Genomic DNA, 57,671 nt, shown 5'->3' on the forward strand with positions numbered 1-57,671 from the left:
ATTCAATATTAATTTATAAGCGATTAAATAATCAATATAAGAATAGCCCACTTAATCGCATATCAACAATAAAATGGCTTTTTATTTACAATAAAACAAAAAAAGTAGAGTTTTGATATAAAAAATAGATTTTATTAAATTAAATAAAGGGTCACACCAAACAACAATTATATTAACGTATTCTTAAATTTCACTAAAAAATTTCTGATTTGCTCATTTATAGGATGGTGCTTTTGAAGTAGCTGTTCTGTAATACGCTCAAAAACACCACATTATGAAATTTCTTATATATTCAAATAAAATAGACATAATTGTCTTTATAATTATTTGTTTGTTATTAATTGATGTCCTACATTTTCTTCTAGCTGAATAATCTTCTGTCTAATCGAATCGGGGATATTGAGTTTGCCTGATGTTACTTTATCTACACAAACCATCACTGCCTCACCAGTGGCAATAATCTGATTCTGGCTTTCACTCCATAATACATAATGCATACGAAAAGCACTATTTCTCAGCTCTTCAATACGCGCACCAATATGTAACACATCGGGATAAAATACAGGTTTTAAATATTTACATTGACTCGAAGCAACCACTGTCAATATCTCCTGATCGAAGATATTTAATTCCATTAAATAGGCAATACGGGCACTTTCCATATAACGATAATACTGCACATTATTGACATGGCCAAAAGCATCCATATCACCCCAAGCCACAGCCTGCCGATGAATAACAGGATAGACAGACAGTTCTTTCATATTTACACTCATATCTTGAAATTAAGAAAATTCACATCATTTTCAAATATTAAATTTAACTGCTTGATTAAGTCCTGATTATCACCCAATGTCGACTTAATCCTTAAATAACTCATTAATATATTATCAGGATATAAAGTTAATAACTGCTCTGCTTCTGCCTGACGCTGTGTCGCGGTATAAATATGCCACTTTGCAAAGGCTAGCATTGGAACGCTGGTATAACGCTGTTCCAGTTGAATAATACGCTGCTCAACATAGGCATAATCTGGAATCTGCTTGAGCAATTGCTGCTGAAACCACAAATAAAACACTTCTGGATCGAACTGATCTTGTAATAGGTGCAGCGCCAGGTCTTCATGTTGCACGCTCATCTCAGGCATGCGCGCCAACAATTTCAACCAAAGCACTTTGCTGCTATAAGGACGCGTTTCAATCTCATCCTGCAACACCAGATAGCGCTGTTGTAATGCAGCTAGATCATCCACGGATGCCTGATCAAAATGAATTAATAATTGCTGCAACCATAAATCACGATGTTCTGCATCCAACAAACCATATTGAGTGGTCTGCAAGAATAACCATGGTTCTTGTAGCGCCAGTTTGCCCCACAATGCAGTAATACGTTGTTGATACGCCGTTTCTATTTCAACTAACCATGGAGAAAGCTGATGCTGCGCCAAAAATTCTAAATGTGTTAGCGCTTTCTCGGTTTCTTTTTGCTCAAGGAAAATATCAATACGCTGCAATTCAGCCAATTCAAAAGCCATCGGTGCGGATTTATCCAGACTTTGCAAGGCGGCTGCATAATCGCCATTTTGATAATCAAATTGTGCATCAATAATATTGCTGAGCAAACCAGACTGGGTAAATACCCGCTCAATAAAAACCTGCTGATCTTTTGAAGCGTCTAACAACCAGACAATGCCGAGCTGCTCATAAGGATGTAATTCCTTAAAGTGCAGGATAGTTTCTTTTTTTCTTTGCTCACGGGTGAAATACCGTTTAGCGATTAACCAGCACAATTGCGAGAACAGACTAATTGCAATAAACAGTGCAATCAGCCCCCAAACACTGCTCTGGAATTGCCATTCTCGCCAGTAGATATAAACATAGCCATTTCCATAGCCATAACTCAACACAGAAAATAATGCGAAAAGCACCAAAGCCGAGAGAAAATAAATCAACATTAATTGCTTCATGACAGATTATCCCAACAAACCTAAGCTTGTTAATTTCGGTGTTGGCACTGCTTGCTGGTTTAAGATTTTCTCTAAGCGCAGTTTCATTTTCTGGCTATTTTGATCAGGTAACTCTGCAAGTAACTGGATCACTTCCTGAACCGATTTCTGATATTCAGTAAATTGACCTTCATGTAATGCTTGAGATGCCAGCAATAAACGTAACTGTGCTTCTTTCAAAGTAATATTGCGGCTCATTAAATCAGGCGATGAGCGTTGAACTTTTTCTAGTTTAAACCAGTGCCACCATGTCGCACTTTCACCTTTTTCAATGGATACTTTCGGGTTTTGAAGATCTTGCGCAATCTTTTGATCCAGTTGCTGCAATAATTGATCAAGCTGCTGCTGTTGCTGGGTTTGATTTAAAACAAATTGCTGGATCGCCTGTTTATCCTGCTCTATCGATTTAATCAGACTATCTTGTAACGCGGGTGAAACTGCATATTGCACCACGTGTTGCTGTGCCTGATTCAGTTGTTCCAACGCATAGATAAATTGCTGCTGATCCAGCGCAAACTGCACCAGTTGCATTTGCTGCTTAATCAGGATAATCGGTGAGATGCCCTCAACCGTCATTGGAATTGAACTATTATCTGTAGGCTCAACTACACGATTATTCTGCAACTGACGTTGGACCGCGACAAATTGATCATTCAATAATGCATAACGCTGTTCAGTCTGGGTAAGCTGCTGTTGAAGCTGGGGAACCGTTTGAGAATATTGTGCAACATCGTAACTGAGTTTAGCCAACCACAATAAACTCAGCCCTAATATTAAATAACCAATTTTTCTCATACATGTCCTTGCCAGTCTCTCATGCGTTGAATGATCTCTGATGCAGATAAATTTTCAAGCTGAATAATGTTAAATGCTTTATTTGTCTGTGTTCTGGTTTTTTCTAATAGTTGTGCCAGCCTTTCCCCCAGTACTAAATAAATCCATGCTCGGGGCGGCTGTTGTTGTTCACACATCTGCTGCCAGTAATTCCAGCTCGCTTCGCTACTAATCAGTACCGTAACATGCTGTTGAGGGTTTATCTGGTTTAGAATTTCAGGAAATAGCGCAAAACTTTGTTGGGGACATTGACGGCGATAAAGCACAAAATTGAGTACTTCAATCCCCTGCTGCTGCAATTGCTGCATCATGAATTGTCGTCCACCTAGCCCCCGCCAGAACGCAATTTTCTTTAAATTTTTCTGCTGTTTTAAAATAGGTAAATCCAGCATGCCTTCTGAGTTTTCGACCTCAGGCACATCACTTTGAATATTAAATCGTGCCAGCGCCTGTGCAGTGGTTTGCCCCACTGCAATCCATCGAACATGTTGCAACTGTTCAAGTGTGACACCTGCTTGCTGCAAATATTGCATTCCCACTTCAACAGCGGTTGGGCTGACCACCACAATTGCCTGAACCTGATCAAGCTGCTGATAGAGCTGCTGCAAGCCTTCCGAAAAAGGCTCCGCAACCAGTTCAAGTAAAGGCAAACCCACAACCTGATAGCCCGCCTCGGACAATGCCTGTGTTAGAGCACCCGCACGGTCTTCAGGACGTGTATTGATAAACAGCATTAATACAACGCTTTTAGCAACTCACCCGCACCTTGCGCCAATAAGCGTTGTGCCAGTTGCTCACCCAGTTGCTCAGCCTCGGCTGGTGCGCCAACCAGTTGTTCTTTTAATAAAGTATGTCCGTCGACACTCCCCACGCGTCCTTCGATCTGAAGCTGATCATTGGCTAAAGTGGCATAGCCTGCGATGGGAACCTGACAGCCACCTTCAAGATAAGCATTGAAAGCACGTTCTGCACGAACACAAATCGAGGTTTCTTCATGTTGTAATGGCTGGATCAGTTTTAACAATGCGTCATCATTTGCACGGCATTCCAATCCCAGCGCACCTTGTCCAACTGCTGGCAGACTAAGTACAGGTGCCAGACAATGACGAATACGGTCTGACAAACCTAAACGTTTCAGACCCGCACTCGCCAAGATGATTGCATCATACAAACCATCATCCAGTTTGGATAAACGGGTACCGACATTACCACGCAGATCAATAATTTCCAGATCTGGGCGTTGCTGTAAAATCTGGCATTTACGACGTAGGCTCGAAGTACCGACTTTTGCACCTTGCGGTAACTCATCAAAATGCTGGTATTGATTCGAAACGAATGCATCCAGCGGATCTTCACGCTCACAAATTACCGCTAAGTTTAGGCCTTCAGGCAAATGCATCGGTACATCTTTCATGGAATGGACGGCTAAGTCTGCGCGCCCATCGAGCAATGCGGCTTCCAGTTCTTTAACAAACAAACCTTTACCACCAATTTTTGCCAGTGGTGTATCAAGAATTTTGTCACCCTGCGTCACAAACTTGACCAGCTCAACCGTTAAATCTGGATAAAGCGCATTTAAACGAGAACGGATATGCTCGGCCTGCCAAAGTGCAAGCGGGCTTTGTCGAGTCGCAATTTTTAAGGTTTTCATAAATTCAAGTGAAGTATTGATCAAAGCAATTGCTCCCAACTTAACTTGATCACCCGAAATTGCAAGTAAAAAATCATAAAGTGATCATTCATTCAGCTGAAAAGCCGCATTTACAATTGATGCATACACTCTCTTAAACTTGGCAAATGACGGCGGCTCACAGATAAACGCTCATCCAGCTCACGTAACCGAACCTGATATTGTCCTGCTGCAACCAGTTCCAGACCTTCAAGATAGTCTAACGACACCAGCGCATTACGGTGAATACGGATAAAGCGGTCTGCGAACTCCAACTCCAGATCCTTGAGTGTTTCATCAATCAGTACGCTGCCATTTTTATGGCGAACCGTGACATATTTTTGATCCGCTAAAAAATAATATACATTTTCTAATGGAATCAGCTCTACCCCGCGATAAGTCTTCGCAGCAATTTGTTGGCGTTGGGTTTTAGTATCGTACATATCATCTTGTTGTTGTAAGCCAGTCATCTGTGCTTGTGTAAGTTGAGTTAAATGATTAAATACCTGCTGTAGATCTTGTTGTGCAACAGGTTTCAGTAAATATCCTTGTGCTTGAAATTTAAATGCTTCCAATGCATGTTGATCGTATGCTGTACAGAAAATAATGGCCGGACGAGGATTGAGCTGGCTGAGCTGTTCAGCACATTCCAGACCATTCATCCCGGGCATTTGAATATCCAGTAAAACAACATCTGGTGAGTCATTTTCAATATGATTTAACACATCCTGTCCATGATGCGCTGTCGCAATGACTTCATGCCCCATTTGAGTCACTAAACGTGACAAACGCTCTACAGCAAGGGGTTCATCATCAGCAATCAGAACTCTCATCCTTTTCTCCTTGTCACCGTTAACTTCATATCCATCATTTTTATGGTTAACTCGACTTATTATTTTACTTGATCGTGGTAATTTACCACCGTCGTATATAACGACGCTCCCCCGTAAATCTGAAACTTCACCGTTTGCCCATAATAAGCTTTCAGGCGCTGCTTCACATTTTCAATCGCTATACCATTTCCTTTTCTCGATTTTATTGTATCGTGAGAATAAGGGTTAGTAATGACTATAGTGACTTGATTTTGCAATATTTCAACCAATACGCTGATGGTTGAGGGCTGCAAAACTTTTTCTACCCCATGAAAAATACTATTCTCCAGCAAAGGTTGCAACGTTAATAACGGAATGGTGATCCGTTTTAATTCAGTTGGCGTTGCCTGTATGTTCCATTCTACATTCAAACGCTCTCCCAAACGCATCTTTTCAATACTTAAATAGTGCTGGCATAAATCAATTTCTTCCGCCAGACTCACCAGCTTCAGCTCCTGAAAACTGGCACGGAATAATCTGGACAAATTAATCAGCATATTTTCCGCTTTGTCAGGATCAATCGCGATCAGACTCACCACGCTATTTAAGCTGTTAAATAAAAAATGTGGATGAATGCGTGCCTGCATGGCCTGAATACGAGCATTCAATTCACTGTATTGCTGATTCATCCATTGTTCGCGCATGTACAAATAGCGCATGCAGAAAGCACCCAGCAACACCCCATAACCTAAGTGCAAGCTGGTTCCGTGGAATAGAATCTCTTCGGAAAATGCCCCAGAACGTGTAGCCCAATATTGCAGAACATTCACCACACAGGTGGTAAACAGGACAATCATTTGCAGCAGGATAAAGCCCAGAACCAGAGCAACCTTTTGACTAAATTTGGCAAAAAAATCCTGAAAATAATCCACCAGCGCCGAAAAAGACAAAATTACCCAGTTAATAAAAAACATATATTGCAGGACACGAATGCCCTCCAAAGCCTGCCATGACCGAGCTTCAGCCAAAGCCAGCACCATCGCCAGCACATTACTTGCTACAATTAATTCTAATAAGTGTTGCCATTGCCCAATTTTCGTAAAAAAATAGGAGCCTGATGGATTTCCCCCCTGACGAGTTTGCGATAACTTCTTACGTCGAGTTTCGGCAACTGTGTTTGGATTTGCTATACTCTTTTTTATTTTACTGAGCCGCCATGACCACATCTTCTCAATCCTCTTCTTCAGCCAGCCCGAATCAAACCTCTGGAATGTGGGGCGGTCGCTTCTCTGAAGCAACTGATGCTTTTGTTGCAGAATTTACCGCATCTGTGCAATTTGACCAACGTTTTTATAAACAAGATATCGCAGGTTCAATTGCGCATGCCACTATGCTTGCGAAAGTAGGTGTACTGACTGAAGCTGAACGTGACGACATTATCCAAGGTTTAAACACAATTAAAGCTGAAATTGAAGCGGGTAACTTTGAATGGCGTATTGATTTAGAAGATGTTCACATGAACATTGAGTCTCGTTTGACTCAACGTATCGGCATTACCGGTAAAAAACTCCATACAGGCCGTAGTCGCAATGATCAGGTGGCAACTGACATCCGTTTATATTTGCGTGATGAAATCGATGACATCTTAGGCTTATTACTTCGTTTACAAAAAGGCCTCCTCAGTCTGGCAAGTCAAAATACCAATACCATCATGCCTGGCTTTACACATCTACAAACTGCTCAACCAGTGACATTTGGTCACCACTTACTGGCATGGTTTGAAATGCTGGTACGTGACACAGAGCGTCTGCAAGACTGCCGTAAGCGCGTCAATCGTATGCCATTAGGTTCTGCTGCCTTGGCAGGTACGACCTATCCAATTGACCGTGCTTATACTGCTGAATTACTTGGTTTCGAAGCTGTTTCAGAAAACTCTTTAGACGCCGTTTCTGATCGTGATTTTGCCATTGAGTTTAATGCTGCGGCATCGTTAATCATGATGCACTTGTCACGTATGTCAGAAGAACTGATTTTATGGACTTCGGCACAATTCAAATTTGTGAATATTCCTGATCGCTTCTGCACAGGCTCTTCAATCATGCCGCAGAAGAAAAACCCAGATGTACCTGAACTGGTGCGTGGTAAATCAGGTCGTGTATTTGGTGACTTGATCAGCTTATTGACCCTGATGAAAGGTCAGCCATTGGCATATAACAAAGACAACCAAGAAGACAAAGAACCGTTATTTGATGCGATTGATACCGTGCGCGGTTCACTCATGGCTTTCGCAGACATGGTTCCAGCGCTTGTTCCAAATATCGAAATTATGCGTGAAGCAGCACTTCGTGGCTTCTCTACCGCAACCGATCTTGCTGACTACCTTGTGAAAAAAGGCGTAGCATTCCGCGATGCACATGAAATCGTCGGTAAAGCGGTGGCTTTAGGTGTTGCAGAAGAAAAAGATTTATCAGAATTGACGCTTGAACAGTTACAGCAATTCTCTGACTTGATCACCGCAGATGTATTTGATAAAGCATTGACTTTAGAAGCTTCTGTGAATGCTCGTGACCATATTGGTGGAACTTCACCAAAACAGGTTGAAGCTGCGATTGCGCGTGCGCACACTCGCCTAGAACAGTTATATTAATCTCCCTATATCCCTCTTTTACAAAGAGGGACTTTCACTGGATGCCATAATGACTAGACAAGTATTTTGCCGCAAATATAAACAAGAGCTTGAAGGCTTGGACTTCGCACCGTTTCCAGGTGCTAAAGGTCAGGAATTCTTTGAAACTGTTTCAAAGCAGGCATGGCAGGAATGGTTAAAACACCAAACCACGCTTATTAATGAAAAGCGTTTGAATGTGTTTGAACCTGATGCGAAGAAGTTTCTTGAAGAACAGCGTGAAAAGTTCTTCAATAACGATGAAAGTGTAGAAAAAGCAGAAGGTTGGACTGAGCAAAAGTAAGTCATTTTGTCTGTTTCTGCGATAAAAAGAGAGCTGTTTTCAGCTCTCTTTTTACGTGACATTTACATAAGTAATAAAGCCTTACAGAGTATACACAGTTGTCTACATGACACCTCAGACGCCTCCGCTTATAGTTGTATTCAGAAGGACAAAGAGATACGTTGATATCTCACGTAACGCATGATATTTCTCTCCCAGACTTTTCCCCCGAAGTCTGGGATTTTTTTATCTATATATCCTGAAAGTGAAAAAACCGCCCATGATTGGACGGCTTAAAGTTATTTTATTTTTACATTTATTTCTGATGGACTTTCTGCTCGATTTCTTCAATGCTGGTATGACGCACATCCATACCTTTCGCCATATAAATCACTTGTTCTGAAATATTACGCGCGTGATCACCAATACGCTCTAATGAACGCAATACCCACATCACGTTAATGACACGTGAAATATGACGCGGATCTTCAATCATATAGGTCATTAAAGTACGTGTCGCAGATTGATATTCACGGTCAATGTCGACATCGGCCATCACCACTTTCAAGGCCTGCTCCACATCTAAACGGGCAAATGCATCCAGAGCATCATGAATCATGACACGCACCTGATTACCAATATGACGCGTTTCCATATAACCACGTGGTGACTCACCTTCTTCACACAAGTTTTGTGCAATACGGGCAATCTTTGCAGCTTCATCACCAATACGTTCTAAATCTGTATTGGCCTTACTCATGGCAATCACCATACGCAAGTCGATCGCAGCAGGATGACGGCGAGCAAGAATCAGGGTTAAACCTTCATCAATATCACGTTCAAACTGGTTAACGGCATTGTCTTTGAATTGCACATCAATGGCTAAATTCGCATCTGTATCCAATAAAGCATGAATTGAGTTAGCAACTTGTTGCTCCACCAATCCACCCATGGTCATAAACTTGGTATGCACATCTTGCAAGTCTTCATTAAATTGTGAAGAAATATGATGACTTAACACAGGATTGCTTGGGCTCACAGTATGCCTCCACTAGACACATGGAAAAATTGATTGGTGATTAGAACATAGAAATGATGAAAGTTTTATGACAATAGCACGGATTTACGCATTGTAAATTGGTGTGAATTGATACAACAAAAATTTTTAAATCTGTTAGTCTAAATGCGTCGCTTGACGGAGCGCAGTTAACAAACTGCTGAGATTGTCTTAATTACCGAATTTAAAGGCAAGTACCGTTGAACCTGATCAGGTTAACACCTGCGTAGGAATCAAGCCCAGCAAAAACTTAGCCTTTATTTATCATAGAGATAAATCCGCCATTGTTTTTGGTCGTGCTTGATTCGTTAATGCCATACATAAGGATCATGCCATGAACCAGTTAACGAATCTTTCCCCTGCTGATATTTCTGCTCAACATGAGCAAGACGCTAAAGATTTAACCCGTATCCTACCTGCTTCAAGAAAAGTTTATGTCGAAGGCTCCCGCCCAGACATCCAAGTGCCTTTCCGTGAAATCAGCTTAACAGAAACACCGACAGGTTTAGGCGGTGAACACAACCCACCTGTGATGGTCTATGACACCTCTGGCGTGTATACCGATCCCAATGTAAAAATCGATTTGAATAAAGGTTTACCACTGGTTCGCCAAGCGTGGATTGATGAACGTCAAGATAGTGACATTCTTTCAGGCCTCAGCTCAGCATTCGGTCAGGCCCGTTTAAAAGATATTCGTACTGCCGACATCCGCTTTGCCCACATTCAAAACCCACGTCGTGCTCAAGCAGGGAAAAATGTCACGCAAATGCACTATGCCAAGCAAGGCATAATTACCCCTGAAATGGAATATATCGCTATTCGTGAAAACCAGCGTCAACGTGAAGGCGTCGATATGCGTCAGCATGCGGGACAAAACTTTGGTGCGCAAAATTTAAAAGAGATTACGCCTGAGTTTGTACGTCAGGAAGTCGCAGCGGGTCGTGCCATTATCCCAGCCAATATTAATCACCCAGAATGCGAACCGATGATTATTGGTCGTAACTTTTTGGTAAAGATTAATGCCAATATTGGTAACTCGGCCCTCGGCTCATCCATTGATGAAGAAGTGGCGAAAATGACATGGGCAACCCGTTGGGGTGCCGACACGATCATGGACTTATCGACAGGTAAGAACATCCATGAAACCCGTGAATGGATTATCCGCAACTCACCTGTGCCTATCGGTACTGTACCTATCTATCAGGCATTGGAAAAAGTCGATGGTGTGGCTGAAGATTTAACTTGGGAAATCTTTAAAGACACCCTGATTGAACAAGCTGAGCAAGGCGTGGACTATTTCACCATTCATGCAGGGGTATTATTGCGCTACGTACCAATGACAGCGAATCGCCTGACAGGTATCGTGTCTCGTGGTGGTTCAATCATGGCGCAATGGTGCTTGGCGCATCATGAAGAAAACTTCTTATATACTCATTTCGACGAAATTTGCGAAATCATGAAAGCCTATGACGTATCATTTAGCTTAGGCGATGGCCTTCGTCCAGGTTGCGTACAAGATGCCAATGATGAAGCCCAATTTAGCGAACTGAAAACTTTGGGCGAACTGACCCATCGCGCTTGGGAACATGATGTACAAGTGATGATTGAAGGGCCTGGTCACGTGCCAATGCACATGATCAAGGAAAATATGGATCTACAGCTCGAAGTCTGTAAAGAAGCGCCATTCTATACGCTTGGGCCACTCACAACAGATATCGCGCCAGGCTATGACCATATTACCTCTGCGATTGGTGCAGCAATGATTGGCTGGTATGGCACCGCAATGCTGTGCTATGTAACGCCAAAAGAACACTTGGGCTTACCGAACAAAAAAGATGTTAAAGACGGCATCATTACCTATAAGATTGCAGCCCATGCGGCAGATCTGGCTAAAGGTCATCCAGGTGCTCAAGTTCGTGATAATGCATTATCAAAAGCGCGTTTTGAATTCCGTTGGGATGATCAGTTCAATTTAAGTCTGGACCCTGATACCGCTCGCAGTATGCATGATGAAACACTTCCAAAAGAAGCGCATAAATCAGCCCACTTCTGCTCAATGTGTGGTCCAAAATTCTGTTCCATGAAAATCACCCAAAATGTGCGAGATTATGCGCAAAATCAACACAATGCCAAGCAGTCAAATGATGTGGAAACAGAAGTTGAAGCAGGTCTCAATGCCATGAAAACCGCTTATCAGGAACATGGTCAAAAATTGTACCACAAAGTGTAAATCGACTAAAAAAAGATTTGCCTGCGAATCATTCTCGGTTAGGATGAGATATGTACAATCTCATCCTGATTGAAGATGAATATTCTTGACCACGCCAGCTATTCAGCCACCGACGTTACGATAGAATCTCGAACACCATTGTTTCGAGGGTTCATTCAAGTTGAGAAAGTGAGCTTAAAACATCGGTTATTTCACCGAAAAGATTACTCGTCCTTGATTCAACGTGAATTGGTTCATCGTCCTGAAGCAGCTGGCGTTTTGCTTTATAGCGACCAGCAACAACGCTTTGCATTGATTGAACAGTTCCGTGTAGGGGCCGTCAATGATCCTGTTTCACCTTGGCAACTCGAAGTTATTGCGGGTGTACTTGATGGAGATGAGTCTCCAGAAAGCTGTATCCGTCGTGAAAGCTTGGAAGAGTCTGGCTGCGAGATCACTGAATTAAAACATTTATTTAGCTTCTACCCTTCTGCTGGTGCCTGCTCCGAATTTTTCCATTTATATGTTGCAGACGTTCATCTTCCAGAAGATGGGGGTGTTTTTGGGATGCCAGATGAAGGTGAAAACATTCAACTTCATTTGTTTGATTATTCCCAATTAGAAGCATTATTTCATAACGGGCGGTTGAGAAACGCACCTGTGATCATGGCATTACAGTGGCTGGCTCAACACATACAACAAAGATAAGAATCTGAAGGGGCTAACGACGGTGACTTTCAAGGTCTCATCATTATCACAGCAAGATTTTGTGATGATACAGATTACCGATACACATTTATTAGAGTATCCCCACCTCGAATTTGTCGGCATGCAACCCGAGCAAAGTTTTCATGCAGTCATCGACATGATGCGCCAGCAACATCCTCATATCGATCTGATCATACACACAGGTGATCTGGCCCAGTCGCCAACACCTTTAACGTATAAACGCTATGTACAACACATGCAAACGCTGGGAATTCCTTTTTTTCATACCCCGGGCAATCATGATGATGTCACGCATTTTCCATTTCATGAGGAAGATCAAACCCAACCGACCGTCATCGAGTTAGGACAATGGAGCATTATTTTATTGAATAGTGCTCAGCCTCAGCGCATTGATGGAAAAATTAGCGAGATACAGTTACAACGTTTAACCACCTTACTCCATCAATTGCATGATCGTCATGTGATTATTGCCTGCCATCACCATCCTTTTGCAATGCAGTCAGCATGGATTGATCAGCACAAATTAAAGAATTCATCTGACCTGCTGGAAACCATTAAACCTTTCTCCAATGTAAAGGCGATCATCTGTGGGCATGTGCATCAGGATTCAATCAATACTTGGCAAGGCATTGAGTTTTTATCCACCCCATCGACCTGTATTCAGTTCAAACCTAAAAGCGAGAAATTCGCACTCGATGAGGAGCATCCAGGCTATCGTTTAATCCGCCTGAAAGCCAATGGAGAACTGGAAACGCAAGTCTATCGACTCCCCACTTCGCAGCGGATGAGTAGTTCTGAAGTGCTGGGATATGATTAGGAAACTTAACAAGGGAATCACCATTGTTTGCATTTCATGCCTTGTTTATGTCGTTTTAGCCTATAACACAATGCATGGCTGAAATAGCAGCAGTTCCTAAAACTTTTGATTACAAATTACATTGACGAATTCACACAAAATCTGGACGGGAATGACTACCATCTTGTCCAAAAACTCTATATGATGTCGACCCTTGATGGAAAAAACCATCTTAGGTTTCTATAAAAACACTTGCATATCACCATATTTTTTGCGTATAGATAGTACGTGTAAGATGAGGAATGCCCTATATGGCGAATGACAACCAAAATCAAGTCTTGGACGAACAGACAGAAGTGATCGACGATCAAAAATCGGCGAAGCGCGTACGTAAAACCAAACCGAAAGCTTCAGAAGGTGGTACAACTGCGAGCTTATTTGGTATTGCGCCTTATCAGCCGAAGAAAAATGAAGAATATATGTCTGAAGGACAACTTGTGCATTTCCGCCAAATTTTGAACGCATGGAAAGCAGAGTTAATGTCTGAAGTTGATCGTACCTTGAACACCATGCAAGACGAATCAAGCGCACTTCCTGACGTAAATGACCGAGCAACTCAAGAAGAAGAGTTTGCGATTGAACTACGCACACGTGACCGTGAACGCAAACTCATTCGTAAAATTGAACAGTCTATTGAAGCCATTCAAAACGAAGACTATGGTTTCTGTGAAACCTGTGGTATCGAAATTGGCTTACGTCGTCTAGAAGCTCGCCCAACTGCGACTCTCTGTATCGATTGCAAAACTTTGGCTGAAATCAAAGAAAAGCAAAACAACGGTTAAACCATGCTTGAACATACTGCGGAACAGCAAGCAGCTGTTTCGCCAGAATGCTTCCAACAGCAACCAGATTGTTGTAGCTACGTGGGTCGGTTTGCGCCATCGCCAACCGGCCCATTACATTTTGGCTCATTGCTCACCGCAGTTGCCAGCTATTGTGATGCCAAAGCCAATCAAGGCAAATGGCTAGTCCGTATTGAAGATACCGACATTCCCCGCATTTATCCCAATAGCGAAACACATATCCTCTCCTGTATCGATGCATTTCAATTTGAACCAGATGCAGAGATTATTTTCCAAAAAGACCGTTTAGATATTTATGAGCAAGTGCTTGAACAACTCAAGCAATCACAAGACATTTACGCTTGCCAATGCACACGAAAAATGTTGGGCTCCAATCATATCTATGTAGGTACCTGTCGCAATCTGAATCTGGATTTTGCCAATCAGGCGATTCGTCTAAAAGTCGCAGATCAATTGATTTGTTTTCAAGACCGTTTACAAGGCCAACAATGTTCTAATTTGCTAGATGAGTTAGGCGATTTTGTCTTGAAGCGTCGTGATGGCATTATCAGCTATCAACTGGCGGTGGTGGTCGATGATTATCTACAAGGCATTACCCATGTGGTGCGTGGTGCAGATCTACTCGACAATACAGCTCGACAAATCTGGCTAGGGTCTTTACTCAATTATCCTGCCCTAAGTTATATGCATCTCCCGCTGGCCATGAATGATCAGGGGCAAAAACTGTCTAAACAGAATCTGGCACAAGCCCTTGATATCAGCCAAGCGCCCGAACTTCTGCATCAGGCTATTCTAGCTTTGGGGCAAGCTTCTGTTGAACTGGATCAGCCTCATATCATGCTACAACAAGCCGTGCAGCAGTGGGATGTGAATTTAATTCCGAAAGGCATTCATTTAACTGGTACCTATTTATAAGCAATAAAAAAGCCCTGCATCATGACAGGGCTTTTTTATTTGTTTGAATATCCTAGAAATTCGACTCTTCTTTCACAGGGTTCAACTCTTGTGTCGATGCATCAATTTTCAGGATTAAACTGATCATCGCAGCACACATCATCAATGATGTCCCCCCATAACTAATGAAGGGTAAGGTCAAACCTTTGGTTGGCATTAGCCCCATGTTCATGCCCGCATTTACCAGAATCTGCATCAGGAAAATGATGCTAATACCGTAGGCCAAATAGCCCGCACGCAGATAATTGTGCTGCAAGGCACGATGACCAATCCGAATACAACACGCCAGCATGGTAAATGACAGGATCATCACCACTGACACACCAAAGAAGCCGAATTCTTCTCCCAATACCGCCAACATAAAGTCCGTATGCGCTTCAGGTAAATAAGACAGCTTCTGGACACTATGCCCTAGACCCGTACCAAACCACTCGCCTCGACCAAAGGCCATCAAAGCATTCGAGAGCTGATAACCGACACCCAATGGATCTGCCCAAGGGTTCGTAAATGAGATCAAGCGTTGGAAACGGAATGGCTCGAAGATAATCAGCGCACTGACACCCGCAAAAATCGCACCCAGCATGATCAGGAACTGGGTCGCTGGTGCGCCTGCCAAGAAGAACACGCCAACCATCATCAAGACAATAACGACGGTTGCCCCCAAGTCAGGCTCAGCGACGATAAAGCCCACGGTTAAAGCCATTACACCACTTAAACGTAGCAAGCCTTTCCAGTGGGTACGGACTTCCTTGGCACGACGTACCACATAATCCGCAGTGAAAATCGCCATGACAATTTTGGCAATCTCGGTTGGCTGTAAGGTAAAGCCGCCAACTTTAATCCAGCGATGCGCACCATTGACTTCGGAACCGACCACCAATACCGCCAAAAGCAGGACAATGGTAATAAGCCATAAAGGGAAAGCATTTTTAAACCAGAGATTCAATGAAACCCGATAGGTTAAAAATGCCACCACCGCAGCAACGACAATCGAAATACCATGACGAATCAAAAAGTAAAAAGGACTCTCATGGATATATTCCGCATACGGCATTGACGCCGATGCAACCATGATTGAACCGAAACATAGCAACGAAATCACACAAAAAATCAGGATATTTCGTGCCGTCATTTCTGCGGGTAGCTTAGGTAAACGATTCAGCAATTGCGAAATCTTCTGTACCGTATTTTGGGCTAAGTCAGCCATAGTTCTGTTCCTAGTTCTTATTTTTCATTCAAGGCATTTACACATGCCACGAATTGATGTCCACGATCATTGTAGCTTTTAAACATATCAAAGCTCGCACAAGCAGGTGAAAGTAATACTACATCTTCCGCCTGAGTCGCTTTTTGTGCCATTGCAACGGCGTCCTTCAAACTAGCTGCATGCTGAATCACACTTGTACCTTGAATTGCTTGCTCAATCACCGCAGCATCTTCACCAATGAGAATCACTGATTTCACATATTTTTGAATCGCATCACGTAATGGCTTGAAGTCCTGACCTTTACCTTGACCACCCAAAATCAATGCCAATTTGCCATTTTTCACTTCAATTGCAGCTCCTAAGCCATCAATCGCAGCAAGTGTGGCTCCGACATTGGTCCCTTTCGAATCATTGTAATAACGCACACCATCAATGGTTTGAACGTACTCACAACGATGCTCAAGACCTTTAAAATGCTTTAAGGTCTCCAGCATCGAAGCCATAGGTAAACCAATCGCTTCACCCAACGCTAAACATGCCAACGCATTGGCAACGTTATGCATACCCTGAATGTACATCTCGGAAGTTTTCAGCAAACGCTCTCTGCCACGTGCCAGCCACATGCTGCCATCTGCATCACGTAACACACCGTATTGATTCAGATCAGGTGCATTCAAGCCAAAACTCTGCATCGGTGTCACATCAGGCACCAGAGGACGGCTCAGATTATCATCACGGTTATAAACGACTTTTTTCACGCCTTGGAAAATGCGATGTTTGGCCTTGTGATAACCCAGCATATCACCATGACGATCTAGATGATCTTCGCTCATATTCAACACCACAGCAACTTCAGCATTCAAGTGTGATGTCGTTTCAAGCTGGAAGCTCGACAGTTCTAAAATAATTAATTCAGGTTGATCTTTTAATAAATCCAAAGCCGGGCGGCCCAGATTTCCACCTACAGCAACTTTCTTGCCCGCATCCTCTGCCATCAATCCAATTAAGGTCGTGACTGTACTTTTCGCATTTGATCCTGTAATCGCAACAATCGGCACTTCTGTGGCACGGCGTAATAACTGAATATCACCGACTACTGGAATGCCTTTTTCAATCGCTTGTTGAATTTCTGGAAGTTGGGGTGCCAGCCCCGGACTGAGAATAATTTCTTCTGCTTGTAATAAAAGATCCGTGTCCAGTTGACCAAAACTGGTACGCACACCTGCTGGAATCTGGTCATGTCCTGGCGGGGTTGCGCGCGAGTCTGTTACTGCAACTTGGTAGCCCTGTTCATGTAAAAAATTTACCGCGGATACACCGGAAATTCCCAAGCCAGCTACAACTTTTAATCCACCGCGCTGTATTAACATTTTTGCCCCATTTTTTGCAGATCACAGAATGGCAAAAATGTTAGCACTTTACTGTTTTAAATGCTTTTTCAGTTTTGGTTTTATTCAATCTTTTTTGTGTCAGTGCGTAAAAGCTTAAACAGGTATAAAAAGACTAATCCCCAATAAAGTTAAGATCACAGCACCTAGCCAATCTATAGATTTAAATGCATATTGCTTAAATTTAAGTTCAATCAATTCGGGTCTTAGCCATAGATAAATCAAGATTAAACATGAAATAAGCCAAGAGAAAGTTTCTTTATAAATATTCAGACCTTTAGACAAAGCAGAAAGATAAAGGAAGGTCATCACTAGGATAAAGCCCAATAAAATCAATTTATGTTTAGAGCTTAATGATTGTTTTTTATTAATCTGAGTCTGATTCATTTTTCTTATTCAAAAAAAATACCCATCTTACGATGGGTATTTTGAGTTTTATCAACGCCATTTCACAGTTTGGACAGATTCCGTTTTTTTGCTTTCAGATTCATCGGTTGAACAGCCACAGCTTCCACCACAACCAGCAACCATTTTAGGTTTTAACCATACCGCCAAACGCTGCCAACCCAAACGCTGACATGCATTCGATAAGGCTAAAAATGCTGAATCCGCTGTTTGAGGAAATACCTTCTTAAAGACCACAACAGCACTCCACAGCACCAATACAGCAACAATCAAGTACTCAAACATAAGCGTCTCTCCAGTGATTCCCTCCCTTTTTCAAGGGAGGTTGAGTAGGATTTCTTAACCCCAGATGCGCGATGCAATCTGGTAGGTAAAGAAAGACATTAAATAAGCCAGACCAAACAGGTAGGCAGTCATTATCGATACATGTTTCCATGAACCCGTTTCACGGCGTACAGTTGCCAAGGTCGCTAAACAATGTGGCGCATAAATGAACCACACCAATAAAGACAACCCGGTTGCCAATGACCAGCCAGAACCATCAGCACTGATTAAATGTGAAAGACCTTGCGCAATTGCATCATCATCCGCACCCGATAAGGCATAAACCGTACCTAAAGCTGCAACTACGACTTCACGCGCAGCCATTGCAGGTATTAACGCAACCACGATCTGCCAGTTAAAACCAACAGGCGCAAAGATTGGCTGGAGCAAATGACCCAACATCCCTGCAAAACTATAATCGATGTCAGGTAAAGTTGCCCCTTCTGGTGCTTGCGGGAAAGTACATAAGAACCAAAGTAAAATCGATAGGGCAAAGATAATGCCACCCACACGTTTTAAAAAGATCTTACCGCGATCCAGCAAGCCAATCCCAACACTTCTAATATCCGGAATACGGTAGCTTGGCAATTCAAGTAAAAGCGCATGTTGTGATTTATCTTTCTGCAAAAACTTCATCACGATTGCCACACAGAGTGCACTGACAATACCAGACATGTACAAGCCGAATAATACGAGTCCTTGCAGGTTGAAAATACCCCATACCGTTTGACTTGGAATAAAAGCAGCAATCAATAACGCATAAACAGGCAAACGTGCAGAACAGGTCATCAATGGTGCAACCATAATCGTGGTAAAACGATCACGTGGATCACTGATACTACGGGTGGCCATGATGCCAGGCACCGCACAGGCAAAGCTTGAAAGTAATGGAATAAAGGCACGACCACTTAGGCCTGCTTTAAACATCAATTTATCAAGTAAAAACGCTGCACGAGGTAAATAACCCGATTCTTCTAAAACCAAAATAAAGAAGAATAAAATCAAGATTTGTGGCAAGAACACAACCACACTACCCGCACCTGCGATAATCCCGTCAACCACCAAACTATGTAGCAAAGGCTGAGAAATATGCTCGCCTAATGCTTCACCGAACCATGCAAAGAATTCTTCAATCCCATCCATAAACGGCGCCGCCCAAGCAAACACTGCTTGGAAGACGATAAACATCATGATTGCAAGGCTAAGTAAGCCGAGAACAGGGTGTAAGAAAATTTTGTCGAGGAAATCAGTACGTTTGTCTTCCTGATCAACAAAGTTCACCACATCTTTGAAAATAACTTCAATTTTCTGATGGTGAGTCCCAGTTAAACCACTCAGCTCAGTCTGTGGAACAGAATATTTTTCCTGATCCAAGGCATGTAACAGGTTTTCGATACCTGAGTTACGCACCGCGACAGTTTCAACAACAGGAACACCTAAACGCTCAGAAAGCTTTTGTGTATTGATCTGGATACCACGACGACGCGCTTCATCCATCATGTTTAACACAACGAGAATAGGACGACCCAACTCAATCACTTCAAGCACGAGACCCAAATGCAGTTTTAAGTTCGTCGCATCTACCACACACAAGAAAGCATCTTGTTGGCCTTCTTCAGCAATCTTGCCCTGACAAACATCACGGGTAATTTCTTCATCTGGACTCGTAGCTTGTAAACTATAGGTCCCGGGCAAATCCAGCACACGCACGGACTTTCCAGAAGGAAGCTGAAAATGTCCAACCTTACGTTCAACTGTCACACCCGCATAATTGGCAACTTTTTGGCGTGTTCCAGTTAAATGGTTAAATAAAGATGTCTTACCGCAGTTTGGATTTCCCACAAGGGCAACACGTAACGCATCACTCATGCAGGTGCTCCTTCAAGTTGAATTTCAATTTTATCAGCTTCCGCTTTTCGTAACGCAAAACGCGTAAAACCGAGCTGGATTAGAATCGGATCACCACCAAAAATACCTTTGGTAATCACTTGCACTTGTGTACCAGGCACAAAGCCTAAACTTTCTAAACGAACCGCAACTAAATCTGGCTGTTCTGTCTCATCGACCAAGCGATTCACTTTCGTGATCACCGCTACTTGCTTGACTTTTAATGCTGACAATCGCACCGTTCTAACCCTTTACTCTCTTTATTATAGTATACAAGCAAATGAGAATAATTACCAAAAACAATCTCAATGGCATTTACGCTTTTGACAGATCGACAACAATTCATTTTTCTTTTACAGTGCAAAACAAGAAAGTTCAGTAACTCCATTATGTTAAATAAAAAACCGCGAATTCCTGCAGCCGTTAACATTCCAGAACATCTCGGATTTTTACAGGGTTTTCGTGATTATTTAGTTGCTCAAACGGTGAGCCCGCATACCCGTAATGCTTATTTATCTGACCTGATCCAATGTAGTGAATTACATCAAAAAATAGCCTTACCAGAATGGTCGAGTGACGATATAGCAGATGTGCTGATTGCCCTGACCAAAGCAGGTAAAAGCCCCCGCTCCATTGCACGCTGCCTTTCTGCCTTAAGACAATTTTATAAATTTTTACGAGAACAAAAACTCAGGGACGATAATCCTGTTGCGACACATCATTCTCCTAAAATTGGTCGAGCCTTGCCAAAAGATCTGTCTGAGCAAGATGTTGAAGCATTAATTAATGCACCTGATACCAACACTGCACTCGGTCTACGCGATCGTGCCATGTTCGAAGTTTTGTATGCCTGTGGATTGCGTGTATCAGAATTACTCAACCTGAAACTTGAACTGATCAATTTAAAACAAGGCTACTTACGGATTACAGGTAAAGGGAATAAAGAACGTCTGGTGCCCTTAGGTCAATTTGCCTGTGACTGGATTGAAAAATATTTGGTGGAATCGCGCCCGCAACTGTATAAAAGCAGTACCGATTATTTATTTCTGACTCAACACGGCGGCATCATGAGTCGTCAGAATTTCTGGTATGCGATTAAACGCTATGCCTTACAAGCCAATATTCAAGCCGAGTTATCACCACACACCTTACGCCATGCCTTTGCAACTCATTTACTCAATCACGGGGCCGATTTACGTGTGGTACAGATGTTACTGGGTCATAGCGATCTTTCCACCACACAAATTTATACCCATGTGGCGCAGCACCGTATGCAAGAGTTACATGGTAAATACCATCCACGGGGTTAAAACAACCTTCTGTCTTGGATCAGACTAAAACTTGATTCCGTTCACACAGCATCAGCAAGATTTAACGAAGTGATTCATTTTTTTTGTTATGCTAAAGCCCTTAAATACGTACAAAAAGGTTCTATATGTTGTTTACTCGGTCTCAGCTTGTAATTGCTTGTACATTAGCATCAACATTATTAGTCAGTGCTTGCTCAAAAGAAAATTCAGCACAAAAACAAGATGCACTCACAGCAAGTGCACCTGCGACAGGTGAAGCTTCAACCTTAAATGAACGCAATGCACAGCAGCGTTTAGTGTCTACATTAGAAAAACATTTCAAGACAGCCAACATCAATGCCAAAATTCTTGCAGTCAAGAAAACTGAAGTACCTAACCTGTTCTGGGTGAGTCTGGAAGGGATGGGTTCAGTCTATGCTACCGCTGATGGCCAGTACATTATTCAAGGTGATGTGGTGCGTTTAGGTGACAAACAATTGCATAATGTGAGCGATGCATTACAGGCAACCGAAAATAAAAAGCATTTAGCTTCACTCAAAACTGAAGACTTGATTGTTTACCCAGCACAGGGGGGTAAAGCCAAGCACGTGATTTATGTCTTCACCGATTCAAGCTGTCCGTATTGCCATAAGTTGCATGAACATTTGGCTGAAATTAATGCCAAAGGAATTGAAGTGCGTTATATCGCATGGCCACGTGGCGAACAATTCATGCCAACCATGCAGGCAATCTGGTGTAGCAAAGATCGTAAGGCGGCATTTGAGCAAGCGACTCAAGGTGTAGCTGTAAATGCCGCAGAATGTAAGAATCCAGTCCGTGATCAATACCAATTGGGTCTGAACATGGGCGTAAATGGCACACCAGCGATTTATAACGTTGAAGGTGAATATTTAGGTGGCTATATGACACCTGAAGAAATTGTTCAACGCTTAAACAAATAAGCTAAAAATCCTTTTCAAAATCACAAAGACTCGGGCGACAGATTAAAGATGATCTTAGCCCTAGTGTCTCTGCATTTTTTTAGCTATGATCAAGCTTCATTAAAATGATTGAATATAATGGAGTGTGACGTGAAACCAGTTCGTCTGGCGATACTCGGTCTTGGTACTGTAGGTGGTGGAGCCCTTAAATTACTACAAGAAAATGCTGCGGAAATTAAACGCCGTACCGGTCGAGAAATTCAAATTACACACGTAGGCACACGCCGTCCACGTCCAGATTTACAACTCGAAGGGATCAAACAAAGTGATGACTTGATGGAGATCGTACGTCAACCTGATGTTGATGTAGTGGTCGAAGTCATGGGTGGTATTCATCCTGCTTATGAAGTCATCATGGAAGCCATTAAACATGGCAAACAGGTCGTGACAGCCAACAAAGCGTTACTTGCTGAACATGGTAATGAGCTATTTAAGGCAGCAGAAGACAACGCTGTGCAGATTGCTTATGAAGCAGCAGTTGCTGGCGGTATCCCAATCATTAAAGTCATCCGTGAAGGTCTTGCAGCCAACCATATCGAATGGCTTGCTGGCATCATTAACGGTACAGGCAACTTCATTCTGACTGAAATGCGTGAAAAAGGTCGTGCCTTTGAAGATGTTTTAAAAGAAGCGCAAGAACTTGGTTATGCTGAAGCTGATCCAACCTTTGATGTTGAAGGCATTGATGCTGCACACAAACTCACCATTTTGGCTTCATGTGCATTTGGTATTCCTTTACAGTTCAATAAGGTATATACCGAAGGCATCAGCAAAATCACGGCTCAAGATGTGAAATATGCAGAAGAACTGGGTTTCCGTATCAAGCACTTAGGTATTGCACGTCGCGCTGACAAAGGTATTGAGCTACGTGTACATCCAACCTTGATCCCTGCGGAAGAATTGATTGCCAATGTAAATGGCGTGAAAAATGCTGTCTTGGTTCAAGCCAATGCCGTTGGTCCAACACTTTATTATGGTGCTGGCGCAGGTGCAGGCCCAACCGCCTCTGCTGTCGTTGCTGACGTGATTGATATCGTCCGTGATATTTCGTATACCGAAGATGGCGCAGGAACAATTCCTCAACTTGCCTTTGAAGCACTCACCAATGTGCCAATCCTTAGCCGCGAAGAAATGACCACGGGTTATTACATTCGCCTTAATGCTGAAGATCAAACGGGTGTATTGGCAGATGTGACCACTATTCTTAGCCGTGCAGGCATCAGTATTGATGCCATCATGCAGCAATCACGCTTAAAAGACCTGATTCCAATCGTGATTTTAACCGATCCGATCGTTGAATCTAAAATGGACGAAGCGCTTGCACAAATTCAAGCATTACCTGCAATTCGTGGCGAAATCGTGAGAATTCGTTTAGAATCGCTCGATAGTTAATCAGTTTAAATCCCCTCACCCTTCTTCACTCAAGAATGGAACTGCTCTCTTTTGAAAGGGAGCTTGTTGAGCGGGATTTTTTCTCTACCTTATATTGGAACACCATCATGTCGAATGCCAATCGTTATACTGGTCTTGTAGATCGTTATCGTGACCGTTTACCTGTGTCTGCAACTACACGCGCAATTTCTTTAGGTGAAGGTAATACTCCACTGATTAAACTAGAGAACATTCCACGTATTATTGGCAAAAACGTCGAAATCTATGTGAAGTACGAAGGTCTGAACCCAACAGGTTCTTTTAAAGACCGTGGTATGACCATGGCGGTGACCAAAGCAGTTGAAGAAGGCTCTAAAGCGATTATCTGTGCATCTACAGGTAATACTTCAGCAGCAGCGGCAGCCTATGCAGCTCGTGCAGGTATCAAAGCATTCGTCTTGATCCCGGAAGGCAAAATTGCGATGGGTAAAATGGCGCAGGCAATGATGTACGGCGCGATCACCATGCAAATCCGTGGTAACTTCGACGATGGTATGCGTTTGGTCAAAGAAGTTGCTGATCAGGCACCTGTAACGATCGTAAACTCGATCAACCCGTATCGTTTGCAAGGTCAAAAAACCATTGCTTATGAAATCGTAGAAGCATTGGGTCGTGCACCTGATTATCACTGCTTGCCTGTCGGTAACGCGGGCAACATCACCGCCCACTGGATGGGTTATACCGAAGCTGTAGCAAACCAACCTGCGGATCAGTTCGAACAAGTGATTTATGATGCAGCTACAGATCAGTTCACAGGTCCTAAACCAGAAGGCCTACCAACCATGGTTGGTTACCAAGCTTCTGGCGCAGCGCCATTCTTACGTGGTGCACCTGTTGAAAACCCTGAAACAGTTGCAACTGCAATCCGTATCGGTAATCCACAAAGCTGGAACCATGCTAAAGCAGTAGTACGTGACTCTAAAGGCTGGTTCGATGAGCTTCAAGACAGCGAAATCTTGGAAGCACAGCGCTTACTTTCAATGTACGAAGGCGTATTTGTAGAACCTGCTTCTGCCGCTTCAATTGGCGGTGCAATCCGTGACATCAAGGCAGGTAAAATTGCTGAAGGTTCTGTGATTGTATGTACCGTGACAGGTAACGGCTTAAAAGATCCAGATACTGCAATCAAGCAATGTGCTGATGCAGTGATGTTGTCAATTGATGCAACAATGGATCAGGTTAAAGACTCGATTCTTTCAAATATGTAAGAATAAATTCTGAAATAAAAAAACCAGTTGCAGGCAACTGGTTTTTTTATGCGTTCATATAAGATAAGTAAATTTTAACGATAAAAAAAACGCTTCATCATGAAGCGTTTTTTTACATCAAGCGGGATTAAACACGTTTTGGCAAAGTGCTTAACCAGCTTAATAAATTGGTTGCATCACTATTACGTGCTTGCGAACTTGGCGCACCCAATAACACCACAACCGCTGGACGTGAATTCACAGTCGTATGCATTACGACACAACGACCAGCTTCATTGATATAACCTGTTTTTGACAGGTTAATGTTCCAGCCGCCGTTACGGACTAAAGCATTGGTATTGTTTGACTTAAGTACACGGTAGCCTAGATTAAAGTCATAGGTTGGTGTAGTTGAGAATTGACGGATAAGACCGTATTGTGAAGCAGTACTAACTAAAATTCCTAAGTCACGTGCAGAAGAGACATTATGTGGATCAAGTCCTGTTGACTCAGCATAACGTGTCGAAGTCATGCCCAATTGCCTCGCTTTGGCATTCATCGCTGCAATAAATGCCGGACGACCACCTGGATAAGTACGCGCCAATGCAGCTGCCGCTGGATTTTCAGACTTCATCAAGGCAAATAACAATGCTTCTGCGCGATTCATCTTATCGCCAGCACGTAAAGTTGAGCTTGAGTTTTTACCACCCGCACCCGCAAAATCAATTGACTCAAGGGTAATTTCTTCTGACATGTTTAAGCGCGCATCAGCAGTCACTACGGCCGTCATCAATTTGGTAATTGAAGCAATCGGAACCGACATGTTACTGTTTTTGCTGTACAACACCTCACCTGTTTGTGCATCCATGACCAGAGCAGCACGTGCATTCACTGACGGCTGGCTGCTATAGCCAAACGTATCGCGAATCTGTGTCGACTGCTGAGGTGCACTTGATGTAATTGATGCTGAACCACTGTTACGCACTGTTGTGGTCACAGAGGTTGAACCTTGAGGGCCAATCTCTAAGGGTTCATCATCTTCCATTAACTGGCTCGCATCACTTGCAGACCAGTTTAATGTTGCTGAACCACTCGCACGCGAAGAAGCTGGATTGTTATTCACAACCAGTTCAGCAAAACTTGTTGAACTCCACGCCAACAAGATAGACATGCTTAGAACATGCATGATAGATTTTTTAGAATTTTTCACGACACAATACTCAACTCAGGACGCTGCACATTTGCGCTTACCACCATTATGCCTTACATTTGAACAAATCGGGTAAAGCTTTTGTAGACACAATTGTGTACAACTATTCGCTAGAAACGAAGAATAGGATTGCTAATTTTGTCGTTTCATTGCAAGCTAATTTTGCTTTATGTAACAAAAAACCAGTGTTTTTGAAAAAAGGAGGTCTTCTTGATCACTGTTCTCGTTGTTGATGATCATGAACTCGTGCGCACAGGGATTTGCCGTATGCTGGAAGACCACCCCGATGTTGAGGTGATCGGACAAGCTGAGTCTGGAGAAGAAGCGATTGCGCTGGTTCGTCAGAAACATCCCCAAGTGGTATTGCTAGACGTGAATATGCCTGGCATTGGTGGAGTTGAGACAACGCGACGTTTATTGCAGAGTGCACCTGAAACTAAGGTCATTGCTGTTAGCGGCTTGGCGGAAGAGCCCTACCCATCCCTTTTACTCAAAGCAGGTGCAAAAGGCTATATCACCAAAGGTGCGCCAATTTCCGAAATGGTTCGTGCGATTAATAAAGTCATGCAAGGCGGCAAGTATTTCAGTGCAGATATTGCCGAGCAACTGGCCAGCTCCTATCTTTCTGATACCCAGCAATCCCCTTTTGATGCATTGTCAGAACGTGAAATGCAGGTGGCAATGATGGTGGTCAACTGTATCAGCGCACAGGAAATTGCAGATAAATTATTTGTCAGCGTGAAGACCGTAAATACTTATCGCTATCGTATTTTTGAAAAACTGGCGATTGATAGTGATGTCAAACTGACGCATCTTGCGATACGCTATGGACTGATTAAACCTTAAAATTCTTAAAATAATAGTCAACGCCTATGTTAGGGAAAATTGCATCATCGGTCTCTCAGACCGTCTATCGACTGGGCGTTTGGTATAGCGGCTATCGGCTGATTATTGCCGTTAGCCTGCTGCTGATTTATTTATTGACCGCTGAGCAATTAAGCGCCAATTATATTTATCCAGCTTTATATTTTTATACCCTGATCGCGTATATCACACTAAATATCATTCAGCTTTTTATCTTGCACTTAGTCCCTGTACAGGTGTCCAGACAGCTGATCGTTATCTTCCTGATTGATGTCATCTGCTTGAGTTTAATCACATTCTCATCTGGTGGGCCAAACCTGCAACTCAGCTTGCTGTATGTCATCATTATTTTCTCCTCAGCCATTTTATTAAATTCACAGCTATCACTGATCATTACCCTGTTTGCCGTCATCATGGTGGTATACCAGCGCTTTTTAGGTGATTTTTTTGATGCAATTAACTTAACTCATCTCGGCAATAGCGTCTTTCTGGCCTTTTTATTTTTTGTTGTGCATGCCATTGGCCGAATTGCAGTCCAACGTTTTAAAATTCTAGAAACCCTTACTTTCCATCAATCGATTGAAATTCATCAGCTGCAAAATATTAATCGTTACATTCTCGAGCAAATTGAAGACGGTTATTTGGTACTGGATGAAAGCAATCATATTGTCTTGACCAATCCGGCGGCCAATACATTACTGGGTATTTATCTACCTGTTTCTCTTGAAAAAACACCATTGATCAAGTTGCAGCCTGATCTATTTGAACTGATTAAGTTTAGTGATTTAAAGGACGGCGAAGAGTTTAGTTTTGAATCGCAACAAAGCCCGTATACAGTTCATGTTCGAGTCAAACATTTGATTGTGCCCGAGCAGGCACTGGTCTTGCTGATCTTGAAAGATGCACAAAAATTAACCCAGCAGGTACAGCAACTCAAGCTGGCGGCATTAGGACAACTTTCTGCCAGTATTGCCCATGAAATTCGCAATCCATTGGCTGCAATTGTACAGGCCAATGAACTCCTAAAAGACAGTGATGCACATCAGCAAGAAATGCTGTCACGGATGATTAGCAAGCAAGCCAAACGCATTGACAGCATTGTTCAAGATACTTTGGCGATGGCTCGTAACAGACCAACAGAAGCACAACCCATCCAGCTCACCCCGTTCTTTGAAAGTTTATTAAATGAAGATCTGGCTGATGCAAAACAGATGATCCAGTTAAAACTAGCAGAACAGACTGTGATCGCATTTGATGAAAAACAATTACGTCAGGTGCTAATTAATCTGATCCGTAATGCGTTACGCCATAACGCAACAGATGCCCCTTTTATCGAAGTGGATGTGCATGAAAAAGAAGGTCGAATCTGCATTGATGTCATCGATTTTGGGATGGGTGTCTCAAAACGGGATATTTCTCAGTTATTCAAACCATTTTTTAGTACCGAAATTAAAGGAACTGGTTTAGGATTGTACTTGTCTCACACATTTTGTGAGGCGAATCATGCAAAGCTCACCTATATAGAGCGACAACAAGGAGCATGTTTCAGGATGGAATGCTCAAAATTCATAGATTAGATTAGGTTTTTCGGGGAAATGGCAACAAAACAACCACTCGTCTTGCTCGTAGACGATGAAGAGGACTTATGTCTTTTAATGCAGATGACGCTTGCGCGCATGGGCATCAAGACACATATCGCTTATCGTGTCGAACAGGCAAAAAAATTCTTTACTGAGTTCCAGTATGATGCATGCTTAACAGATTTAAACCTGCCAGATGGTAACGGTTTAGATCTGGTCAAACATGTGACCCAAAACTATCCCAACACGCCGATTGCTGTTCTAACGGCCTATGGCAACATGGACATTGCAATCGCAGCACTCAAAGCAGGTGCGTTTGATTTTGTCAGCAAACCCGTGAATCAAATGCACTTGGATCAGCTGATCCAGAAAGCTTTGAATCGACCACAGCCTGAACAGGAAGCCGCTGAAACCGCTTTAGAAAATAAGCTTCTGATTGGACGTTCAGCACCAATCCAGCAACTGCGTATTGCTTTAAAGAAGATTGCGCGCTCTCAGGCACCTGTATTCATTACAGGGGAGTCAGGCACAGGTAAAGAAGTGGTTGCCAATCTGGTGCATCGTTTAAGTAACCGTAGCGAAGGGCCTTTTATTGCCATTAACTGCGGTGCGATTCCAACTGAATTGATGGAAAGCGAGTTATTTGGACACAAGAAAGGCAGCTTCACTGGTGCAACACAGGATAAGCAAGGCTTAATTCTTTCTGCACACGGCGGTAGTTTATTTCTAGATGAAATTGCTGAATTGCCTTTAAATATGCAGGTCAAATTACTACGCGCTGTACAGGAAAAGAAAATTCGTCCTGTCGGTTCAGATCAGGAAATTGATGTCGATTTCCGTGTGATCAGTGCCAGCCATCAAGATCTTGAAATGCTCGTCCAACAAGGCCGATTCCGACAAGATTTGTTCTTCCGTATTCATGTCATGGATCTGGTCTTGCCGCCATTACGTGAGCGCGGTCAGGATATTCTGCTACTGGCCAATCATTTTATTCAAAAGATTAGTCAGGAATGGGAAGTCTCTGTTAAGACGCTTTCCTCTCGTGCAGAGCAGTTCTTATTACAGCAATATTTCCCGGGAAATGTGCGTGAACTGCGCAATATCATTGAACGTGCAATGACACTAAGCGATGATGAATCGATTGATCTGGCCCATTTGCAAACGGCTCCATTACGCAGCTCAATTGCACATCCAGCACCTTCATTTGCCAATACGACCCCAGAAGAAGTGGAAACCCCACAACATTCTGCTAGCCCAACAATGAGTTCGAAAAAGCTTCCACCTGAAGGCTTAGAACGCTATTTAGAAAATATCGAAAAAGAAATTCTTCTAAATGCGCTGAATCTGACGCATTGGAATCGCACTTTAGCGGCGAAAAAGTTGGGAATGACCTTCCGTTCTTTACGCTATCGCCTGAAAAAATTTGGTTTAGATACCGAAGATGACGAATAATCTTTAAAAATAAAGCTCCTTAAAAAGGAGCTTTATTTTTTAGTATCGGCTTTTTAACACCAGATCAGTGACATGTTCAAGATAAGTATCTTCTTTCATTTCAGGTGCTAAAGGCGAAATCTGATTCGGTTGAATCCCTTGCCCTTCAATCATGTTGCCATTAGGGGTGTAGTAATGCGATACCGTCATTTGCAAGGCAGCGCCGCTCGGTAAAGGAAACAGTTTCTGCACCACACCTTTACCATAACTATTTTCACCCACAACCCAAGCTCGCTTATGTTCTTTCAAGGCAGCGGTAAAAACCTCAGCAGCCGAGGCTGAGCGTTTATTAATTAAAATACCCAGTTTCAGATTTTGAAATTCAAAGGAAGGTAAAGCCTGAAATTGTTGATCGCCTTCCGAACGGCTTTTGGTGGTCACAATCAGTCCCTGATTCAGGAACAAATCCGCTGACTCAACTGCGGCAGACAATAGACCACCGGGATTATTACGTAAATCCAGAACAACGGCCTTAAGTTTGGCTGAACTATATTCTTCGATTAAACGCTTAATTTCATTGGCGGTGTCTTGCTGGAAAACTCTAATTTTAAGTACAAGTACCTGATTATGCATTAAAACAGGTTCAATATCGGTTTCTACTTTCTTGTTTCTGACTAGAATGGTGGTACTGTTATTATTCTCTGGCTGGATCTGTACGGTACTACCAATTGAGCCATACAGCAGGCCTTGCACCTGATCTTTGTTGAGATTTTTTAATTCCTGATTGTCCACTTTAACAATGGCTTGTCCATTACGTAAACCCAGCTTACTCGAGTCAGAACCTGCTTTTAAATCCTGAATCTGCCAAGATTTAGAATGGGCATCATAATTTAAATTAAAATCGACAGAGGCCAAATCCCCTTCGGTATATTGAATCAGTTGACGATATTCTTCTGCCGAGAGATAACGGGAATAACGGTCTAAACCACTGACCAACCCTTTAATTGACTGTTGAAACAGCGCATCGTCCGACTTCTTATCGACATAGTTATCTTTAACAATACCGTAGATCTGGACAAATTGTTGAATCGATTCAATCGGGACTTCAGCCGTGGGAGGCGCATCTTCCGTCCATCCCGATGAATGCGTAATCGGTGCCGCATAAATACTATGCCCCCAACACATCAACAAACTTGCACATAAGGCTCGGTAAATGTTGTTGTGCTGGGTCATTGCTTCACCTTATTTTAAAGTAATTAAGTTCTTACCCTGCATTTCTGGCGGTACAGGAATGTGCATTAAATGCAGTAATGTTGGTGCCACATCAGCCAATACACCACCTTCCGCGATCGTTGCCTGAGTTGGGCCAATATAAATAAATGGCACCAGTTCAGTGGTGTGCTGGGTATGAACCTGCCCACTGTCATAGTCTTGCATTTGCTCTACATTACCATGATCCGCAGTAATTAACATGTGTCCTTTGTTTGCCATCACGGCATCATAAACACGACCCAAACAGGTATCCACTGTTTCAACCGCTTTTACCGCTGCATCAAACACACCTGTATGTCCGACCATATCACCATTGGCATAGTTCACCACCAACAGGTCAAACTCACCTGAATTAATGGCATTGACCAACTCATCTGTCACTTCATAAGCGCTCATTTCAGGCTTTAAGTCATAAGTTGCAACATTCGGTGATGGAATCAAAATACGCTTTTCACCTGGATATTCATCTTCACGTCCACCGCTGAAGAAGAAAGTCACATGCGCATATTTCTCAGTTTCAGCAATACGCAATTGGGTTTTGCCCAAATCAGACAGGTATTCACCAATCGAGTTCTTAAGCCCTTCTGGCATATACGCAACTGGTGCATCAATGCTGGCCTGATAACGCGTCAACATGACAAATTTAGATAAATTCGGCACCACTTTACGTTCAAAACCGGCAAAATCTTTTTCCACAAAAGCGCGGGTGATTTCGCGAGCACGATCGGCACGGAAGTTCATGAAAACAATGCTATCGCCATCTTGAACTTTGACAATGTCGCCAATACGTGTTGCTTTCACAAACTCGTCATTTTCATTGGCTGCATAGGCTTGCTCTAAACCTTCAACTGCTGAATTGGCGACACGTACGGCTTCGCCTTCCGTCATTAAACGATATGCTTGTTCAACGCGATCCCAACGATTGTCACGATCCATCGCGAAATAACGGCCAATCATCGACACAATACGACCTTGATTTGGATATTGTGCAAATAAGGCATCCAGTTTTTCTAATGAAGGTTGAGCACTACGTGGCGGTGTATCACGTCCATCAAGGAAAGCATGTAAATACACTTTTGCACCGCGTTTTAACGCCAGTTCGCACATTGCGACAATGTGATCTTCATGCGAGTGAACACCACCTTCTGATAACAAGCCCATCACATGCACGGCGCCATTCGCTGCTTTAGCCTTTTCAACCGCATCCACCAGAACTTCATGCTCAAAAAAAGCACCCGTACGAATGTCTTTGGTAATACGAGTGAAGTCCTGATACAACACACGACCTGCACCCAGATTCATATGCCCGACTTCAGAGTTGCCCATTTGACCATCAGGCAGGCCCACATCTTCACCTGAGCCAGAAATTAAACTATTCGGATGCTTTGCTTTCATTGCCGTGAGGTTGGGTGTTTTTGCTGCCAGAAAGGCATTGTCATCAACTGCTTCACGATGTCCTACGCCATCCATGATTACGAGAACGTGAGGAATTTTGCCAGCATTTGCATCCGTCATAATGGACTCTCTATTTGTCGATCATTTGATCGGTATATTTTACCGAAGTTTAAGGTATTTCTCTATGACCTCACTCATGGCTTTCATCAATACCGATGATAGAGCCCATGAATGAAAGATCCATTATCTTGCACGATAGAGTAAGTAACTTCCCACCATAAAGATGAGAACTACAGGCATCAGCACAAACCATGCTGGAGATGGTGCATAGACCAAACTTGCATAGCCGAGGAAATCTTGTAAGTAGAAGAAGCCAAGTCCCGTAAATAAGGCAATCACTAGACGGAAGCCCATCGACTGTTGACGTAGTGGGCCAAAAATGAACGAGCACGCAATTAAAACCAGCGTAATCAAGGCAAACGGCGAGGTCACTTTTTGCCAGAACGCCAGTTCATAGGTTTTCGGTACCTGACTATATTCATCCATATAGCGCATAAAACTAATCAACTGGCTTGGTGATAAATCTTCAGGATCTAAAGTCACCATATGCACGTATTTCGGCTGTAATGCCAGACCCAAAGCCTGTTGATCATGATCGGTTTTAATGGCATTACCTTGTGCCAATAAATCAACCTGATGTGATTGCTCTAAAGTCCATTGACCATCTTTAACAAACTGGCCCTTTTCAGCATTCACAAAAGACTGTAAACGGTAATCCTTGTCAAAATCAATCGACTGGATATTACGTAACTGACCTTTTGAGTTGGCGTAATCAATATAAATAAAACGCTGCCCTTCACGGGTCCAGTAACCTTTGACTTCACCCAACGCAGCCACACTACGTTGCTTCTTAATACTTTGTGCCTGTTCGTTGGTATAAGGAATCACCCATTCACTCAGAACAAAAGACAATACAATCAATAACAGTGCCGAACGCATCACCCAGCCGACGATTCGCCATAAGCTAATCCCGACAGAACGCATCACGATCAATTCACTGTTTGATGCCAATGCCCCAAGCCCCAGTACGGAACCAATCAAGGCCGCAACAGGAAGGATTTCATATAGATAATGCGGCGCACCCCACATCACATACAGGAAAGCTTGCCACGCATTATAGTCGGGCTTGAGCGAGCCTAATTCACCTAAGTAGGTGAACAGAACCTGCAAGAAAGATAACACCAGCGTAGTTCCCAGCATGGCTAGGATCGTGGTTTTTGTCACATGTTTGGCGACTATTCGACGTGCTAACATCACAACCCCACTCGCTGAATACTTCTTTTAAATTTTGGTGCCAGTTTTTGTTTCCGCGCAAAAACTGCTGCGGCAATGGCATAAACAAGAAGAACCACTGGATAAGCCCAGATATCAAGCTCTTCCTTACTGATTCGGGTCTTAATCGCAATCAATAATACGATCAAGCTGGCAAAGATAAAGATCGCCGGAATCAAACGATAATAACGCCCTTGACGCGGACTTACCTCAGACAATGCGACCGCCAGCATTAAAGCCACGATAATTACAAATGGGCCAAACACACGCCAGCCCAGTTCACTACGCACGACAGGATCATCACGTTTTTCCCATAACTTGGACATGGATAATGCTTCAACATCACCACTCTCAAATTTTACGTCTTTGTCATTTTCTAAACGTAAACGATAAGACTGGAATTCTGCCTGCGTGTAACGTGGTTGATTCGGATAAATCTCGTATCGACGGCCTTGGACGAGATCCACTACATTGGCAGTATCATTGGCAACTTCAACTCGTGTTGCTTCTTTTGCCAGAATCATGACATCCGGTTTATCGGGCTGATTGCCTTTTTGATAGAAGAAAATATCTTTTAAGTTCTTACGGTCTTCTGAAAGCGAGCCTGCATAAATGGTATAAGGCCCCGAAGAAATAAACTCTTTCGGACGCACCAGATCAAATCCGGTCCGCACCGCTTGGGTACTGGTTAATTTTTCAAACTCACGTAAGCCCCACGGCCCCATCCAGACCATTAAGCAGGTCTGTACCACCAGATACACCACAGTCATTGGCAACAATAAACGAGCCAACTGATTCCGACTGACGCCACTGCCATTTAAAACTGCCATTTCATGGTCGACATACAGACGCCCGAATACCAGCATTAATGCGATAAAGAAACCTAAAGGGAGAATCAACGTTAAAAATTCAGGTAAGCGATAGCCGATAATGCTAAATAAGATACCAGCATCCAAACGACCTTGAGCTGCTACGCCAAAATACTTGATCAAACGACCACCCATCATGATCATGGTTAATAAACCAATGACGACGAGAGATGTCGAAACCACCTGTTTGACGAGATAACGCCGAATAATCAAAGTAATACTTCCAAAAGACCAATCGAAGGTAACGCTAGTTTACCCGAATGTTAAAAATATAAAACCTATCGCTTGTTGCGGATTGCAACCTCATATCTGAAAGTGTTTAATGGACTTATCTTTCTTTTTTGCTCATTAGGTTCTATACAAACAATGAAATTTACACTTCAAAACGCATTCCCAGCTCAGGCGTCTAGCGAATCTTTGTGGATTTTGGTTGATTCAGAACAATTACAACAGAACTTAAATACTTATCAAATCAACCAACTAGATGACGTCCTTAACGCAACCCAATACAAAGCAGGTTTTAACGATAACTTGGCCTTGCTTGCCAATGTCTCTGTTCAAGCCAACACACAATTATTAGGGCTTGGAAAAAGTGACGAGCTAAAAGCGACAAAATTAGCAAAACTCGCACAAAGCATTATCAAATCATCACAAAATAAATTTAAACAAATTAGTCTCGATCTTTCAGCTCTACCTGCTGATTTACACGCACTATTTGTATTGAGCCTCACGCAAGCGGCTTATGGCTATGACGAGTTTAAGTCGAAAAAGAATGAGTTCGTGCTAGAAACCATTCACCTGATTGCCAGCCAGACCACGTTAGATGAAGCACAGTTAAAGCTGATTCATGCGGTTCAGTCGGGTCAAAACTTTGCGCGTGATCTGGGTAACCGTCCTGGAAATATTTGTTTCCCTGAATATCTCGCAGATCAAGCACTTGCGCTTGCTAAACAATATCCAGACTTATTGAAAGTCACTGTACTGGATGAGCAGCAAATGGCTGATTTGGGCATGTATGCCTTCCTTGCCGTGAGCAAAGGCTCGGATCGTCCGGGTCGTATTGTTACTCTCGAATACAATGCCCAAATTGATCAAGCGCCTGTGGTGCTGGTGGGTAAAGGTGTGACTTTTGATACTGGCGGTATTTCATTAAAACCAGGCTTAGGCATGGATGAAATGAAATTTGATATGTGCGGCGCAGCTTCAGTTCTTGGAACCATTCAGGCTCTCTGTGAAGCACAATTGCCAATTCATGTGGTTGGTGCAATTGCCGCAGCAGAAAATATGCCATCTGCTCATGCGACGCGTCCCGGTGACATCGTAACGACCATGAGCGGGCAAACTGTAGAAATTCTAAATACTGATGCAGAAGGTCGTCTAGTCCTGTGTGATACCTTGACCTATATCAAACGCTTTAACCCAGCCCTTGTGATTGATATTGCAACACTTACAGGTGCATGTGTGGTTGCACTGGGTAAAGTGGTCAGTGGCTTATTTACGCCAGATGATGAACTTGCACAAGACTTGCAACAGGCAGGCGAACAGTCACTTGACCGTGTATGGCGCATGCCCGTGATGGAAGAGTATCAAGAATTACTCGACTCACCTTTTGCCGATATTGCCAATATTGGTGGCCCATACGGCGGTGCAATCACAGCGGCCTGCTTCCTCGAACGTTTCACTCGCGACTACCGTTGGGCGCATCTTGATGTGGCAGGTACGGCGTGGTTATCTGGCGCCACTAAAGGTGCTACGGGTCGTCCAGTGCCATTATTGATGCAATTCTTGGCTAATCGTGTTCAAACGAATGGCTAAAATTAGTTTTTATCTCTTTGAAAACAGTCAGGAACGGCAAGTCGAAAGTGCTTGCCGTTTGTGTCGCAAGATTCTGAACCAGCATCCCCACATCTGGTGGTACTGTGCTGATCCAGACTTGCAAAATGAACTGGATGAGATGCTCTGGAGCTTCGATCCAAAAAGTTTCATTGCGCATGGGATTGACCAGCCGCATAGTCCAGTGTGTATTTCAAAAGACTTACCACCATCCAATGATTGGATCGTGTTTAATTTTAACAATCATGCACTTGAACAAACTCAAGATTTTCGCCACATTATCGAAATTATTGAAAATAATGAAACTGCGAAACAGATTGGGCGGGAAAAATTTAAAATGTATCGACGTTTGGGTATAGAACCTCGTACATTTAAATTATAAATTGGCAATAAAAAACATCATTTTAGGAGTGTCTTGTGGCATTAAATGTAGGTCAGGATTTTAAAAAACGTTGGTTAAATGCACCTGAGGCGGTTCGTCAGACCTATCAGGAAGATTTAGCACGTATCTGTGATCTGTTATTACCACAAACCTCAATTCAAACGTGGACACAGAATGAGGAGAACGCTCAACAGCGTTCTCAACAGCGCATTGATCAAGCCTATGCAGATTTAAAAGCAGAATTGCTGGAACAGGCACGCATTCGCAAACAACTGGCGCTAGAAAAAGCACTGGAAGAAAAACGTGCAGCTGAAGCCGCTTATGCCGCACAACTGCAAGCAGATGAAGCGCGTCAGTTTGAACAACAAACCGAGAATTTACTTGCGCTACGTGGTCATATCGATCAGGAAATTGCGCAACAGACCGAGCGCTACCAGACTAACCCAGAACACCCAAGTATTGATTATGCACGCGGTCAGCGCATCGCCATTGATGATCAGCAGATTCTGTCTGAGCTGGAAAGTGTCCGTGTCCGACTTGAGCTTGAAGCCGAAGGCCTGATTGAGCAAGCAGTGACGGTATTCCGTGCCAAGCTGCATGCACTGGCACAAGATGAAATTGAATATATTTTGAAGAACAGTGAGTTCTCGGACGAGAAATAATAAAAAGCCCAGTTTAAACTGGGCTTTTTTATACTTTATCTTTTATTTTAAGAAACCGTTTTCAGCTAAAAAAGCCATGCTGATATTCGATTCAGTTTTCTGCTCAGCCGCCTTATCACCTAACAATAAACGCTCGATATAACGTGCCAATACATCAACTTCTAAATTCACTTTGCTTCCCACCTGCCAAGTGCCAATATTGGTACGTTCAGCGGTATGCGGAATCAAATTCAGGCTTAGAATATTGCCACGTAAATGGTTAATGGTGAGGCTAATGCCATCGACCGTAACAGAACCTTTTTCAGCCAGATATTTTGCCAGCTCAACCGGAGCAGTCACTTCAAAGTACAGAGAACGCGCGTCTTCGCGAACCAGCGTAATCTCACCCAGCCCATCAACGTGACCACTAACAATGTGTCCACCAAAACGTGTGGTCGGCAACATCGCTTTTTCAACATTCACCGCCTGTCCGACTTTCCATTGCCCAAGCGTAGTACGGTTCAAGCTTTCACGGGAAACATCTGCCGCATACCAGTTTTCACCCCACTCAATCACAGTCAGGCAAATCCCATTGGTGGCAATCGAATCACCCAAATGTACATCAGACATGTCCAAGTCAGTCTGGATACGTAGACGAACATCACCGCCTACACTTTGTAGGCTCTCAACCTTACCTAAACTTTCAATAATGCCTGTAAACATGGGAGTTTCAACCTATCTTTATTGCAGTGTCTGCCACAGTGAATCAGATACCTTAAAGCAAAGAACCCGAGATAACAAGGCATCCCCAAAGCAAATAAAAAGGGCGATCATCTGACCACCCTCTTTCTACACATGATTGAATCATGCATTTATTGCATTTCAGAGATTTGCTGTTCTGCTGTGTCTTTGGTTGCAACCTGATTCTTGATCAGGAAATGGCTAAAGAATAATTTATAGCCCAACACACCTAAGCATGCGCCCACGATCGGTGCAATGATGGGTACGATGAAATAAGGAATATCACGGCCACCTGTAAACGCAACTGGTCCCCAGCCTGAGAAATAAGCCACGATTTTCGGGCCAAAATCACGTGCAGGATTCATGGCAAAGCCAGTCAATGGGCCAAAAGAAGCACCAATCACGGCAACCAGCAAACCGACCAGAATCGGTGCCAAAGCACCACGCGGCAAACCATTGCTGTCATCACCAATTGCCATAATCAGCCACAGCAATAACATGGTAATAAACATCTCGACCATGAAAGCCTGACCCAGCGACAATAGATGATGCGGATAAGTTGAGAAAATTCCCGCCAGCTCCAGACTTTCTACACTGCCACGAACCATGTGATGCGTCTGTTCATAATCTACAAATAAATTGCTATATAGCCCATATACCAGCAGTGCGCCTGTCGCAGCACCTGCGACTTGGGCAATGATATAGAACGGGACTTTACGCTTATCAAAGCCAGCAAATAGAGCCAAAGCGATGGTCACGGCAGGATTGAGGTGTGCCCCAGAAATACCAGCAGACAAATAGACAGCCAATGCAACTGCCAAGCCCCATACAATGCTGATTTCCCACAGACCTAAACTTGCTCCTGCAAGCTTAAGTGCAGCCACCACACCAATACCAAATGATAAAAAAATTGCGGTAGCAAAAAATTCGGCTACACATTGCCCCAATAAGGTGGGTTCCGAGCGACTCATAACAACCTCTCTTGGTCATCGCTGCAAATAGGCAAGACCCTAAATTAAGCTCGGCAAACTATATTTATTTTTGAAACTGGTCAATATTGTTTGGTAAATTTTTAAACGATTGATCAAAAGATTTTTCTCTAAAATCGGTGCGTAAAAACAACTAAAAAAGATACAAAAACAGAATTCAATTAATTGTTTTTATTTATCTTTTTTAATTTTCATTCTTTTTAACAGCAGATTTAACCAAACTGACCGACACCAAAGAAATGACTAAAAAATGTAAGATATTTACTATAAAAACAGATACTTATTATATAAACCGATTTTATTTATCTAATTATCCGATTTAACAAAGAAACTGAATACAAAAACACCACTTTTAAAAAGTGGTGTTCTGTTTTACCAAAGTGCCAGTTGGGTACTATTCCCTGTAGTATCGACCCCGCCCAATTCAGCGAAGTGATACAACTGCCCTAACAACTGCCGTAACGGCGGTCCAGACTTAGCGTGCGTATCGGTAATCACAATAAATTCCAGTACACGTGCCCGTTCAGACTGACGCTGTTTACTCACCCGATAACGCGGTACATCCTGAGTCAACAAGGTGACTTTACCGCGCTTTAAATTGGCAGTCAGCAAGTCTTTTGGTTCGATATTTCCGTCGGTCGAGTAGCTAGTCAAAATATAACGAGCATTAATCGTTTCCAATAACTTTTCATAAGCCTCTTTGGCATATTTAGAAGAGTTATAAGGACTTGGACGTTCTTTACGCCAAGCACGATCAATACCGCTTTTAAAACCTTTGGTATCAGGTGAAGGTAAATCGACTTGATCCCATAAGGTCAATGCATTGAGAACGTGATAATTACTGCTATAAGCATGTTGATTATAAGGCGGGTCCAGATAAGCCACATCCACTTCAAAACCACTCATCTGATTGGCAAGATGCTGGGCATCGACACACCACATTTCTGCCGCAGGACGTTTAGGATCACCAATCTCGCAGAAACGGCTTGGTGTCAGCCATAACAATGACTCGATCCGTTCCAGTGCCGTTTGAGTACGTCCGCCCCAGCCCTGATGGAAACTTTTGAAAACGCCACTGGTATTACTAACAAAACTGGCTGAATACAGTAACGGTGCTAACAAAGCACTCATTTCTACATCATTAATTGCACCCTGTGCCTGCCAAGTGGCAATCTGCTGACGAATCGCATCAATACGCATGCCGTTACGGCGTTTGAAGAATAGGCGGTCACGTGCAGGGTCGTACACATCATCATTGCGTGGACATAGATTATGCGTGACCCAGCCTTTGACTTCAGGCAAACGGTTTAGATAATCAATGGCTTTTTGATAGCCACCCAATTCTTTAAATGCAGGTGCATCAACACAAGCCAAAATCGCATGATTCAGCGCATGACTATACGGTTCCCAGTCATTGGCAATCACACGATAGCCATTTTGACGGGCTAAACGGGAAACCACCCCACTGCCTGCAAAAAAATCCGCAAAAATCGGTGGATTCTTTTTCTTGCTATTCAGCGTTCCTGTAATCTCAAGCGCTTCTAAAATCAAATGTAGAAGACGACGCTTATTCCCAAGATAAGGAACTAACTGATGAAAAAGATATTCGTCAGTCGTACGGGCCGCATGACGACGTTTGTGATAAACCGATGGTTCTGGATTCATATCAACTCTTGGATAGGGAGCAATCTTAGGCGAATGTCTTGCCCAAGTTGGGTTACATCGACCAACTCAAATCGTCGTTGTTCTGCCATTTTACTAAATTCAGCATTGAACATAGCGCGGGCAGATTGACCAAGTAAAGTTGGTGCAACATAACTAATCATTTCATCAACCAAACCTTGCTGTAAAAAGGCGGTAGATAAAGTTGCACCTGCCTCAACCAATACATCATAAATTTGATACTGTTGAGATAAGGTCTGCAATAATTGATTTAAAGGTTGCGGCGTCAATTGTATCACGCCTAAATCGGCAAGTTCTTGACGAAATGGTGTCATCACCATCACTGTTTCAGGATTTTGTAACATCTTGGCTGACAATGGCAGTTGCCCTTGGCGATCTAACACGATTCGTTTCGGCTGTACCACCGTTGAAATATCAACATCAGTCAAAACACGAACATTTAACTCGCAATCATCTGCCAGCACGGTTTGAATACCTGTGATCACGGCGCCTGAAATTGCACGCCAATGCTGGACATCCTGACGCGCCTCAGTTCCCGTAATCCATTTGGACTCACCCGAAGCCATTGCAGTACGCCCATCAAGACTCGAGGCCACTTTTAAACGAACATAAGGCAAACCGGTCGACATGGCTTTTAAAAAGCCAAAGTTGAGCGTTTTTGCCTGATCGACACAAATGCCTGTTTCAACTTCAATGCCTGCATTCTGCAAGATCTGAACGCCCTTGCCAGCCACTAACGGATTGGGATCCGAGCATGCAACCACAACTTTTTTGACCTGTGCTTTCACCAATGCTTCGGCACAGGGCGGCGTTCGACCATAATGGGCACACGGTTCCAATGTCACATAAGCGGTTGCATCTTTGGCATGGTCACCCGCCTGACGCAGGGCAAATACCTCTGCATGAGGCTGACCTGCTTTGGGGTGATAACCTTCCCCGATCAGTTGTCCATCTTTGACAATGACACAACCCACATTTGGATTTGGTTTCGTCGAATATTGTCCAAGTCGCGCCAGTTCAATGGCACGTTGCATCCAGTACTGCTGTTCGGATAAATGATCTTGGGTTAACTCAGACATGATTTCTCTAATTTAGTTGTCATTTTCGCGTTGTTGCATTTGTTCAATTTGATGACGAAAAGCATCGACATCCTGAAAATCCTGATACACAGAAGCAAATCGTACATATGCTACATGATCGAGCGCAAAAAGCGCCTGCATAACGATTTCACCAATCGTTCTGGACTTCACATCCCGTTCACCCAAACGGCGAATATGCGACTGGATATCGCTGAGTACGGTTTCAATCTGTTCTTGGGTTACAGGACGTTTCTGTAAAGCATGCATCAATGAGCGACGTAATTTTGCTTCATCAAATGGCTCATTTTTACCATCCGATTTGATAACACGTGGCATTACCACATCATAACTTTCAAATGTTGTAAAACGCTCACCACAAATGACACACTCACGACGACGACGAATCTGGCACCCTTCGGCGGCCAAACGGGAGTCGATAACTTTACTATCAGCAGCGTTACAAAATGGACAATGCATAGTTGCGCGATTATTTAATCTCTTTGCCTAAGTGTAGCAAAGTTTCTTCAATTGCAGAACCAGCACCCTACAGGCATAAAAAAACAGCCCCATGAGGCTGTTTTTAAATCACATCTTGTCTGTGTTATTCAATACGTTCGCCATGTTGACTCAAGTCAAGACCCATACGCTCATCATCAGCGCTAACACGGATCCCAATCACCAAATCGATCACTTTAAGGATAATGAAGGTCACGATTGCACTGTAAGCGATGGTTGCCAATACACCCTCGATTTGCACCCACAATTGGCCTGCAAAAGTTGGTGCAAGTGCAACGTTCGCGGCTTTGATGATTTCATCGCTATAGAAGATGCCTGTCAGAATCGCACCAACAATACCACCCACCGCATGTAGACCAAATGCATCCAAGGCATCATCCGCTTTAAGCAGGCGTTTCAATGCTGTAATTCCCCAGAAACACACCACACCACCGATAAGACCCATAATCAATGCTCCACCTACACCAACGAAACCAGCAGCAGGTGTAATCACAACCAAACCAGCAACAGCACCTGATGCGCCACCCAGTACGGAAGCTTTACCACGAATCACACGTTCAACAATCAGCCAAGAGAATGCAGCAGCCGCAGCGGCAACTTGTGTTACCAAAATCGCCATACCTGCACGTGCACCAGCACCTAAAGCACTACCACCATTAAAGCCAAACCAGCCAACCCAGATCAAGCTTGCACCAATGACGGTTAAGGTCAGGTTATGTGGCGCCATAGACTCACGGCCTAGACCAGTACGTTTGCCTAACATATACGCTGCAACCAGACCCGCGACACCCGCATTGATATGGACAACAGTACCACCCGCGAAATCTAACGCACCTGCTTTAAATAACCAGCCATCTGCTGCCCAAACCCAGTGTGTAATCGGGGCATAAACCAGGATCACCCAAACTGCGATAAAGGCCATAAATGCAGAATACTTCATACGGTCAGCGATCGAACCACTGATAATTGCAACCGTAATGATGGCAAAGGTCATTTGGAAAATAACGAATAGACTTTCAGGAATAGTGCCTGTCAAGGCATCAAAGGCAACGCCATTCAGCATGGCTTTCGCAAGGTCACCAACATAAGCACCTGAACCAGAGAACGCCAGAGAATAACCCACTGTCACCCAGATCAAACTTACAAGAATTGCCGCTGAAAGGCTGAACATCATGGTACTCAGTACGTTTTTCTTACGAACCATACCACCATAGAACAAGGCTAAGCCCGGAATCGTCATCAACAGCACTAACGCAGTTGAAACAAGAACCCATGCTGTATCACCTGTATCGACCGTTGCTTCCGCAGCAGGTGCTGGTATTGCTTCCACAGGAGCTGGCGCTTCTGCTGCAACAATTTCTGTTGAGGCAGTTGTAGTGTCAACTGCTACAGCGTGTTCAGTAACAGGCGTTGAAGCAGCATCTTCTGCCCAAACCACCGCTGAACCACCTAAGAGTGCGCCAGATAGACTGAGCGCCATAAGCATTTTTTTCATTCGTGTCCCCCAACCTGATTTCGCGAGCTATTGCTATATTTAATAGCTCAGCAAAGTTTGTGCCAACTTAGACAGCATCTGGCCCAGTCTCGCCCGTACGGATACGGATCACTTGCTCTAAATTGGTCACAAAAATTTTGCCATCACCAATTTTGCCTGTGCTTGCGACACGAGTAATCGACTCAATGACGGCATCAACCATTTCATCGCTAATTGCAATTTCAATCTTTACTTTTGGTAAGAAATCAACCACATACTCTGCACCACGGTACAATTCTGTGTGACCTTTTTGACGTCCGAAACCTTTGACTTCAGTTACGGTAATCCCTTGAACACCAATCTCAGAAAGTGCTTCACGCACATCATCCAATTTGAATGGTTTTACAATTGCAGTTACAAGCTTCATGTTTGTTTTCCTTCGGCTTATTTTCACCAGTAAGGTTTTATGTTCAATTTTCATGCCAATATTTAAAGGTTGGGGGTTTTTAAATATCGGACATAAGCTTTCTTTATAACCTATTTAGCCTTGAAGATGTAGATAGTCCATCGAAAATAAGTATCATTTGCTCCTGTTTCACTGGATTTATAAGTCACTCCTCGTTCTGGCCTTAACTGTGCTAGAGGATTGACACAAGCAGTGATACACTGAGCAGCAAATATACATAACTTATTGAGTACTTTATGATTGAAACTCTTTTACAAGCAATTTTGCAGCAAGTTGACCAGCCGAAAAAGGATTTAGAAAAAAATCTGCGTGCTTTATTAAACGAGAGTATCGAAAAACTGGATTTAGTTTCAAAACAAGAACTTGACCGCCAAAGAACAGCGCTTGAGTTAGCCAACCAACGTTTGACTGAACTTCAGCAACAAATGAAAACACTTGAAGAAGTGATTCAGAACAAAAAATAAGCACCAACTTGGTGCATTTCGCACCTCAGAATGATTAAAAATAAAGCACCACAATGGAACAATAACAAGATGTCTTTTGCCAAGATATATACGAGAGGGCTATTGGGGTTACATGCTCCTCAGATTGAAGTTGAAGTCCACATTAGTTCAGGCCTTCCTTCTTTAACAATTGTTGGCTTAGCTGAAGCCGCTGTCCGTGAAAGTAAAGATCGTGTGCGTTCTGCCATCATCAATAGCGGTTTTCAGTTTCCCACCAAACGCTTAACCATCAATTTAGCACCAGCCGATTTACCCAAAGATGGTTCTCGACTGGACTTACCGATTGCCTTGGGGATTCTGATTGCTTCTGGACAATTACCAGAACACAGTACAGAAGGCTTTGAATTTATAGGGGAACTGGCGCTTGATGGACACTTACGTCCTGTTTCTGGGGCATTAACCATCGCAATGGCCTGCCAACAAGCCAAACATCGCCTTCTACTGCCCACTGAAAATCTGGATGAAGCAAGCCAGCTTCCCGATTTTGAAGTCTATGCGGCGCAGCACTTACAAGAAGTTTGTGCACATTTTTCGGGCAATGCCCAGCTGGCAGCTGCACCACAACGACCAAACTCAGCTGCATCTGCCTATCAATTTGATCTTGCCGATGTCAAAGGTCAATTACGTCCACGCCGAGCGCTAGAAATTGCCGCTGCGGGCGGACATTCGTTATTATTTAAAGGCCCACCCGGCACAGGTAAAACCTTATTGGCTTCTCGCCTGCCTTCGATTTTACCGCCGCTCAATGCGCAAGAAAATCTAGAAGTCGCCAGTATTTATTCGGTGGCCAACGCACCGCACAGTTTTGGCCAGCGTCCCTTTAGAGCACCACACCATACAGCTTCAGCAATTGCGTTGGTTGGCGGCGGCTCTCAACCCAAGCCCGGGGAAATCACTTTGGCTCATTTAGGCGTCCTGTTTCTGGATGAATTGCCAGAATTTGATCGCAAGGTACTGGAAGTATTACGTCAACCTTTAGAGTCCAAAGAAATTGTGATTTCTCGTGCCGCACGACAAATGACCTTTCCTGCAAATTTCCAGTTTATTGCCGCAATGAACCCTTGCCCATGTGGTTATGCCTTTAATCAGGACAGCCGTTGCCAATGTTCCCCTGAAAGTATTCAACGCTACCAAAATCGTATCTCAGGCCCATTGCTGGATCGTATTGATTTACATATTGATGTACCACCGTTACAGGCTCAGGAACTACAAGATCGTACGTCAACCGAGAATTCTGCCAGCGTGCGGCAACGTGTGATCACTGCCTACGAAAAACAGATCCAAAGACAGCAGTGCTTAAATCAGGCTTTATCACCGAAGTTACTAGAACAGCATGCTCTGCTAGATGACAGTTCGACAAAAATTATTGAGATGGCCCAGCAACGACTTAACTTGTCTGCACGCGCCTACCATCGTGTATTGCGTGTTGCGCGCACGATTGCCGATTTAGCAGAAAGTGATCTGATCTCAACTAGTCATTTAACCGAAGCACTATCCTATCGCGGCAACCAAACCTAAAATTTTTATCGAAATTTTTCAATAAAAGAATCCGTCGTAGTACGGATTCTTTTATTAACCAAGATTTGAAAAAAAGTATATAAAAATAATTGTCTTAACTGTATTTATCGAACATGCAATTTAAAGGTCGGCACAATTCAATTGAGTTTCATAAGGCAACAGGTTATGTTGAAAACAGACACCGTTCATTTGTGTTTATACAGTTTTTGATTTCAAAAATAGAAGAATGCTCATTTTTATTGGCAAAAAATAAACGATATAAGCTGAATTCATCATGAATAAGCTGGATAAATATTCCGAACAAATGACCTAACACTTCCAGCCAAATCAACTTTCCCAAAGGTTGGCGATTATGACCTATGACACCGCACTACTCATGTTAGGATTTTTTGCGTTCTGTGGTGGTCTGATTGATGCCGCAGTAGGTGGTGGCGGTTTAGTGCAAATACCCGCGCTATTACATGCTTTGCCACAACACAGTATTACCACTGTTTTAGGTACCAATAAACTCGCCGTGTGGGCAGGTACCGTTTCCTCTATTTTTAGATATGTGAATAAAATTAAATTTGTCTGGAAGTTGCTCATCCCTACCATGCTTTCAGCATTCATATTTGCCTTTATTGGTGCCATGACAGTTGCGCAAATTCCCAAGCAATTCATGACCTATCTTGTTTTCTTTTTACTCATCTTGATGGCGATTTATACTTTTCTCAAGAAGGACTTAGGCGCACATAGCACTTATGTCAAATGTGGGCATAAAGAAATTGTTCTGGGAATCTTTTTTGGTGGTTTGATTGGATTCTATGACGGTGTGTTTGGGCCGGGTAGCGGTAGCTTTCTGCTGTTCTTATTTGTAAAAGTGTTTGGCTTTGATTTTCTCAACGCATCTGCATCAGCGAAAATTGTGAATATTGGTACTTTTAGCTCTGCACTTTTATTCTTTATCCCTACAGGTCATGTGCTGTGGGAAATTGGCTTAATGATTGCCATCTGTAATGTTATGGGTGCTTTAGTCGGCGTATTTCTGGCACTACGATATGGTAGTCAGTTTATCCGGATATTTTTTCTGTTCCTTTTAGTCTTTCTGATTATCAGAATGGGATTATCTATATTCTGAATCTATCGCAAGTCATGATTAGATTTAAACGGCTTCCCTCAAGTGAATATCATTCAATATAAAAAAGCCAGCAATAGAGCTGGCTTTTTGTTTATCCAACCAAGCCTAGAATGCTTTGGTCAAGGTAAATACTGCACCTGTTTCTGTACCACGCTTTAACGGCTGTACATTGGCGTCAATATTGGTTCCTACTGCTGCGAGTTCAGCAGTTAAACCAGATACTGATTTCACGCTATACGTCACACCAACTTTCCAATCGACATAATTATCATCAAGACCATCTGTTGCATCACTGTTAAAGTCATAGTTATCTACTTTGGTATAACCGACACTTGCTACACCACCAAAGCCAGTATCTGCAAACGGAATGTTATAGGTTGCGTTCACATACCAGCCATTCTCATCTGTACCAGCAAAGTCATTGGTGTAGTTCAAACTACCTAATAGGCTATCACCTGATGCTAATACATTTTTAAAGCCTAGTTTTGCGTAAAGTTCTAACCAGTTCAGGTCAGATGCACTTGGATAACCGTAGTACCATAAACCGACATCTAAAGTCGGCTTACCTGCAAATGGTAACTCAGTCGCATAGCCCACATAAGGATCTAGCTCAAGATGAGGATCAGCCCCACCAAAGTTAACGTTTGAACCCCATACCCCAGCATAAAGACCTGATGAATGTGTTAATGCAAAACCACCTTGTACTGCAGGATCAGATTGAGTTTGTGTGATACCACGATAACGATAATCAGTCGTTAACGCAGCCGTTCCTGAAAAACTCAGGCCGTATTGAGATAATGTATTTGTTTCTTCTGCCATCGCAAAAGTTGAAGTCACTGCACAAATACTCAACGCGATTGCTTTACATGCAAATTTCATCATCTTGATCTCCCCCATGATGGATATTCGACTGATTTAAATTTTAAATTGCATCGCAAAGTAATTAGCAATTGCTGTGCCAACTTCAGCTAAACCATATTTCATCGTGGTCTTAATGAGTAAATTCGTCTTACTCAAATTTTTAATCGTTCTGAATTAAGGCCGATCTAGCATCCTTATATTTTTTTGAGCGATTTAGACGCACCAACCCATTCAAGATTATTTTTTGCACAAAAAAGAGGCATTTCATCGAGGTAAAGAAAGTGCAAAATGCTTTCAAAATAAGCTTAACTCAGCAGAAAACAGAAATGTTCCATAAAAGTGCACAGCAAAAAAACTTAAAATGCGCTTAAAAAATATTCTTTTTAGGACAATCCCTTTCGTCATTCGTCGGGATGTTCTTTTTGCAGCAAACAATTGAACACTTTTCACACAAAGAAAAAATAAATATTTAAAATAAAAGAAAAAATACCTCAATAAATCACATAGTTTTATTCGAACAAAACAAAAAATAACCTGTTTACTTTACATCCAAAATAAACAACATTATGACTAATAATCAAACACTTGATCTTAAGATGTATACTTTTTAAACGAGAAACAAATCATAAAATTTTATAAGTATTTTATTTAAAAATAATTAAAAAATTTTAATAAAAATCTATCTTTTTTATGCATAACTTATACAATTGATCAAAATTTCGGTTTTATCCCAAATTTATTATTTCTAATGAGGCGAGCTATGCCAAAGGCAAAGAAACTTACTTTAGCGGTTTTGATTAATGCCGCGTTAATTACCTCAACATATGCAAGCGAACAAAGCGAAGCAAAAGGACTTGTTGAAGATGCCAAAGGGGATATTTTATTCCGTACTGGTTATTTAAATCGTGACAAAAAGAATGGTGTCGAAGACACTAGCTCATATGCTCAGACGGCAATGGTAAAACTGGAAACTGGTTTTACTCAAGGTTTAGTTGGCTTTGGCGCTGGAATCATCGGTGATGCTTCTTTTAAATTAGGCTCAAACAATAATGCTGGTAACGGCATGATTCCAAAGCATCCAGATGGTTCTGCTTACGATCACTGGGCACGTGGCGGTGGTTTTGTAAAAGCACGTATTTCGAATACAACTGTAACTTATGGTACTCAAATCCTAGACCTACCTGTTTTAGCAAGTAATACAGCACGTTTAGTACCAGAATACTTTGATGGTGTGTTAGCAAACAGCCGTGAAATTGATGGTTTAGAACTTACCATTGGTAAATTCACTAAAAATCAATATTCTGACCAAATTAATTCAGATGGTAACCAACTAGACCGAGCTGTAGTTTGGGGTGCGAAATATAAAGTCAATGATCAGTTAAATACAGCTTACTATGGTACTGACATCAAAGACCGCTTAGAACGTCACTATGCAAATGTAAACTATAAGCAAGCTTTAGCAAACAATAGCTCATTAACTTATGACTTCAGTGGTTATCATACTGACTGGGATCGTAAAGCAAATGATAGTCTATATTCTTATATTGGCTCTGCAGATGACAAATACCGTAACTCTATCTGGGCAATTTCTACAGCGTATAATACTGGCCCACATACTGTAATGGTTGCATACCAACAAAATAATGGTAAAGCTGGTTATGACTATGGTCTTGGTAAAGGCGTAGGTGATGGTCACCAAACTATTTATTTACCAAACTCTTATCTATCAGATTTTATTGGTAATGATGAAAAGTCGGCCCAGCTTCAATATAGTCTTGATTTTGGTAGCTATGGTGTACCAGGTTTAAGCTGGACCACAGCATTTGTATACGGTTGGGATATCGACACCAATACAGCTGTTAAAAGTGGTAATAATGTAGTTGCTCGTGTACGTACTGCGGATAATGCTACTGAACGTGAGTTCTTTAACCAAGTGAAATACACCGTTCAATCTGGTTTTGCTAAAGATGCGAGCTTACGTTTACGTCACTCGTATTACCGTGCAAGCGATGAATACCAAGATGGCTATATCGGTGATACCAACGAATGGCGTATCTGGCTTGATATTCCTGTGAAATTATTCTAATTCGCAGTTCATCAAGCAATAAAAAACTCCATTCAAATGAATGGAGTTTTTTTATGACCAGATTTTAAATTTTTAAAATCTGGTTGAGCATCTCAAAGTTACTTTTTAGCAGCTTCGATTGCTTTAAGTACTTCAGCTTTCGCAACGTCAGCACCTTCCCAACCACTGATTTTTACCCACTTACCAGGCTCTAAATCTTTGTAGTGTGCAAAGAAGTGCTCAACTTGGCTGATCAATAATGGCGGAAGATCCGTATATTCTTGAACATCTTTATAAAGTGGAGATAATTTTTCGTGTGGAACAGCGATTAGTTTCGCATCGATACCACCATCATCTTCCATTTTTAATTTGCCCACTGGACGGCAACGAATCACAGAACCAGCAGCAACAGGATGTGGAGTTACAACAAGTACGTCTAATGGATCACCATCTTCAGACAATGTATTTGGAACATAGCCATAGTTTGCTGGGTAGAACATTGCTGTACCCATGAAACGGTCTACAAATAACGCATCTGAATCTTTGTCGATTTCGTATTTGATTGGGGCTGCATTTGCAGGAATTTCGATAATGACATAGATGTCATTTGGTGCGTCTTTACCCGCAGGAATATTGCTATAACTCATATCAACACTCGTTTATATTGTGAAGTAGATGTAAATCGGACAGATTATAACGTGAATACAGCGAAAATGATGCTAGATATGTAGCAAGCTGGCGAATTTTATAGCCAGCCGTCATCAGGTCATTTTGACCGTAATCACGAACAGTAAAATTGGACAAAGTAGAGAGAAAAACCAGATGATAGAACGTAACGTGGCGAGATTGGCCAGATAGCAGATGCCGTAAATGACGCGAAATACGATATAAGCCCAGCCCAAAGTCAAAATGAAATACTCTGGCACCACCATATACTCTGCCATCAACATCGCAGCAATAAACAAAGGTAAGCTCTCAAAACTGTTTTGTTGCACAGCATTCGCCCGTGCAGATAGTCCTGTTGTTTTGGCTAAAAAGTCACGAGGATTCTGATTATCTTTTGCTTGAAAACCACCTTTTGATTTTGCAATCAAGGTAAATACATAAGGCAACAAACATGCGACTATAATAATCAATATAATGCCGCTAATACCTTGCATGCTGACATCCATCATTTGAAGTTCTTCTGATCATGCTATCATAACTTATAATTTATTGAACTTTCATGTGTGCTTGTTCAACAAGCGTTTCTTTTACACACATTGTTTGTGTAAAAGTTGTGTTTTTTCATACTGTTTTAAGGTCAACCTATGCCGCAACCAGATCAAAAAGAAATGTTTGAGGTGCTTGCTCAACAACGCCAGCATCAACTTTTAGTTGATCGAGTACTTAAAGTTGTACTCCCGATCATGGCATTTCTACTCAGTGTGATTTGTGCAAATCTAAACTGGCAATCGACACTTGGTACTTTTGTGATTCTGACAGTGGCCTTTTATGCAGTCGGTATTTATCGCCTGACACTCTGGCACTGGCTGACCGTCATTGTGCTCTATGCAGTTGCCGATAATTATTTTAGTTTTAATGGTATGGATCCGACCCGATTACGTTTCCAACTCGCGACCATGGTCGTTTTTGTGGGCATCGTTGGTATTGGCCGACCTTATATTGACCGCTGGTTAATGAAATCAAAAGGTTCAAAATGAACCCAATAAAAAAACGCCGCAATTGCGGCGTTTTTTATGCTTCCTTATTTAAGAAGCCTAAAAACTTTAAGCTGGTTTACGTAAATCTTTACGTAAGATCTTACCTACGTTTGATTTCGGTAGCTCTTCCATAAACTCAACATAACGTGGGCACTTGTAGCCAGTTAAGTTTTGTTTTGCATAAGCAATGACTTCTTCTGTAGTTAAAGAAGGGTCTTTTTTCACGATGAATAACTTCGGCACTTCACCTGATTTTTCATCTGGAACACCAATCGCAGCCACTTCCAATACTTTTGGATGCTTCGCAATGACTTCTTCAATTTCACTTGGGTAAACATTAAAGCCAGACACCAAGATCATGTCTTTCTTACGGTCAACAATCTTCACATAACCACGTGAATCCATCACACCGATATCACCGGTACGGAAGAAGTTATCAGCCGTCATCACTTTTGCAGTTTCGTCTGGACGGTTCCAGTAACCTTTCATGACTTGTGGACCACGGATCGAAATCTCACCTTGTTCACCCAGCGCAACTTCTTTACCGTCATCATCCAGAATCGCAACTTCAGTTAATGGCAATGGAATACCAATCGTGCCGCTGAATTCAGTTGTAGCAGGAGGATTCGCAGTTGCAACAGGTGAAGTTTCAGATAAACCATAACCTTCGATAATGGTGGTACCTGTAATTTTCTTCCATGCTGCTGCTGTTGATGGCAACACCGCCATACCACCGCCCATTGCCATCTTAAGATTGCTATGGTCAAGCTGTTTGAATTCTTCGTTATTCACCAACGCATTAAATAAAGTATTTACTGCTGGGAAGAATGAAGGTTGATATTTACGTAATTCACCCACTACCGCAGGCAAATCACGTGGATTTGGAATCAGGATATTGGCCTGACCTTTATACATGCCGTAAAGTGCACATACCATGAATGCAAAGATGTGATACAGCGGTAATGCACATACGATACGATCACCTTTAGCACTATCAGAACCGCCAAACTTACTTGAGAAAATCGCTTCACACTGGAGTAAGTTTGCAACAAGATTACGATGCGTTAATTCAGCACCTTTAGAAACACCCGTTGTACCACCTGTATATTGAAGTACTGCAGTATCGCTTAAGGTCAAGCTTGGACGCTTATAATTGCTTGGGTTGGCTTTGTTTAAGGCCGCGTTGAATTTAGTATGGCCTGGAATATTCCACGCTGGAATTTGCTTACGAACTTTACGTAAAACGAAATTCACAATCGTACCTTTCAACGTACCTAACATATCACCCACAGAAGCCACCACAACATGCTTCACAGGTGTTTTACCAATAATGTTCTGATAAACATTGGCAAAGTTTTCAATAATCACTAAGACTTCAGCACCAGAGTCATTCAACTGATGCTCAAGTTCACGTGCTGTATATAATGGATTGACGTTTACAAGCACCAGACCTGCACGAAAAACCCCTAACGCAACAACTGGATATTGGAAAACGTTCGGCATCATCACCGCAACGCGCGATCCTTTTGCTAAACCTAAAGTTTGTAAATAAGCTGCAAATTTACGGCTAGCGACTTCTAATTCATTAAACGTTAAAACTTTATCCATAAAGATAAAGGCATCACGTGAACCAAATTTTTGGAAATTGCGTTCAAAAATATCAACAAGTGAGGTGTTTTCAGCAGGCAGTTCAACTGTTTCTGGAATTCCTGTCTTTTGGTATTCAGCAAACCAAATCTTTTCCATAATGCCCTTATCTCCGAGTGGTAATCCTTAAAAATGTAACAACGTTACTTTCCATGGCAAAACATTTTTTTTAAATTTTTGAATTGCCCTGTCAATCTATCCAAATAATCTGAATACATTGTCATATATAACGTATTTGTATCACAGAATACTAGCCTTATCTCTGAATGAAGAGTCTATTTGCTTTTTGATATCCACGTGGTAAAAGTTGCCCCTTTGTTGCTCTTTTTCCTAGATATTTTTGAAGATCATCCCCTTTCAATTTCAGATGCTGTTGTCCTGCATCGATTTGGATTATTTCATCTAACGTCAGGGTTGTCATGGATAAAATTTGCTCTTTTTCATCAAGTTGTATCAACTTGTTACCCTTACCTTTATTGAGAACTGGCAGGTCAGTTAAATCAATAATAAGTAAACGTCCTGATGAACTCAGAATGGCAACGTGAGTGGATTGCTGAATTGGCAATAGCGGTAAAGCTGTTGCTTTGTCTGCAACAGTCAGGAAGGCTTTCCCAGCTTTTGCATTGGTATCCAGTTGTGCTGCCTGACTCTTAAAGCCGTAACCATTTGAACTGGTTGCAATCAGCTCGCTGCTCTCCTCATCAATAAAGACCTGAATAAATGACACACCACTGGCTGGTGAAAGTTTTGAACTGAGCGGTTCACCCAAGCCACGTGCCGAAGGCAGACTGCTAATTGGCAAGGCATAACTACGTCCTGTCTCGTCAAGGAAATAGACACGCTGGTTGGTTTTACCCACTGCATGACTGAGATACTGGTCACCCGCACGATAATTCAGATTTGCTGCATCGACTTCTGCCCCTTTGGCAGCGCGCACCCAACCTGCCTCGGACAATACGACAGTCACAGGCTCAGCAGGCATTAAATCTTGTTCTTTAATCTGGACGGCATCCGCGCGCGCAACGATTGGTGAACGACGGTCATCACCAAACTTTTTCGCGTCTTCTTTTAATTCATTAATGATCAGGTTTTTTAATGATTCTGGATTTGCCAATTGCTCACGAATAATCGCAGCTTTCGCTTCCAGTTCTTCTTGCTCACGGCGAATTTCCATTTCTTCAAGCTTGGCCAAATGACGAAGTTTGAGTTCGAGGATCGCTTCAGCCTGAATGTCATCAATGCCAAAATGCTGCATCAATACAGGTTTTGGCTGATCTTCTTCACGGATAATCCGAATCACGGTATCAATATCCAAGTAAGCAATTAAAAGACCTGCCAAGATATGCAAACGTTTTTCGATTTTATTCAAATGGTATTGCAAACGACGAGTCACGGTTTGTTTACGAATCTCGATCCATTCCAATAAAATACGGCGAATCGATTTCACCTGTGGACGACCATCTGCCCCGATCATGTTTAGATTGACACGATAGCTCGATTCTAGATCCGTAGTTGCAAATAAGTGACTCATCACCGTTTCTGCATCGACGCGATTCGAACGCAGCACAATCACCAAACGGGTTGGATTGGCGTGATCCGATTCATCACGTACATCGCTGACCAATGGCAATTTTTTGGCAATCATCTGATCTGCGATCTGGGTAATGACTTTTGAACCCGAAACCTGATACGGCAGTTCAGTAATCACAATCTCATTTTTATCGACCGCATATACCGCACGCATACGATAACTACCACGACCTGTGGTTTGAATTTTGAGTAATTCTTCAGGTGGGGTAATGATTTCAGCTTTGGTTGGTAAATCTGGCGCAGGAATATATTCTGCCAGTTTCGAATCTGAGGTTTCAGGATTACGAATTAATGCGATTGTTCCCTTCACCACTTCACGTAAGTTATGGGGTGGGATGTCGGTTGCCATCCCCACCGCGATACCCGTAGTACCATTTAACAAAATATTCGGTACACGTGCAGGCAAAGTGATTGGTTCTTTCATTGAACCATCAAAGTTGTCTTGCCATTCACTGGTGCCTTGGCCCAATTCGCTCAGTAATAATTCACTATAAGCAGAAAGTTTGGCTTCGGTATAACGCATCGCCGCAAATGATTTCGGGTCATCTGGTGAACCCCAGTTGCCCTGACCTTCAACCAATGGGTAACGATAGCTAAATGGCTGTGCCATCAACACCATCGCTTCATAACAGGCTGAGTCACCATGTGGATGATATTTACCGAGCACATCACCGACGGTACGTGCCGATTTTTTCGGCTTCCCCGTCGATTTCAGGCCAAGCTCGCTCATCGCATAAACAATACGGCGCTGTACAGGTTTTAAACCATCACTGATATGGGGCAATGCACGATCCATAATCACGTACATGGCATAGTTCAGGTAAGCCTGCTCAGTGAATTCGGCTACGGAACGGTTTTCTGTTGCATGATGTGCAAGGCTGGTCATTTCAGCGAGTCATCCAAAATCATTTATTATCGTCAATGCTTTGTATGCTATGTGGATGAAGGCGTTGTGACAAGCCCTTGTTGTTGTTTAAACGTCAAATGGTGTCTTGTTCGAAGAATTTGTAATTGGATAAGGTTCTAAACAGAAGATTTTTACTTATCTAATCTGAGACTTTCTCTAAGTAACGCCATTTTATTTTTATCAATATTTAAAATTTGCAAAGAAACAAATTCATCATGATCATTAAAGCCCAAACTAAAATGGTGCCCTTGAAAAGATTCAATTGTATTCTCTTTAATAGATAAAAATGCCAGTTCAATGTAATCCAGTCCAATCAGCAATTGAAAATCTGTGTCAAATGCATCTTTCAACTGACTGGAAAAATCGTTCATATCTATCACCCAAGACGAAACATCAAAGACAGGGAGCAATGTTTTTTTCAAAGCTACAGATGTCGGTGATTTTATCGTTTGAATAATCATCTGTGGATCATAAGTAATAAGTTTGATCGTTGATAATTCACCTGTTTTTAAAAGCCCTATTTCAATTAAAGATGTAGAACCATTACCAGCTCTCCAATACAAATCTGGAGATTTCTCATTCAAATAAATAGCAAAGGGGATATAACCATCAATCTCAATTGAATGACAAGAAAAGGAACTTATATCAATTCTTTTTAACATCTGCTTATCTATATAATTTTTATCAATGCTCATCTGTTGAAGAAGCAGACTCGGCATCATCTTCTTGATAAATAAATTTCGGCATTTCCAGACCAAAATAGATCGCGATCAAACGTAAGGTAAAACCAAATACCAAAGTAAAAATTACAGTCAGATCGTGCGGGAGACCAACTTCCAGACACACCCAATAACAAATCACGGCAACAAAGGAAATACTGGCATACAACTCACGGCGGAACACTAAAGGTACGTCATTACACAGAATATCGCGCAGAATACCACCCGACACACCTGTTAATACGCCAGCCACCGCAGACACCACAAAACCATGCCCCATCGATAAGGC

Annotated in this window: 55 protein-coding genes and 1 riboswitch (1 of these 56 running past the window's edge); of the genes, 22 read left to right on the plus strand and 33 right to left on the minus strand. The window is 42.5% G+C overall.

The annotated features are described in order from the left end of the window. Positions 1-323: 323 nt before the first annotated feature. The 7 genes from AWW72_RS08840 to AWW72_RS08870 form a co-directional block, all read right to left on the minus strand. Positions 324-764: an acyl-CoA thioesterase gene (locus tag AWW72_RS08840; protein WP_062847135.1), complete on the minus strand. Its 441-nt coding sequence runs from the start codon at positions 762-764 to the stop codon at positions 324-326. Between the two features lie 8 nt (positions 765-772). Beyond that, positions 773-1,966 carry a hypothetical protein gene (locus AWW72_RS08845; RefSeq protein WP_062847098.1) on the minus strand — a complete coding sequence of 398 codons (1,194 nt, stop codon included), beginning with the start codon at positions 1,964-1,966 and terminating at the stop codon, positions 773-775. Between the two features lie 6 nt (positions 1,967-1,972). After that, the gene (locus tag AWW72_RS08850) at positions 1,973-2,800 is read right to left on the minus strand and encodes a hypothetical protein (RefSeq protein WP_004773992.1); all 828 of its coding nucleotides are present in this window, start codon (positions 2,798-2,800) and stop codon (positions 1,973-1,975) included. Beyond that, the gene (locus AWW72_RS08855) at positions 2,797-3,573 is read right to left on the minus strand and encodes a uroporphyrinogen-III synthase (protein ID WP_062847099.1); all 777 of its coding nucleotides are present in this window, start codon (positions 3,571-3,573) and stop codon (positions 2,797-2,799) included. The genes AWW72_RS08850 and AWW72_RS08855 overlap by 4 nt, the downstream gene beginning before the upstream one ends. Further along, entirely contained in the window at positions 3,573-4,490 is a 918-nt protein-coding gene (hemC, locus tag AWW72_RS08860) for a hydroxymethylbilane synthase (RefSeq protein ID WP_062847136.1), read from the minus strand. The genes AWW72_RS08855 and hemC overlap by 1 nt, the downstream gene beginning before the upstream one ends. 110 nt (positions 4,491-4,600) lie before the next feature. After that, complete coding sequence (locus AWW72_RS08865; protein ID WP_004773988.1) at positions 4,601-5,341, minus strand: LytR/AlgR family response regulator transcription factor; 741 nt, start codon at positions 5,339-5,341, stop codon at positions 4,601-4,603. A gap of 59 nt (positions 5,342-5,400) precedes the next feature. Further along, on the minus strand, positions 5,401-6,546 hold the full coding sequence (locus AWW72_RS08870; protein ID WP_062847137.1) for a sensor histidine kinase: 1,146 nt from the start codon (positions 6,544-6,546) through the stop codon (positions 5,401-5,403). On the opposite strand from AWW72_RS08870, the gene argH reads away from it, so the two are divergent. Both argH and AWW72_RS08880 read left to right on the plus strand, forming a co-directional pair. Next, positions 6,537-7,967: an argininosuccinate lyase gene (argH, locus tag AWW72_RS08875; protein WP_062847100.1), complete on the plus strand. Its 1,431-nt coding sequence runs from the start codon at positions 6,537-6,539 to the stop codon at positions 7,965-7,967. The genes AWW72_RS08870 and argH overlap by 10 nt on opposite strands. A gap of 49 nt (positions 7,968-8,016) precedes the next feature. Continuing rightward, complete coding sequence (locus tag AWW72_RS08880) at positions 8,017-8,289, plus strand: oxidative damage protection protein (protein WP_004773983.1); 273 nt, start codon at positions 8,017-8,019, stop codon at positions 8,287-8,289. A 295-nt stretch (positions 8,290-8,584) separates the two neighbouring features. Here AWW72_RS08880 and phoU read toward each other — a convergent pair whose 3' ends face one another. Further along, the gene (gene phoU / locus AWW72_RS08885; RefSeq protein ID WP_004773981.1) at positions 8,585-9,307 is read right to left on the minus strand and encodes a phosphate signaling complex protein PhoU; all 723 of its coding nucleotides are present in this window, start codon (positions 9,305-9,307) and stop codon (positions 8,585-8,587) included. A 147-nt stretch (positions 9,308-9,454) separates the two neighbouring features. Next, a riboswitch (TPP riboswitch) is annotated at positions 9,455-9,575 on the plus strand. Between the two features lie 84 nt (positions 9,576-9,659). Between phoU and thiC the strand changes: the two genes are divergently transcribed. The 5 genes from thiC to gluQRS all read left to right on the plus strand — a co-directional run bounded on the left by thiC (position 9,660) and on the right by gluQRS (position 14,837). Continuing rightward, on the plus strand, positions 9,660-11,555 hold the full coding sequence (gene thiC, locus AWW72_RS08890) for a phosphomethylpyrimidine synthase ThiC (RefSeq protein WP_062847101.1): 1,896 nt from the start codon (positions 9,660-9,662) through the stop codon (positions 11,553-11,555). Between the two features lie 75 nt (positions 11,556-11,630). Next, positions 11,631-12,242: an NUDIX domain-containing protein gene (locus AWW72_RS08895; protein ID WP_047431868.1), complete on the plus strand. Its 612-nt coding sequence runs from the start codon at positions 11,631-11,633 to the stop codon at positions 12,240-12,242. 22 nt (positions 12,243-12,264) lie between these two features. After that, entirely contained in the window at positions 12,265-13,080 is an 816-nt protein-coding gene (cpdA, locus tag AWW72_RS08900) for a 3',5'-cyclic-AMP phosphodiesterase (protein ID WP_062847102.1), read from the plus strand. Between the two features lie 290 nt (positions 13,081-13,370). Next, entirely contained in the window at positions 13,371-13,901 is a 531-nt protein-coding gene (dksA, locus tag AWW72_RS08905) for an RNA polymerase-binding protein DksA (RefSeq protein WP_004773977.1), read from the plus strand. 3 nt (positions 13,902-13,904) lie between these two features. Further along, positions 13,905-14,837, plus strand: coding sequence for a tRNA glutamyl-Q(34) synthetase GluQRS (gene gluQRS, locus AWW72_RS08910; RefSeq protein WP_062847103.1), 933 nt, complete (start codon positions 13,905-13,907; stop codon positions 14,835-14,837). Between the two features lie 52 nt (positions 14,838-14,889). Here gluQRS and ftsW read toward each other — a convergent pair whose 3' ends face one another. The 6 genes from ftsW to AWW72_RS08940 form a co-directional block, all read right to left on the minus strand. Further along, entirely contained in the window at positions 14,890-16,083 is a 1,194-nt protein-coding gene (gene ftsW / locus AWW72_RS08915; protein ID WP_004773975.1) for a putative lipid II flippase FtsW, read from the minus strand. 17 nt (positions 16,084-16,100) lie between these two features. Next, positions 16,101-17,453 (minus strand): UDP-N-acetylmuramoyl-L-alanine--D-glutamate ligase, encoded by a 1,353-nt coding sequence (gene murD, locus AWW72_RS08920; protein WP_062847104.1) that lies wholly within the window; start codon positions 17,451-17,453, stop codon positions 16,101-16,103. Positions 17,454-17,567: 114 nt separating this feature from the next. Then, complete coding sequence (locus tag AWW72_RS08925; RefSeq protein WP_062847105.1) at positions 17,568-17,858, minus strand: hypothetical protein; 291 nt, start codon at positions 17,856-17,858, stop codon at positions 17,568-17,570. 51 nt (positions 17,859-17,909) lie between these two features. Then, the gene (locus AWW72_RS08930) at positions 17,910-18,161 is read right to left on the minus strand and encodes a DUF6587 family protein (RefSeq protein ID WP_062847106.1); all 252 of its coding nucleotides are present in this window, start codon (positions 18,159-18,161) and stop codon (positions 17,910-17,912) included. 54 nt (positions 18,162-18,215) lie between these two features. After that, positions 18,216-20,069: a ferrous iron transporter B gene (gene feoB / locus AWW72_RS08935; RefSeq protein ID WP_062847107.1), complete on the minus strand. Its 1,854-nt coding sequence runs from the start codon at positions 20,067-20,069 to the stop codon at positions 18,216-18,218. After that, on the minus strand, positions 20,066-20,326 hold the full coding sequence (locus AWW72_RS08940; RefSeq protein WP_004773968.1) for a FeoA family protein: 261 nt from the start codon (positions 20,324-20,326) through the stop codon (positions 20,066-20,068). The genes feoB and AWW72_RS08940 overlap by 4 nt, the downstream gene beginning before the upstream one ends. A gap of 150 nt (positions 20,327-20,476) precedes the next feature. On the opposite strand from AWW72_RS08940, the gene xerD reads away from it, so the two are divergent. From xerD to thrC, 4 genes are all read left to right on the plus strand, one after another. Continuing rightward, positions 20,477-21,397, plus strand: coding sequence for a site-specific tyrosine recombinase XerD (gene xerD / locus AWW72_RS08945; RefSeq protein WP_062847108.1), 921 nt, complete (start codon positions 20,477-20,479; stop codon positions 21,395-21,397). 125 nt (positions 21,398-21,522) lie between these two features. Further along, entirely contained in the window at positions 21,523-22,338 is an 816-nt protein-coding gene (locus tag AWW72_RS08950) for a DsbC family protein (RefSeq protein ID WP_005255569.1), read from the plus strand. Positions 22,339-22,467: 129 nt separating this feature from the next. Next, positions 22,468-23,769 carry a homoserine dehydrogenase gene (locus tag AWW72_RS08955; protein WP_004773963.1) on the plus strand — a complete coding sequence of 434 codons (1,302 nt, stop codon included), beginning with the start codon at positions 22,468-22,470 and terminating at the stop codon, positions 23,767-23,769. A 107-nt stretch (positions 23,770-23,876) separates the two neighbouring features. After that, a complete protein-coding gene (gene thrC, locus AWW72_RS08960; protein WP_004656353.1) occupies positions 23,877-25,016 on the plus strand; it encodes a threonine synthase in 1,140 nt (379 codons plus the stop codon). A 127-nt stretch (positions 25,017-25,143) separates the two neighbouring features. Here thrC and pbpG read toward each other — a convergent pair whose 3' ends face one another. Next, positions 25,144-26,205, minus strand: a complete 1,062-nt coding sequence (pbpG, locus tag AWW72_RS08965; RefSeq protein WP_123773889.1) for a D-alanyl-D-alanine endopeptidase PBP7/8 — start codon at positions 26,203-26,205, stop codon at positions 25,144-25,146. 210 nt (positions 26,206-26,415) lie between these two features. Between pbpG and gacA the strand changes: the two genes are divergently transcribed. The 3 genes from gacA to AWW72_RS08980 are packed head-to-tail and all read left to right on the plus strand — an operon-like array spanning position 26,416 to position 30,101. Further along, the gene (gene gacA / locus AWW72_RS08970) at positions 26,416-27,051 is read left to right on the plus strand and encodes a response regulator transcription factor GacA (protein ID WP_004773961.1); all 636 of its coding nucleotides are present in this window, start codon (positions 26,416-26,418) and stop codon (positions 27,049-27,051) included. Positions 27,052-27,077: 26 nt separating this feature from the next. After that, positions 27,078-28,646 carry a sensor histidine kinase gene (locus AWW72_RS08975; protein WP_062847109.1) on the plus strand — a complete coding sequence of 523 codons (1,569 nt, stop codon included), beginning with the start codon at positions 27,078-27,080 and terminating at the stop codon, positions 28,644-28,646. Positions 28,647-28,664: 18 nt separating this feature from the next. Then, the gene (locus AWW72_RS08980) at positions 28,665-30,101 is read left to right on the plus strand and encodes a sigma-54-dependent transcriptional regulator (protein WP_004773959.1); all 1,437 of its coding nucleotides are present in this window, start codon (positions 28,665-28,667) and stop codon (positions 30,099-30,101) included. A gap of 39 nt (positions 30,102-30,140) precedes the next feature. Here AWW72_RS08980 and AWW72_RS08985 read toward each other — a convergent pair whose 3' ends face one another. The 4 genes from AWW72_RS08985 to lptF form a co-directional block, all read right to left on the minus strand. Beyond that, a complete protein-coding gene (locus tag AWW72_RS08985; protein ID WP_047431852.1) occupies positions 30,141-31,313 on the minus strand; it encodes a S41 family peptidase in 1,173 nt (390 codons plus the stop codon). A 9-nt stretch (positions 31,314-31,322) separates the two neighbouring features. Continuing rightward, entirely contained in the window at positions 31,323-32,867 is a 1,545-nt protein-coding gene (gene gpmI, locus AWW72_RS08990; protein ID WP_062847110.1) for a 2,3-bisphosphoglycerate-independent phosphoglycerate mutase, read from the minus strand. Between the two features lie 123 nt (positions 32,868-32,990). Beyond that, entirely contained in the window at positions 32,991-34,061 is a 1,071-nt protein-coding gene (gene lptG / locus AWW72_RS08995; protein WP_062847111.1) for an LPS export ABC transporter permease LptG, read from the minus strand. Then, complete coding sequence (gene lptF, locus AWW72_RS09000; protein WP_004773955.1) at positions 34,061-35,161, minus strand: LPS export ABC transporter permease LptF; 1,101 nt, start codon at positions 35,159-35,161, stop codon at positions 34,061-34,063. Before lptF ends, lptG begins: the two co-directional genes overlap by 1 nt. Before the next feature lie 153 nt (positions 35,162-35,314). Here lptF and AWW72_RS09005 point away from each other — a divergent pair, with 153 nt between their 5' ends. From AWW72_RS09005 to blhA, 3 genes are read left to right on the plus strand one after another with little or no spacing between them, the layout of a single operon-like run. After that, on the plus strand, positions 35,315-36,763 hold the full coding sequence (locus tag AWW72_RS09005) for a leucyl aminopeptidase (protein ID WP_062847112.1): 1,449 nt from the start codon (positions 35,315-35,317) through the stop codon (positions 36,761-36,763). Continuing rightward, the gene (locus AWW72_RS09010; RefSeq protein ID WP_047431845.1) at positions 36,756-37,163 is read left to right on the plus strand and encodes a DNA polymerase III subunit chi; all 408 of its coding nucleotides are present in this window, start codon (positions 36,756-36,758) and stop codon (positions 37,161-37,163) included. Before AWW72_RS09005 ends, AWW72_RS09010 begins: the two co-directional genes overlap by 8 nt. A 35-nt stretch (positions 37,164-37,198) precedes the next feature. Continuing rightward, positions 37,199-37,825: a cell division protein BlhA gene (gene blhA / locus AWW72_RS09015; protein ID WP_062847113.1), complete on the plus strand. Its 627-nt coding sequence runs from the start codon at positions 37,199-37,201 to the stop codon at positions 37,823-37,825. A gap of 42 nt (positions 37,826-37,867) precedes the next feature. On the opposite strand, the gene AWW72_RS09020 is transcribed toward blhA, so the two are convergent. The 7 genes from AWW72_RS09020 to glnK all read right to left on the minus strand — a co-directional run bounded on the left by AWW72_RS09020 (position 37,868) and on the right by glnK (position 44,713). After that, positions 37,868-38,527 carry a riboflavin synthase gene (locus AWW72_RS09020; RefSeq protein ID WP_004773951.1) on the minus strand — a complete coding sequence of 220 codons (660 nt, stop codon included), beginning with the start codon at positions 38,525-38,527 and terminating at the stop codon, positions 37,868-37,870. A gap of 149 nt (positions 38,528-38,676) precedes the next feature. After that, positions 38,677-39,516, minus strand: a complete 840-nt coding sequence (locus tag AWW72_RS09025) for an MIP/aquaporin family protein (protein WP_062847114.1) — start codon at positions 39,514-39,516, stop codon at positions 38,677-38,679. A gap of 390 nt (positions 39,517-39,906) precedes the next feature. Next, a complete protein-coding gene (locus AWW72_RS09030) occupies positions 39,907-41,199 on the minus strand; it encodes a DNA adenine methylase (protein ID WP_004773949.1) in 1,293 nt (430 codons plus the stop codon). Then, positions 41,196-42,296 carry a bifunctional diaminohydroxyphosphoribosylaminopyrimidine deaminase/5-amino-6-(5-phosphoribosylamino)uracil reductase RibD gene (ribD, locus tag AWW72_RS09035; protein ID WP_062847115.1) on the minus strand — a complete coding sequence of 367 codons (1,101 nt, stop codon included), beginning with the start codon at positions 42,294-42,296 and terminating at the stop codon, positions 41,196-41,198. The genes AWW72_RS09030 and ribD overlap by 4 nt, the downstream gene beginning before the upstream one ends. Positions 42,297-42,308: 12 nt before the next feature. Then, positions 42,309-42,773, minus strand: coding sequence for a transcriptional regulator NrdR (gene nrdR, locus AWW72_RS09040; RefSeq protein WP_004773947.1), 465 nt, complete (start codon positions 42,771-42,773; stop codon positions 42,309-42,311). 124 nt (positions 42,774-42,897) lie between these two features. After that, positions 42,898-44,307 (minus strand): ammonium transporter, encoded by a 1,410-nt coding sequence (locus tag AWW72_RS09045; protein WP_062847116.1) that lies wholly within the window; start codon positions 44,305-44,307, stop codon positions 42,898-42,900. 67 nt (positions 44,308-44,374) lie between these two features. Next, positions 44,375-44,713, minus strand: a complete 339-nt coding sequence (gene glnK / locus AWW72_RS09050; RefSeq protein WP_004656379.1) for a P-II family nitrogen regulator — start codon at positions 44,711-44,713, stop codon at positions 44,375-44,377. A gap of 275 nt (positions 44,714-44,988) precedes the next feature. Here glnK and AWW72_RS09055 point away from each other — a divergent pair, with 275 nt between their 5' ends. From AWW72_RS09055 to AWW72_RS09065, 3 genes are all read left to right on the plus strand, one after another. Then, positions 44,989-45,216 (plus strand): accessory factor UbiK family protein, encoded by a 228-nt coding sequence (locus AWW72_RS09055; RefSeq protein WP_004773944.1) that lies wholly within the window; start codon positions 44,989-44,991, stop codon positions 45,214-45,216. A 69-nt stretch (positions 45,217-45,285) separates the two neighbouring features. Beyond that, a complete protein-coding gene (locus tag AWW72_RS09060) occupies positions 45,286-46,773 on the plus strand; it encodes a YifB family Mg chelatase-like AAA ATPase (RefSeq protein WP_062847138.1) in 1,488 nt (495 codons plus the stop codon). 352 nt (positions 46,774-47,125) lie between these two features. Then, positions 47,126-47,890, plus strand: a complete 765-nt coding sequence (locus AWW72_RS09065) for a sulfite exporter TauE/SafE family protein (protein ID WP_062847117.1) — start codon at positions 47,126-47,128, stop codon at positions 47,888-47,890. Positions 47,891-47,995: 105 nt separating this feature from the next. Here AWW72_RS09065 and AWW72_RS09070 read toward each other — a convergent pair whose 3' ends face one another. Further along, positions 47,996-48,772 carry a TorF family putative porin gene (locus AWW72_RS09070; protein WP_062847118.1) on the minus strand — a complete coding sequence of 259 codons (777 nt, stop codon included), beginning with the start codon at positions 48,770-48,772 and terminating at the stop codon, positions 47,996-47,998. A gap of 739 nt (positions 48,773-49,511) precedes the next feature. Between AWW72_RS09070 and AWW72_RS09075 the strand changes: the two genes are divergently transcribed. Next, positions 49,512-50,837: an OprD family outer membrane porin gene (locus AWW72_RS09075; protein WP_062847119.1), complete on the plus strand. Its 1,326-nt coding sequence runs from the start codon at positions 49,512-49,514 to the stop codon at positions 50,835-50,837. A gap of 98 nt (positions 50,838-50,935) precedes the next feature. Here the strand turns inward: AWW72_RS09075 and ppa are convergent, their stop codons facing one another. Continuing rightward, positions 50,936-51,463 (minus strand): inorganic diphosphatase, encoded by a 528-nt coding sequence (ppa, locus tag AWW72_RS09080; protein WP_004656389.1) that lies wholly within the window; start codon positions 51,461-51,463, stop codon positions 50,936-50,938. A gap of 114 nt (positions 51,464-51,577) precedes the next feature. Next, positions 51,578-51,976, minus strand: a complete 399-nt coding sequence (locus AWW72_RS09085) for an MAPEG family protein (RefSeq protein ID WP_004773934.1) — start codon at positions 51,974-51,976, stop codon at positions 51,578-51,580. A gap of 150 nt (positions 51,977-52,126) precedes the next feature. On the opposite strand from AWW72_RS09085, the gene AWW72_RS09090 reads away from it, so the two are divergent. After that, positions 52,127-52,519: a hypothetical protein gene (locus AWW72_RS09090; RefSeq protein WP_062847120.1), complete on the plus strand. Its 393-nt coding sequence runs from the start codon at positions 52,127-52,129 to the stop codon at positions 52,517-52,519. A gap of 66 nt (positions 52,520-52,585) precedes the next feature. On the opposite strand, the gene AWW72_RS09095 is transcribed toward AWW72_RS09090, so the two are convergent. From AWW72_RS09095 to AWW72_RS09110, 4 genes are all read right to left on the minus strand, one after another. After that, positions 52,586-54,265 (minus strand): long-chain-fatty-acid--CoA ligase, encoded by a 1,680-nt coding sequence (locus AWW72_RS09095; protein ID WP_004773931.1) that lies wholly within the window; start codon positions 54,263-54,265, stop codon positions 52,586-52,588. 157 nt (positions 54,266-54,422) lie between these two features. Beyond that, positions 54,423-56,642, minus strand: coding sequence for a DNA topoisomerase IV subunit A (gene parC, locus AWW72_RS09100; RefSeq protein ID WP_062847121.1), 2,220 nt, complete (start codon positions 56,640-56,642; stop codon positions 54,423-54,425). Between the two features lie 152 nt (positions 56,643-56,794). Next, positions 56,795-57,358 (minus strand): hypothetical protein, encoded by a 564-nt coding sequence (locus tag AWW72_RS09105; RefSeq protein WP_249409160.1) that lies wholly within the window; start codon positions 57,356-57,358, stop codon positions 56,795-56,797. After that, on the minus strand, positions 57,348-57,671 hold the 3' portion of the coding sequence (locus tag AWW72_RS09110; protein ID WP_004773926.1) for a trimeric intracellular cation channel family protein. Its footprint extends 321 nt past the window's final position; 324 of the gene's 645 nt are visible here — the last part of the coding sequence; its start codon lies beyond the right edge, outside the window — the gene reads right to left on this strand; the stop codon is at positions 57,348-57,350. The genes AWW72_RS09105 and AWW72_RS09110 overlap by 11 nt, the downstream gene beginning before the upstream one ends.

Source organism: Acinetobacter sp. NRRL B-65365 (genome assembly GCF_001605865.1).
Taxonomy (GTDB): domain Bacteria; phylum Pseudomonadota; class Gammaproteobacteria; order Pseudomonadales; family Moraxellaceae; genus Acinetobacter; species Acinetobacter vivianii.

Excerpts from the sequence above, each read along its gene's own strand:
- AWW72_RS08840 (WP_062847135.1), bottom strand. The coding sequence starts at position 764 with ATGAAAGAACTGTCTGTCTATCCTGTTATTCATCGGCAGGCTGTGGCT.
- AWW72_RS08845 (WP_062847098.1), bottom strand. The coding sequence starts at position 1,966 with ATGAAGCAATTAATGTTGATTTATTTTCTCTCGGCTTTGGTGCTTTTC.
- AWW72_RS08850 (WP_004773992.1), bottom strand. The coding sequence starts at position 2,800 with ATGAGAAAAATTGGTTATTTAATATTAGGGCTGAGTTTATTGTGGTTG.
- AWW72_RS08855 (WP_062847099.1), bottom strand. The coding sequence starts at position 3,573 with ATGCTGTTTATCAATACACGTCCTGAAGACCGTGCGGGTGCTCTAACA.
- hemC (WP_062847136.1), bottom strand. The coding sequence starts at position 4,490 with ATGAAAACCTTAAAAATTGCGACTCGACAAAGCCCGCTTGCACTTTGG.
- AWW72_RS08865 (WP_004773988.1), bottom strand. The coding sequence starts at position 5,341 with ATGAGAGTTCTGATTGCTGATGATGAACCCCTTGCTGTAGAGCGTTTG.
- argH (WP_062847100.1), top strand. The coding sequence starts at position 6,537 with ATGACCACATCTTCTCAATCCTCTTCTTCAGCCAGCCCGAATCAAACC.
- AWW72_RS08870 (WP_062847137.1), bottom strand. The coding sequence starts at position 6,546 with ATGTGGTCATGGCGGCTCAGTAAAATAAAAAAGAGTATAGCAAATCCA.
- AWW72_RS08880 (WP_004773983.1), top strand. The coding sequence starts at position 8,017 with ATGACTAGACAAGTATTTTGCCGCAAATATAAACAAGAGCTTGAAGGC.
- thiC (WP_062847101.1), top strand. The coding sequence starts at position 9,660 with ATGAACCAGTTAACGAATCTTTCCCCTGCTGATATTTCTGCTCAACAT.
- AWW72_RS08895 (WP_047431868.1), top strand. The coding sequence starts at position 11,631 with ATGAATATTCTTGACCACGCCAGCTATTCAGCCACCGACGTTACGATA.
- dksA (WP_004773977.1), top strand. The coding sequence starts at position 13,371 with ATGGCGAATGACAACCAAAATCAAGTCTTGGACGAACAGACAGAAGTG.
- gluQRS (WP_062847103.1), top strand. The coding sequence starts at position 13,905 with ATGCTTGAACATACTGCGGAACAGCAAGCAGCTGTTTCGCCAGAATGC.
- ftsW (WP_004773975.1), bottom strand. The coding sequence starts at position 16,083 with ATGGCTGACTTAGCCCAAAATACGGTACAGAAGATTTCGCAATTGCTG.
- murD (WP_062847104.1), bottom strand. The coding sequence starts at position 17,453 with ATGTTAATACAGCGCGGTGGATTAAAAGTTGTAGCTGGCTTGGGAATT.
- AWW72_RS08925 (WP_062847105.1), bottom strand. The coding sequence starts at position 17,858 with ATGAATCAGACTCAGATTAATAAAAAACAATCATTAAGCTCTAAACAT.
- AWW72_RS08930 (WP_062847106.1), bottom strand. The coding sequence starts at position 18,161 with ATGTTTGAGTACTTGATTGTTGCTGTATTGGTGCTGTGGAGTGCTGTT.
- feoB (WP_062847107.1), bottom strand. The coding sequence starts at position 20,069 with ATGAGTGATGCGTTACGTGTTGCCCTTGTGGGAAATCCAAACTGCGGT.
- xerD (WP_062847108.1), top strand. The coding sequence starts at position 20,477 with ATGTTAAATAAAAAACCGCGAATTCCTGCAGCCGTTAACATTCCAGAA.
- AWW72_RS08950 (WP_005255569.1), top strand. The coding sequence starts at position 21,523 with ATGTTGTTTACTCGGTCTCAGCTTGTAATTGCTTGTACATTAGCATCA.
- thrC (WP_004656353.1), top strand. The coding sequence starts at position 23,877 with ATGTCGAATGCCAATCGTTATACTGGTCTTGTAGATCGTTATCGTGAC.
- AWW72_RS08975 (WP_062847109.1), top strand. The coding sequence starts at position 27,078 with ATGTTAGGGAAAATTGCATCATCGGTCTCTCAGACCGTCTATCGACTG.
- AWW72_RS08980 (WP_004773959.1), top strand. The coding sequence starts at position 28,665 with ATGGCAACAAAACAACCACTCGTCTTGCTCGTAGACGATGAAGAGGAC.
- AWW72_RS08985 (WP_047431852.1), bottom strand. The coding sequence starts at position 31,313 with ATGACCCAGCACAACAACATTTACCGAGCCTTATGTGCAAGTTTGTTG.
- gpmI (WP_062847110.1), bottom strand. The coding sequence starts at position 32,867 with ATGACGGATGCAAATGCTGGCAAAATTCCTCACGTTCTCGTAATCATG.
- lptG (WP_062847111.1), bottom strand. The coding sequence starts at position 34,061 with ATGTTAGCACGTCGAATAGTCGCCAAACATGTGACAAAAACCACGATC.
- AWW72_RS09005 (WP_062847112.1), top strand. The coding sequence starts at position 35,315 with ATGAAATTTACACTTCAAAACGCATTCCCAGCTCAGGCGTCTAGCGAA.
- AWW72_RS09010 (WP_047431845.1), top strand. The coding sequence starts at position 36,756 with ATGGCTAAAATTAGTTTTTATCTCTTTGAAAACAGTCAGGAACGGCAA.
- AWW72_RS09020 (WP_004773951.1), bottom strand. The coding sequence starts at position 38,527 with ATGTTTACAGGCATTATTGAAAGTTTAGGTAAGGTTGAGAGCCTACAA.
- AWW72_RS09025 (WP_062847114.1), bottom strand. The coding sequence starts at position 39,516 with ATGAGTCGCTCGGAACCCACCTTATTGGGGCAATGTGTAGCCGAATTT.
- AWW72_RS09030 (WP_004773949.1), bottom strand. The coding sequence starts at position 41,199 with ATGAATCCAGAACCATCGGTTTATCACAAACGTCGTCATGCGGCCCGT.
- ribD (WP_062847115.1), bottom strand. The coding sequence starts at position 42,296 with ATGTCTGAGTTAACCCAAGATCATTTATCCGAACAGCAGTACTGGATG.
- nrdR (WP_004773947.1), bottom strand. The coding sequence starts at position 42,773 with ATGCATTGTCCATTTTGTAACGCTGCTGATAGTAAAGTTATCGACTCC.
- AWW72_RS09045 (WP_062847116.1), bottom strand. The coding sequence starts at position 44,307 with ATGAAAAAAATGCTTATGGCGCTCAGTCTATCTGGCGCACTCTTAGGT.
- glnK (WP_004656379.1), bottom strand. The coding sequence starts at position 44,713 with ATGAAGCTTGTAACTGCAATTGTAAAACCATTCAAATTGGATGATGTG.
- AWW72_RS09055 (WP_004773944.1), top strand. The coding sequence starts at position 44,989 with ATGATTGAAACTCTTTTACAAGCAATTTTGCAGCAAGTTGACCAGCCG.
- AWW72_RS09060 (WP_062847138.1), top strand. The coding sequence starts at position 45,286 with ATGTCTTTTGCCAAGATATATACGAGAGGGCTATTGGGGTTACATGCT.
- AWW72_RS09065 (WP_062847117.1), top strand. The coding sequence starts at position 47,126 with ATGACCTATGACACCGCACTACTCATGTTAGGATTTTTTGCGTTCTGT.
- AWW72_RS09070 (WP_062847118.1), bottom strand. The coding sequence starts at position 48,772 with ATGATGAAATTTGCATGTAAAGCAATCGCGTTGAGTATTTGTGCAGTG.
- AWW72_RS09075 (WP_062847119.1), top strand. The coding sequence starts at position 49,512 with ATGCCAAAGGCAAAGAAACTTACTTTAGCGGTTTTGATTAATGCCGCG.
- ppa (WP_004656389.1), bottom strand. The coding sequence starts at position 51,463 with ATGAGTTATAGCAATATTCCTGCGGGTAAAGACGCACCAAATGACATC.
- AWW72_RS09085 (WP_004773934.1), bottom strand. The coding sequence starts at position 51,976 with ATGCAAGGTATTAGCGGCATTATATTGATTATTATAGTCGCATGTTTG.
- AWW72_RS09090 (WP_062847120.1), top strand. The coding sequence starts at position 52,127 with ATGCCGCAACCAGATCAAAAAGAAATGTTTGAGGTGCTTGCTCAACAA.
- AWW72_RS09095 (WP_004773931.1), bottom strand. The coding sequence starts at position 54,265 with ATGGAAAAGATTTGGTTTGCTGAATACCAAAAGACAGGAATTCCAGAA.
- parC (WP_062847121.1), bottom strand. The coding sequence starts at position 56,642 with ATGACCAGCCTTGCACATCATGCAACAGAAAACCGTTCCGTAGCCGAA.
- AWW72_RS09105 (WP_249409160.1), bottom strand. The coding sequence starts at position 57,358 with ATGAGCATTGATAAAAATTATATAGATAAGCAGATGTTAAAAAGAATT.